The 57,671-nt window shown below is 62.8% G+C and carries 44 protein-coding genes (1 of these 44 running past the window's edge); 23 read left to right on the top strand and 21 right to left on the bottom strand.

Annotated elements, in window-relative coordinates:
- Nucleotides 1-92 precede the first annotated feature (92 nt).
- From HX839_RS31770 to HX839_RS28845, 3 genes are all read right to left on the bottom strand, one after another.
- Nucleotides 93-1,793 carry a transporter gene (locus HX839_RS31770; RefSeq protein ID WP_177068067.1) on the bottom strand — a complete coding sequence of 567 codons (1,701 nt, stop codon included), beginning with the start codon at nucleotides 1,791-1,793 and terminating at the stop codon, nucleotides 93-95.
- Between the two features lie 69 nt (nucleotides 1,794-1,862).
- Nucleotides 1,863-3,293 (bottom strand): glutamate decarboxylase, encoded by a 1,431-nt coding sequence (locus HX839_RS28840; protein WP_087692662.1) that lies wholly within the window; start codon nucleotides 3,291-3,293, stop codon nucleotides 1,863-1,865.
- Nucleotides 3,294-3,482: 189 nt separating this feature from the next.
- Nucleotides 3,483-4,505, bottom strand: coding sequence for an AraC family transcriptional regulator (locus tag HX839_RS28845; RefSeq protein WP_177068068.1), 1,023 nt, complete (start codon nucleotides 4,503-4,505; stop codon nucleotides 3,483-3,485).
- A 168-nt stretch (nucleotides 4,506-4,673) separates the two neighbouring features.
- Here HX839_RS28845 and efeU point away from each other — a divergent pair, with 168 nt between their 5' ends.
- From efeU to efeO (HX839_RS28865), 4 genes are read left to right on the top strand one after another with little or no spacing between them, the layout of a single operon-like run.
- Nucleotides 4,674-5,522, top strand: coding sequence for an iron uptake transporter permease EfeU (efeU, locus tag HX839_RS28850; RefSeq protein ID WP_003218412.1), 849 nt, complete (start codon nucleotides 4,674-4,676; stop codon nucleotides 5,520-5,522).
- A gap of 10 nt (nucleotides 5,523-5,532) precedes the next feature.
- Complete coding sequence (efeO, locus tag HX839_RS28855; protein ID WP_102604984.1) at nucleotides 5,533-6,735, top strand: iron uptake system protein EfeO; 1,203 nt, start codon at nucleotides 5,533-5,535, stop codon at nucleotides 6,733-6,735.
- A gap of 14 nt (nucleotides 6,736-6,749) precedes the next feature.
- Nucleotides 6,750-8,057, top strand: a complete 1,308-nt coding sequence (gene efeB / locus HX839_RS28860) for an iron uptake transporter deferrochelatase/peroxidase subunit (protein ID WP_003218414.1) — start codon at nucleotides 6,750-6,752, stop codon at nucleotides 8,055-8,057.
- 27 nt (nucleotides 8,058-8,084) lie between these two features.
- Complete coding sequence (gene efeO / locus HX839_RS28865) at nucleotides 8,085-8,903, top strand: iron uptake system protein EfeO (protein WP_003218415.1); 819 nt, start codon at nucleotides 8,085-8,087, stop codon at nucleotides 8,901-8,903.
- Nucleotides 8,904-8,950: 47 nt separating this feature from the next.
- Here efeO (HX839_RS28865) and HX839_RS28870 read toward each other — a convergent pair whose 3' ends face one another.
- Genes HX839_RS28870 through HX839_RS28910 form a run of 9 tightly spaced genes read right to left on the bottom strand, consistent with a single transcriptional unit; the run spans nucleotide 8,951 to nucleotide 26,505 of the window.
- Entirely contained in the window at nucleotides 8,951-10,360 is a 1,410-nt protein-coding gene (locus tag HX839_RS28870; RefSeq protein ID WP_003218416.1) for an isochorismate synthase, read from the bottom strand.
- Nucleotides 10,353-10,667 (bottom strand): isochorismate lyase, encoded by a 315-nt coding sequence (locus tag HX839_RS28875; RefSeq protein ID WP_003218417.1) that lies wholly within the window; start codon nucleotides 10,665-10,667, stop codon nucleotides 10,353-10,355. The genes HX839_RS28870 and HX839_RS28875 overlap by 8 nt, the downstream gene beginning before the upstream one ends.
- 12 nt (nucleotides 10,668-10,679) lie before the next feature.
- Nucleotides 10,680-11,459, bottom strand: a complete 780-nt coding sequence (locus HX839_RS28880; RefSeq protein ID WP_003218418.1) for a thioesterase II family protein — start codon at nucleotides 11,457-11,459, stop codon at nucleotides 10,680-10,682.
- On the bottom strand, nucleotides 11,456-12,544 hold the full coding sequence (locus HX839_RS28885; RefSeq protein ID WP_023658858.1) for a saccharopine dehydrogenase NADP-binding domain-containing protein: 1,089 nt from the start codon (nucleotides 12,542-12,544) through the stop codon (nucleotides 11,456-11,458). Before HX839_RS28885 ends, HX839_RS28880 begins: the two co-directional genes overlap by 4 nt.
- On the bottom strand, nucleotides 12,541-17,964 hold the full coding sequence (locus HX839_RS28890) for a non-ribosomal peptide synthetase (RefSeq protein ID WP_177068069.1): 5,424 nt from the start codon (nucleotides 17,962-17,964) through the stop codon (nucleotides 12,541-12,543). Before HX839_RS28890 ends, HX839_RS28885 begins: the two co-directional genes overlap by 4 nt.
- Nucleotides 17,961-21,368 carry a non-ribosomal peptide synthetase gene (locus HX839_RS28895; RefSeq protein WP_177068070.1) on the bottom strand — a complete coding sequence of 1,136 codons (3,408 nt, stop codon included), beginning with the start codon at nucleotides 21,366-21,368 and terminating at the stop codon, nucleotides 17,961-17,963. Before HX839_RS28895 ends, HX839_RS28890 begins: the two co-directional genes overlap by 4 nt.
- Nucleotides 21,358-23,115 (bottom strand): ABC transporter ATP-binding protein, encoded by a 1,758-nt coding sequence (locus HX839_RS28900; RefSeq protein ID WP_003218423.1) that lies wholly within the window; start codon nucleotides 23,113-23,115, stop codon nucleotides 21,358-21,360. Before HX839_RS28900 ends, HX839_RS28895 begins: the two co-directional genes overlap by 11 nt.
- Nucleotides 23,112-24,860, bottom strand: coding sequence for an ABC transporter ATP-binding protein (locus tag HX839_RS28905; RefSeq protein WP_003218426.1), 1,749 nt, complete (start codon nucleotides 24,858-24,860; stop codon nucleotides 23,112-23,114). The genes HX839_RS28900 and HX839_RS28905 overlap by 4 nt, the downstream gene beginning before the upstream one ends.
- Complete coding sequence (locus tag HX839_RS28910) at nucleotides 24,853-26,505, bottom strand: (2,3-dihydroxybenzoyl)adenylate synthase (RefSeq protein WP_177068071.1); 1,653 nt, start codon at nucleotides 26,503-26,505, stop codon at nucleotides 24,853-24,855. The genes HX839_RS28905 and HX839_RS28910 overlap by 8 nt, the downstream gene beginning before the upstream one ends.
- 352 nt (nucleotides 26,506-26,857) lie before the next feature.
- On the opposite strand from HX839_RS28910, the gene HX839_RS28915 reads away from it, so the two are divergent.
- The 8 genes from HX839_RS28915 to HX839_RS28950 all read left to right on the top strand — a co-directional run bounded on the left by HX839_RS28915 (nucleotide 26,858) and on the right by HX839_RS28950 (nucleotide 35,736).
- Nucleotides 26,858-27,760 (top strand): AraC family transcriptional regulator, encoded by a 903-nt coding sequence (locus HX839_RS28915; RefSeq protein WP_003218429.1) that lies wholly within the window; start codon nucleotides 26,858-26,860, stop codon nucleotides 27,758-27,760.
- 133 nt (nucleotides 27,761-27,893) lie between these two features.
- A complete protein-coding gene (locus tag HX839_RS28920) occupies nucleotides 27,894-30,122 on the top strand; it encodes a TonB-dependent siderophore receptor (protein WP_003218431.1) in 2,229 nt (742 codons plus the stop codon).
- A 5-nt stretch (nucleotides 30,123-30,127) separates the two neighbouring features.
- Nucleotides 30,128-30,979 carry a PepSY domain-containing protein gene (locus HX839_RS28925; protein ID WP_003218433.1) on the top strand — a complete coding sequence of 284 codons (852 nt, stop codon included), beginning with the start codon at nucleotides 30,128-30,130 and terminating at the stop codon, nucleotides 30,977-30,979.
- Nucleotides 30,976-32,091, top strand: a complete 1,116-nt coding sequence (locus tag HX839_RS28930) for an ABC transporter substrate-binding protein (RefSeq protein WP_177068072.1) — start codon at nucleotides 30,976-30,978, stop codon at nucleotides 32,089-32,091. Before HX839_RS28925 ends, HX839_RS28930 begins: the two co-directional genes overlap by 4 nt.
- The gene (locus HX839_RS28935) at nucleotides 32,088-33,155 is read left to right on the top strand and encodes an iron ABC transporter permease (protein ID WP_023658859.1); all 1,068 of its coding nucleotides are present in this window, start codon (nucleotides 32,088-32,090) and stop codon (nucleotides 33,153-33,155) included. Before HX839_RS28930 ends, HX839_RS28935 begins: the two co-directional genes overlap by 4 nt.
- 26 nt (nucleotides 33,156-33,181) lie before the next feature.
- Nucleotides 33,182-33,961 carry an ABC transporter ATP-binding protein gene (locus tag HX839_RS28940; protein WP_003218440.1) on the top strand — a complete coding sequence of 260 codons (780 nt, stop codon included), beginning with the start codon at nucleotides 33,182-33,184 and terminating at the stop codon, nucleotides 33,959-33,961.
- Nucleotides 33,962-33,964: 3 nt separating this feature from the next.
- Nucleotides 33,965-35,185 (top strand): MFS transporter, encoded by a 1,221-nt coding sequence (locus tag HX839_RS28945; protein WP_003218442.1) that lies wholly within the window; start codon nucleotides 33,965-33,967, stop codon nucleotides 35,183-35,185.
- Between the two features lie 107 nt (nucleotides 35,186-35,292).
- Nucleotides 35,293-35,736: a hypothetical protein gene (locus HX839_RS28950; RefSeq protein ID WP_008436193.1), complete on the top strand. Its 444-nt coding sequence runs from the start codon at nucleotides 35,293-35,295 to the stop codon at nucleotides 35,734-35,736.
- An 18-nt stretch (nucleotides 35,737-35,754) separates the two neighbouring features.
- Here HX839_RS28950 and pssA read toward each other — a convergent pair whose 3' ends face one another.
- The gene (gene pssA / locus HX839_RS28955) at nucleotides 35,755-37,098 is read right to left on the bottom strand and encodes a CDP-diacylglycerol--serine O-phosphatidyltransferase (RefSeq protein WP_003218446.1); all 1,344 of its coding nucleotides are present in this window, start codon (nucleotides 37,096-37,098) and stop codon (nucleotides 35,755-35,757) included.
- A 125-nt stretch (nucleotides 37,099-37,223) separates the two neighbouring features.
- Here pssA and HX839_RS28960 point away from each other — a divergent pair, with 125 nt between their 5' ends.
- A complete protein-coding gene (locus HX839_RS28960) occupies nucleotides 37,224-37,775 on the top strand; it encodes a TetR/AcrR family transcriptional regulator (RefSeq protein ID WP_134326690.1) in 552 nt (183 codons plus the stop codon).
- A 32-nt stretch (nucleotides 37,776-37,807) separates the two neighbouring features.
- The gene (locus HX839_RS28965) at nucleotides 37,808-38,287 is read left to right on the top strand and encodes a nuclear transport factor 2 family protein (protein ID WP_177050534.1); all 480 of its coding nucleotides are present in this window, start codon (nucleotides 37,808-37,810) and stop codon (nucleotides 38,285-38,287) included.
- A 140-nt stretch (nucleotides 38,288-38,427) separates the two neighbouring features.
- Here HX839_RS28965 and HX839_RS28970 read toward each other — a convergent pair whose 3' ends face one another.
- Together HX839_RS28970 and HX839_RS28975 are read right to left on the bottom strand one after the other, a co-directional pair.
- Nucleotides 38,428-39,588, bottom strand: a complete 1,161-nt coding sequence (locus tag HX839_RS28970) for a PQQ-dependent sugar dehydrogenase (RefSeq protein WP_003218452.1) — start codon at nucleotides 39,586-39,588, stop codon at nucleotides 38,428-38,430.
- A gap of 30 nt (nucleotides 39,589-39,618) precedes the next feature.
- Complete coding sequence (locus HX839_RS28975) at nucleotides 39,619-39,939, bottom strand: hypothetical protein (protein ID WP_177009410.1); 321 nt, start codon at nucleotides 39,937-39,939, stop codon at nucleotides 39,619-39,621.
- Nucleotides 39,940-40,135: 196 nt separating this feature from the next.
- Here HX839_RS28975 and HX839_RS28980 point away from each other — a divergent pair, with 196 nt between their 5' ends.
- Both HX839_RS28980 and ligD read left to right on the top strand, forming a co-directional pair.
- Complete coding sequence (locus HX839_RS28980; RefSeq protein WP_003218456.1) at nucleotides 40,136-40,984, top strand: Ku protein; 849 nt, start codon at nucleotides 40,136-40,138, stop codon at nucleotides 40,982-40,984.
- A gap of 11 nt (nucleotides 40,985-40,995) precedes the next feature.
- Nucleotides 40,996-43,494: a DNA ligase D gene (gene ligD, locus HX839_RS28985; protein WP_177068073.1), complete on the top strand. Its 2,499-nt coding sequence runs from the start codon at nucleotides 40,996-40,998 to the stop codon at nucleotides 43,492-43,494.
- Between the two features lie 18 nt (nucleotides 43,495-43,512).
- Here ligD and lpxO read toward each other — a convergent pair whose 3' ends face one another.
- A complete protein-coding gene (gene lpxO, locus HX839_RS28990) occupies nucleotides 43,513-44,412 on the bottom strand; it encodes a lipid A hydroxylase LpxO (RefSeq protein ID WP_008436177.1) in 900 nt (299 codons plus the stop codon).
- A gap of 262 nt (nucleotides 44,413-44,674) precedes the next feature.
- Nucleotides 44,675-46,015, bottom strand: a complete 1,341-nt coding sequence (locus HX839_RS28995) for an LPS O-antigen chain length determinant protein WzzB (protein WP_087692674.1) — start codon at nucleotides 46,013-46,015, stop codon at nucleotides 44,675-44,677.
- A 400-nt stretch (nucleotides 46,016-46,415) separates the two neighbouring features.
- On the opposite strand from HX839_RS28995, the gene HX839_RS29000 reads away from it, so the two are divergent.
- The 4 genes from HX839_RS29000 to HX839_RS29015 all read left to right on the top strand — a co-directional run bounded on the left by HX839_RS29000 (nucleotide 46,416) and on the right by HX839_RS29015 (nucleotide 51,866).
- Entirely contained in the window at nucleotides 46,416-46,802 is a 387-nt protein-coding gene (locus tag HX839_RS29000) for a TIGR03067 domain-containing protein (RefSeq protein ID WP_087692675.1), read from the top strand.
- 541 nt (nucleotides 46,803-47,343) lie between these two features.
- Nucleotides 47,344-48,582, top strand: coding sequence for an MFS transporter (locus HX839_RS29005; protein ID WP_087692676.1), 1,239 nt, complete (start codon nucleotides 47,344-47,346; stop codon nucleotides 48,580-48,582).
- 162 nt (nucleotides 48,583-48,744) lie between these two features.
- Nucleotides 48,745-50,334, top strand: a complete 1,590-nt coding sequence (locus HX839_RS29010; RefSeq protein WP_008436174.1) for an ABC-F family ATPase — start codon at nucleotides 48,745-48,747, stop codon at nucleotides 50,332-50,334.
- Between the two features lie 347 nt (nucleotides 50,335-50,681).
- Nucleotides 50,682-51,866, top strand: coding sequence for an MFS transporter (locus tag HX839_RS29015; protein ID WP_177068074.1), 1,185 nt, complete (start codon nucleotides 50,682-50,684; stop codon nucleotides 51,864-51,866).
- On the opposite strand, the gene HX839_RS29020 is transcribed toward HX839_RS29015, so the two are convergent.
- Together HX839_RS29020 and HX839_RS29025 are read right to left on the bottom strand one after the other, a co-directional pair.
- On the bottom strand, nucleotides 51,860-52,897 hold the full coding sequence (locus HX839_RS29020; RefSeq protein ID WP_008436172.1) for a dienelactone hydrolase: 1,038 nt from the start codon (nucleotides 52,895-52,897) through the stop codon (nucleotides 51,860-51,862). The genes HX839_RS29015 and HX839_RS29020 overlap by 7 nt on opposite strands.
- Before the next feature lie 227 nt (nucleotides 52,898-53,124).
- On the bottom strand, nucleotides 53,125-53,736 hold the full coding sequence (locus HX839_RS29025) for an FMN-dependent NADH-azoreductase (RefSeq protein WP_003215366.1): 612 nt from the start codon (nucleotides 53,734-53,736) through the stop codon (nucleotides 53,125-53,127).
- 125 nt (nucleotides 53,737-53,861) lie between these two features.
- Here HX839_RS29025 and HX839_RS29030 point away from each other — a divergent pair, with 125 nt between their 5' ends.
- Both HX839_RS29030 and HX839_RS29035 read left to right on the top strand, forming a co-directional pair.
- On the top strand, nucleotides 53,862-54,770 hold the full coding sequence (locus HX839_RS29030) for a LysR substrate-binding domain-containing protein (protein WP_003215364.1): 909 nt from the start codon (nucleotides 53,862-53,864) through the stop codon (nucleotides 54,768-54,770).
- Nucleotides 54,767-55,129 carry an MmcQ/YjbR family DNA-binding protein gene (locus HX839_RS29035; RefSeq protein ID WP_177068075.1) on the top strand — a complete coding sequence of 121 codons (363 nt, stop codon included), beginning with the start codon at nucleotides 54,767-54,769 and terminating at the stop codon, nucleotides 55,127-55,129. Before HX839_RS29030 ends, HX839_RS29035 begins: the two co-directional genes overlap by 4 nt.
- On the opposite strand, the gene HX839_RS29040 is transcribed toward HX839_RS29035, so the two are convergent.
- Both HX839_RS29040 and HX839_RS29045 read right to left on the bottom strand, forming a co-directional pair.
- Complete coding sequence (locus HX839_RS29040; RefSeq protein WP_003215359.1) at nucleotides 55,112-55,495, bottom strand: DUF1294 domain-containing protein; 384 nt, start codon at nucleotides 55,493-55,495, stop codon at nucleotides 55,112-55,114. The two genes, HX839_RS29035 and HX839_RS29040, sit on opposite strands and share 18 nt — an antisense overlap.
- Entirely contained in the window at nucleotides 55,492-56,322 is an 831-nt protein-coding gene (locus tag HX839_RS29045) for an undecaprenyl-diphosphate phosphatase (protein WP_003215357.1), read from the bottom strand. Before HX839_RS29045 ends, HX839_RS29040 begins: the two co-directional genes overlap by 4 nt.
- 229 nt (nucleotides 56,323-56,551) lie before the next feature.
- Here HX839_RS29045 and HX839_RS29050 point away from each other — a divergent pair, with 229 nt between their 5' ends.
- Nucleotides 56,552-57,671: the 5' portion of a methyl-accepting chemotaxis protein gene (locus tag HX839_RS29050; protein WP_177009413.1), read on the top strand. The gene runs 515 nt beyond the window's last position; 1,120 of the gene's 1,635 nt are visible here — the first part of the coding sequence; the start codon lies at nucleotides 56,552-56,554; the stop codon falls past the right edge of the window.

The following is a 57,671-nucleotide window of genomic DNA, read 5'->3' on the forward strand; positions in this document are numbered from 1 at the left end:
GTTACTTTTGGGGCGTTTGCCAAAAGTGACCCGCTGTAAGAGCGGAACCATAAGTGGCCGTTACCGCAGCAACGGATATGTACCCAATACAGCTACCGCGCCAGCACCATGGCAAAATACCCAAACACCGTGAGCAAAATCCCCGACACCGCATACGCCACCGGAAACCCAATCCACGGCACCGTACTATCAATTTCCTTGGCCGCCTCCCGCGCCGGCCCCGAGTGACTCCGCGCCCCCGCAACACCGCCCATGAGAATCGCCGGGTTGATCTTGAACACATGAAAACCCACAGCCCAAACAATAAACGGTGGAATCGTACAAGCCACGAACCCAAGCAAAAAGATCTTCAACGCAATGATCGCGCTAATCTGCGAAACCAGATTAGCCCCCGCATTCACCCCCACAATCGCGACAAAGAATATCAACCCCATGTCCTCGAGAATGTTGCGCGCCGCATTCGGCGTATTCCCAAAAAACCGCACCCGCGACACCAGCGACGAGACGATAATCCCCGACACCAGCAACCCGCCCGCATTGCCCAGCCCCACCGCCGCACCGAACGCCGGCACCTGAATCAGCCCGATCAACAACCCCAGCACCATACCCAGCGACAGCGTCAGCAAATCCGTCGCCGTACTCGCCCGCCCCGCCTTGCCCAGCAACGCCGTGGCCTTGTCGATGGCACTGCGCAAGCCAATCAAGTGCATCACATCCAGGCGCTGCAACCGCGTTTCCAGCCCCACCGGAATCGGCGCACCACCCCGCTCAATCCCCACCAACTGCACCTGCCCGGCAATCGGCGACTGGCTGAATTCCTTGAGCGCCCTGCCCACGGCATCCTCGTGGGTCACCAGAATCACCGCCTCATCCAGCGGTATATTCAACGCCCGGGCATCCGGTACTTCCGGCCCGATCAGGCCCATGTGATCGGTCAGCGCATCCAGGCTGCCACCCAGGGCGATCACATCGCCCAGCTGCAACACCAGCGTCGGATCAGCCCCCAGCAACTCTTCACCACGCTCGACGTTCTCGATCTGGTACAACGCAAAGCGCTGGCGAAACTGCGCGATGCTCTGCCCCACCAGCTCCGGGTTCACCAGGCGATAGGCCCGCAGGTCAAACGGCCGATACCCACTGAGCCCGGCATCGTCGACGTTCGGCACACCGTGCTCCACCTCGAATGCCTTGGCCGCCTTGCGCGCATCCACACCCCACCAGCGCGGCAGATACTTGCAGATCAGGATGATGCCAACCGTGCCCCAGATATAGGTGATGCCGTAAGACAGGGCGATCATCGCGGTGGCCGCCGCCGCCGTGGTGCCCGGTGGCAGCGGCACCACGCCCGAGGTAATCGCCTGTTCGGCGGAGCCAATCGCCGCCGACATGGTTTGCGAACCGGCAAGAATCCCGCCCGCCGCGCCCACCGGCAGGGATAACAGCCGCACGCCGAGCACCACGATACCCAGCCCGAGGAACGAGGACAGGATCGCCAGGAAGGTGAATTTCAGGCCATCACCCTTGAGACTGTTGATGAACGAAGGCCCGACCCGCAGCCCGACGCCGTACATGAACAGGTAGTAAAACAGGCTCTTGGTAAAGTTATCGAGTTCGAAATGCACGCCGTAGTAAGACGCCCACGTCGCAATCGCGCAGCCGATCACGATGGCCCCGGCCACCGCGCCCAGGCCATAACCCTTGATGGTGCCGCGCCCGACCCAGACGGACAGGCCAACCACCAGGAACAGCAGGATGTAGGGGTTGTCATGCAGGAAAGTAAAGAAGGCAGTCACGATGATTCGTACCTGGCGATGCAACGCTAAAGGCACCGGGCCTCGAGGCCCGGTGAGTGTTCAGTGCGTTCAGTCGAGGTTCGGGGTGTCGGCCGGGATGACCGGGTCGGCGATGGCGCCATGGCTGAAGCTGGGGCCCGCATCGGAATGCGCCACCGGGTTTTTCTGCAGGTGGGCAACGGCCTTGCGCAGGTCTTCCAGCAGCAACGCCACCAGGTCACGGCTCACGCCATGCCGCACCAGGATGCGCTGTACCACGACGTTCTGCCGATCGGACGGCAACGGGTATGACGCGATCTGCCAGCCGCGCATGCGCACGCGCTCCGACAGGTCGTAGAGGCTGAAACCGTGGTCGACGCCGTCCTTGAGCTTGTAGCAGACCGCCGGCAGCCCATCCTTGCCGTCGTACACCAGTTCCAGCGGGGCGAACTTGGTGATTTCCGAGGCCAGCCATTGCGCCGTGTCGGAGCACGCTTGTTGAATCCGCGTGTAGCCGTCGCGCCCCAGCCGCAGGAAGTTGTAGTACTGGGCAATGATTTCACCGCCGGGTCGGCTGAAGTTCAGGGCAAAGGTCGCCATGTTGCCGCCCAGGTAGTCGACGTAGAAGATCAACTCTTCCGGCAGGTCTTCGGTGGAGCGCCAGATAACCCAGCCGACGCCCAGCGGCGCCAGGCCGTACTTGTGGCCGGAAGCGTTGATGGATTTGACGCGCTCGATCACAAAATCCCATTGCAGCTCTTGCTGGATGAACGGGGCGATAAACCCACCGCTCGCGGCGTCGACATGGATCGGGATATCCAGGCCGAGGTCACGTTGCATCGAGTCCAGCTCGGCCGCCAGGGCTGCGACCGGTTCGTAGATCCCGGTGAAGGTCACGCCCAGGGTCGCGACGACACCGATGGTGTTTTCGTCGCAATATTCCCGCAGGTCGGCCGGGCGCAGGCCCAATGCGTCACCGCGCAACGGCACTTCGCGAATTTCCACATCGAAATAACGGGCGAATTTTTTCCAGCAGATCTGCACCGGGCCGCACACGAAATTCGGTTTGTCGGTGGGCAGCCCCGCCGCTTCCCGGCGTTTCTTCCAGCTCCACTTCAGTGCCAGGCCGCCAAGCATCGCCGCTTCGCTGGAACCGGTGGTGGAGCAACCCACGGTTTGCCACGACTTCGGCGCGTGCCACAGGTCGGCAATGATGTGCACGCAACGGTTTTCGATCTCGGCCGTCTGCGGGTACTCATCCTTGTCGATCATGTTTTTGTCGAGGGCATCGGCCATCAACTGCTGCACTTCGGGCTCGACCCAGGTGGTGCAGAAAGTCGCCAGGTTCTGCCGGGAATTGCCGTCCAGCAGCAGTTCGTCGCGCACCAGGTTGTAGGCGGCCGACGGCGTGGTCGAGTGGTCCGGGAGGCGGTACTTGGGCAGTTTGTGCTGGGCGGAGCCACTCGAATAGACGTCTTCGATGGCTTGGTCCTGGGTCTCTACGGTTCTGTGAAGTGCCATGAAATCCTGCTCTTGAATGAGGGAAATGGCGTAGACGTTGATCGCGACAAATGCCGATCAGGCTGCGTCAGGAAACGAACGATGGAGCGGTGGCGCCGAATATCACACGCACGGCGGCGCAGGAAAGTGACCCAGATCATTAAAGGCGTGGATAAGCAGGCAAACGTGCCGGGGGTGCCTGGCAGTGACCTACTGGCTCAGTGCTTCGTTCAATATCAGGCTGCGATAGTGCCCGGGGTTGGAGCCCGACCACTTGCGAAACGCCTTGTAGAACGAGCTGGCATCGGCAAACCCCAGGCGGGTGGCGATCTCGGCAAAGCTGATGTCGGAATCGGCCAGCCAGACGATCGCCAACTCCTTGCGCACGCTGTCCTTGAGGCCCTGGTAGGTCTGCCCTTCTTCCGCCAGGCGGCGGCGCAGGGTCGAGGCCGAGATGCACAGGGATGCGGCCAGGCCTTCGGTTTCCGGCCAGGTGTCGGCGGGCATGTGCCGCAGGTCGGTCTTGATGCGGGTGGCAAGGCTGTCCGGGTCGCGGTATTTGACCAGGATGTTGGCGGGCGCATGGGCCAGGAAGCGCTTGAGCTCCTCCGGGCTGCGCTTGATCGGCAGGTCGAGGCAGTCGGCGGAAAAGATCATCCGGGTACGCGGTCGGTCAAAGCGCAAGTTGTCGGAAAACATCACTTGGTAGTCGTCGCAGAAGTCCGGCTGCGGGCAACGCAGTTCAATCGCCAGGATCGGGATCCGGCGCCCCGCCAGCCAGCAGGCGACGCCGTGGACGATCATCCAGTAGGCGAAATAGGTGAAGGCGCGCCTGGGTGCGGGCTCCGGCTCCAACAGTACGATTTCCGCCAGGCTCTGCTGGCGCACCAGTTGCGCCGGCAGGCGCTCGAGCATCAGTGACAAGAACCCCAGGCCGGTTTCCAGCGCAGTGGCCAGGCTCGGTTGTGCCATGGAGGCCCGGCAGAGGAACTCCAGGCTGCCGGATTTGAGCTTGCGCGGGTCCATGCCAAAGAATTCATCGTCCATTCGCCGTGTCAGCAAGCGCCATAAGCGTGCGTAAGCGGTTGCCGGGACGCGTGCGGTTGGCTGGCCCAGCAGTGCTGGATCAATCCCGACCTTGGTCAACACTTCATCGCTCGCCGCACCCGGCGCACAGCTCTGCAACAGGGCTTCGCGGACCAGTTGGATGGAAATCGTGTCTTTTTCCGACATGGGGAATGGCGCAATCCGGTGGCTGGGACGATGCCGCGCATTCTAGTGTCGGATGCGGTTTGCCACCACCGTTCAGTCAAGGTTCAGTAAAGGTCAATATTCCCTGTTTAGTAATGAGTATCATTATGTTACAACTTAGCATCCTATCTAGTGACGATTCGGTGCCGAATGCTTGTTCCCTTTTTAATCATGCTGCGCGAAGGCATAGAAGCCGCCTTGATCGTTGGCATTATTGCCAGCTATCTCAAGCAAACTGGCCGTGGCCAGTACATGCCCGCAGTGTGGATCGGCGTATTTCTGGCAGCGGCCCTCGCGCTGCTGGTCGGCGGTGGCCTGGAACTGGTGAGTGCCGAATTCCCGCAGAAACAACAGGAACTGTTCGAAGGCATCGTCGGCCTGGTGGCCGTGGGCATTCTCAGCTCCATGGTGTTCTGGATGCGCAAGGTCGCGCGCTCCATCAAGCATTCCCTGCATGAATCCCTCGATCATGCCCTGGCCGGCTCCAAACACCAGGTCACCGCACTGATTGCCATGGTGTTTTTCGCCGTGGCCCGTGAAGGCCTGGAAACCGTGTTCTTCCTGCTGGCCGTGTTCCAGCAAAGCGAAGGTCCGGGCGCGCCGATTGGCGCCCTGCTCGGCCTGATCCTGGCGATCATCGTCGGCTTCCTGATCTACACCGGCAGCATGCGCCTGAACCTCGGTGCGTTCTTCCGCTGGACCGGCCTGTTCATCCTGGTGGTGGCCGCCGGCATCCTCGCCAACTCGGTACAAGCCCTGCACGAAGCCGGGGTATGGAACCACCTGCAAACCGTACTGTTCGATTTCAGCGCGACGCTGCCGATGGATGGCCCGCTGGGCTCGGTGCTGGCCGGCATGTTCGGCTATCAGGACGCCCCGACCATCAGCACCCTCGGTGCCTACCTGATTTACCTGGTGGTGGCCCTGGTGATGTTCTTCCTGCCGGCGCCGCCGAGCAAGCCGGCTACCCGCACAACCTCTTCCGTTTCCAGCCAGTAAGGACCGCCTCTTGTCCAACCAAACCCCTCAACCGGCTCCGCCCTCCCGCGCCTTGCGCTGGGCGGTGGGCGGCTCGGTGGTCGTGATGATCGCCGCCGGTGGCCTGTTCTACTACGCCTCGCAACTGGCCGCCTCCAAGCGCCAGGCCAACCACAATGAAATCGCCGTCACCATCCACGCCCACAGCTGCGAGCCGAATGCGCTGACGGTACCGGCCGGACGCGCCAGCTTCCGCATCATCAACCGCTCGGACCGTGCCGTGGAATGGGAAATCCTCGACGGCGTGCTGGTGGTCGAAGAGCGCGAAAACATCGCCCCCGGCCTGAGCCAAGTGATCAACGCCAACCTGCTGCCCGGCGACTACCAGATCACCTGCGGCCTGCTGAGCAACCCGCGTGGCACCTTGAAGGTGACACCGACTGCCGAGTCTGACGCCCAAGCCAAGGCCAAGCCGTCGATGGTCGCGTTTATCGGCCCGCTGTCGGAGTTCCGCGTGTACCTGAGCAGCCAGGGTAGCGCCCTGGTCAAGGCCGTTACCGCGCTGGACCAAGCCATCGAAGCCGGCGACCTCGCCCAGGCCCAGGCGCTTTACGTACCGGCCCGCGAGGCTTACCAGCGCCTGGCCCCGGCCTCGCAACGCCTGGCGGAACTGGACAACGCGATCAACGCCCGCGCCGACTACTTTGAAAAGCGCGAGCAGGACCCGGCCTTCAGCGGCTTCCACCGTCTCGAATACGGCCTGTTCCAGCAACGCAATCTCGACGGCCTGGCGCCGATTGCCCAGCGCCTGGTCACCGACGTCACCAGCCTCAAGCAACAGCTGCTGGCCCAGTCGCTGCCGCCGGAGCAACTGGTGAGCATCGTGGTGCGCAACCTCAACAGCCTGGCCGACGTACGTGCCGCCAGCGGTGAGGAAGAACGCTACAGCCATACCGACCTCAACGGCTTCGCCGCCAACCTGGACGCCGCCCGCAAAGTGGTCGACCTGATGCGCCCGCTGCTGACCAAATCTGCCGCGCAATTGCTGCCGGGGATCGACAGCGCGATCAACGCCCTCGATGCCGAACTCAACGGTTTGAAAGTCGATGGCCGCTACGCCTCGTATGACAGCGTTACCGCCGATCAGCGCAAGCAGATCGCCGACAAGGCCAAGGCTCTGGCCGTTGCACTCGATGGAATCGACCCCGCCCTTGGCCTTTCCGGCCTGAAGTGAAGACGACCGTAGACATGAGTGATTCAGAACAATTTTCCGCCCAGCGTCGTCGTGTATTGCTGGGTATGGCCGCCACTGGCGCGGCCATTGCCGGCAGCAGCCTGAGCTGCCCGGCAATGGCTGCCAACGCGGCGGCACAGGTGACCACCGCGCCAAGCAGTGAAAAGACCCAGGACCACCACGATTTCCATGGCAAGCACCAGACCGGCATCGTCACTCCGCGCCCGGCCTGCGGCATGTTGGTGTCATTCGACGTGTTGGCCAGCGACCGCGAGGACCTGGAGCGGCTGTTCCGCACCCTGAACGAGCGCATCGCATTCCTGATGACCGGCGGCACCGTGGTGCAAGTCGACCCGAAACTGCCCCCCACCGACTCCGGCATCCTCGGCCCGGTGGTGACACCGGACAACCTGACCATCACCGTATCGGTGGGCGAGTCGCTGTTCGACGAACGCTTCGGCCTGGCCGCGGCCAAGCCCAAGCGCCTGATCCGCATGGTCGGTTTCCCCAACGATGCACTGGAACCGGCGCAGTGCCACGGCGACCTGAGCCTGCAGTTCAGCTCCAACACCCCGGACACCAATATCCACGCCCTGCGCGATATCGTGAAAAACCTGCCGGACCTGCTGCTGGTGCGCTGGAAGCAGGAAGGCAGCGTGCCGCCCCAGGCCCCTGCCCGCCCCGGCGAGCCGGCGCAAAGCGCGCGCAACTTCCTCGGTTTTCGCGACGGTTCGGCCAACCCGAACTCCAACGACAACAAGGCGATGGATCAGATTGTGTGGGTCCAGCCAGGCAGCGACGAACCGGCCTGGGCCGCCAACGGCAGCTACCAGGCGGTGCGGATCATCCGCAACTTCGTCGAACGCTGGGACCGCACCCCGCTGCAAGAGCAAGAAAGCATCATTGGCCGGATCAAGACCAGTGGCGCGCCCATGGATGGCCAGAAAGAAACCCAGGTCCCGGACTACAGCAAGGACCCGGAAGGCAAGTTGACCAAGCTCGATGCCCACATCCGCCTGGCCAACCCGCGTACTGCACAGACCCAGGCCAACCTGATCCTGCGCCGGCCGTTCAACTACTCCAACGGCGTCAACAAAAACGGTCAGCTGGACATGGGGCTGTTGTTCATCTGCTACCAGGCTGACCTGGAGAAAGGCTTTATCAGCGTGCAAACCCGGCTCAACGGCGAGCCTCTGGAGGAATACCTGAAGCCGGTTGGCGGCGGTTACTTCTTCACCTTGCCAGGCGTCACCGGGGCCCAGGATTTCATCGGGCGCACGCTGCTTGATGCGACACATCCACAAACCACTGCCAAAACCTAAAACAAACCCCAGAGCGGAAATCGTCCCATGAAGAAGTCGTCTCTCGCATTGTCGTTGTTAATGAGCCTTTCGCCGCTGGCCGCCTTCGCCGCCACCGCGCCGCTGGACCTGGTAGGGCCGGTGTCGGACTACAAGATCTATGTCACCGAAGAAATCGGCGAGCTGGTCACCCAGACCCAGGCGTTCACCGACGCCGTGAAAAAAGGCGACCTGGCGACCGCCAAGAAGCTGTACGCGCCAACCCGCGTGCACTATGAGTCGATCGAGCCGATCGCCGAACTGTTCAGCGACCTCGACGCCTCCATCGACTCCCGCGTGGACGACCACGAGAAAGGCGTGAAAGCCGAAGACTTCACCGGCTTCCACCGCATCGAGTACAGCCTGTTCTCCGAGAACACCACCAAAGGCCTCGACGCCCTGGCGGACAAGCTCAACAGCGACGTACTGGACCTGAAAACCCGCGTGGACGGCCTGACCTTCCCGCCGGAAAAAGTCGTGGGTGGTGCTGCTGCTCTGCTGGAAGAAGTCGCCGCGACCAAGATCTCCGGTGAAGAAGACCGCTACAGCCACACCGACCTGTATGACTTCCAGGGCAACATCGACGGCGCGAAGAAAATCGTCGACCTGTTCCGTCCGCAGATCGAGAAGCAAGACAAGGCCTTCGTTGCCAAAGTCGACAAGAACTTCGCCACCGTGGACAAGATCCTGGCCAAGTACAAAACCAAGGATGGCGGTTTCGAGACCTACGACAAGGTCAAGGAAGCCGACCGCAAAGCCCTGGTTGGCCCGGTCAATACCCTGGCGGAAGACCTGTCCACACTGCGTGGCAAGCTTGGCTTGAACTGATCCAGACGCTGCATGCTCTCGCCCGGCCTGCCGGGCGAGAGCCTTCCTCAGGCTGACGCCACCTGCACTCCGTCCGAAGGCCGCAAGGCATCGCGGATAGTCCGCAGCTTCAAGCACGTTTCCTCGTACTCACTCCCGGGATCCGACTCGGCGACAATGCCGCAGCCGGCGAACAGGTGCGCCTCACAGCCTCTGATCAACGCCGAGCGCAACGCCACGGCAAATTCACCATCACCCTGCGCATTCATCCAGCCCACTGGCGCTGCGTACCAGCCACGGTCGAGCTGCTCGTGCTCTCGGATATAGGCCATCGCCTCACGTCGCGGCAAGCCACCCACCGCCGGCGTCGGGTGCAGGGCCTGCACCAGTTGCAGCAATTGCACCTGGGGATGCAAGCGGCCCATCACCGGCGTCAACAGGTGCTGCACGTTGGCCAGCCGGTGCAACTGCGGCTGGCTGGCAATGTCGAGCATCGCGCAATAGGGCTGCAATGCTTCGCGCAGGGTTTGAACCACCAGGGTGTGTTCGTGGCGGTCCTTGGGGCTGTCCATCAAGGCCTGGCCAAGTTCGGCATCGTGCTGCTCGTGACGACCACGCGGGCAAGTACCGGCCAACGCCACCGTGTTCAGCGTGCCACGAGTCACCCGCACCAGCCGCTCCGGCGTTGCGCCGAGAAAGCAGCTGTCACCACGGCTGAACGCAAACAGGTACGCCTGGGGATAGGCCGCCTTGAGGTTTTCCAGCAGCGGGCCACAGGGGATCGTCCGTGAGGTGGTCAACCGCACTTCGCGGGCCAGCACCACCTTGCGCAGGTCGCCGGCGTTGATGCGCTGCACGGCCGTCGCCACGGTGTCTTGCCATTGCTGCGCGCTGATGGTGTTTTCGTCGCTCGGTGTGCCGAGGGGAATCTCCTGGCGTGGCGCACTGGCGTAGCGGGACAGAAGCAACGTCCACTGGGTTTCCAGGCTCTGGGCGCAACGCACCGCGTCCGCCCCGGGCTCCAGCCACTGGCTGAAGATCACATGATGTTGCTCGGCTTCCCGCAGCAGCAGGATGCGCGGCAGCACCAGGGAGGTGGCGGCGAATGACTGCCATTTGAGCGAGCGTGGGCCCTTCGGGTCAAACGCAAAGCCGCCACACAGCAACGGCTGGCGCGGCCCCACCTGATGGGCCTGGCTGAGCAACGCCTGCCACGCCAGGGCACTGGCGTTGAAGCGGTCATCGGCCCCGGGGCTGATTTCCTCGGTACAACCAAAGCCGGCCATGGCCAGTGCGCCCCGGTCACTTGACCAGAACAGGCTTTGCCCGAGTACCTGGCGGTTGGCGGCAAACAACCGCAGCGGGTCCAGGCGCTCCGAGGCCAGGCTGAAGACCACCAGCACTGCGCCGCCCTTCTCGCGCGCCAGGCGTTCGCCCTCGGTCAGCGCCTGAAGCAATCCCGGCAGACGTTCACTCATGCTCCGCTCCTTGATGCTGCTGGCGCCAGTGGCGCACTTGCTGGTCGATATTCCATTGGATGATCTGCGCAAACAGCGGGACCACGAACATCGGGTCCAACCCTTCGCGCTCGGCCCAGCGGCGGCGATGGGGCAGCATGGCGGCCACCCGCTCGGGGGCGGCGATGCTGGCTTCGTCAGGCTTGAACTGCGCCGCAGCTTTCACATAGGCCAACCGCTGGCCGAGAGCGCGGATGATCTGTTCGTCCAACGTGTCGATACCCAGGCGGACGTCTTCCAGCCCGCTGCACTGCTCAGGTGTTTTCATAGGATTCTCCGGTCATGGGGTCGACGGCCAGCACTGCCACGCCGGTTCGGCGGGGCTGCCCAGCAACAGTTCCAGGTGCTCGATCAGGTCGGCCTGGCTGTCGCGCAGGTAAAAATGCCCGCCGTTGAAGGTTCGAAAGTCGGTGACCTGGCGCGTCACTTCCGACCAGGCATGGGCTTCCTCCCGATCGACTTCGCGGTCGGTGCTGCCCAGGCATACGCTCACGGGCACGTCCAGCAGCTCGCTGATATCGCCGCAGTAGTTTTCGATCAGGCGGTAATCATTGCGCAATGCGGGCAGGTAAAGTGCCTGCATCTCGGGTTCGTCCAGGGGTGATGGCGCACCACCCGACAGGCGCCGCACATCCGCCAGCAGACCGGCATCCGGGCCCTGGTGCAATTGGCTGTGACGTTGCCGGTGAGGGGCCGGATGGGCGGAGACGATCAGCCGTTGCAGGTCCTTGCCCTGGCGGTTCAGGCGCCGCGTCACCTCATAGGCCAGCGCCGCACCCATGCTGTGGCCGAACAGCACCAGCGGCCGGTCGGACAGGTCCCACAGCGCCCGGGTAATAGTGCCCGCCATCCATTCCAGGCTGCCGGGCCAGGTTTCACTCAGGCGCTCTTCGCGGCCGGGGTATTGCACGCTGACCAGTTCGATGTCAGCCGGCAACAGTGCCTGCCAACCGCTGAAAAATCCCGCGCTGCCGCCGGCGTGGGGCAGGCAGACCAATCGGCAACGCGGCGTTTGATGCTGCGGGTAACGTCGCAGCCATGGGCTGGGGATTTTCTTCATAACACGCCCTCCTCCAGTTCAGTGGTGACGTGGATCCGGGTCTGCGGCAACCAGCGCAGCACCTGGCGCAAGCAGTCATCGGCGTCCATCACCTGGGCAGCGTAGTGCGTGCCTTCGGGCAGTTTGGCCAGTTGCAGGGCGCAGATTGCCGCCACTGTGCCGGTCAACGCCGAGCCGTCGGCGGCACGCAACCAGGCGGTGGCCTGCTGCGGTTCGCCGTGTTGCAGGCCTGCCATTTCGACTGCGAGCAACTGGTAAGGCGTGCGCCCTGCCAGGTCCAGCGCACTGGCCTGTACCAGGGCGGCAATGTTCTCTGCCGTGTGTCGCAGAGCCGGTGGCGAGCCCTGAATGCGCCCGAGTGCGGCCCGCAGGTGGCCGCCGTCGAACAGGTTGTAGGCCTGGGCTTCGCGCACCCGCAAGTCAGTAAACAAGCGCTGTTGCTCAGTGGTTAGATACGGGTGGGCCGTTACGGGACCGCCCACCAGCCAGGGCCGCTCGAAGTGTTCATCGACGAGTACGGCGGACTTGATTGCACGGCCATCGCACCAGCCCATCGAGGCCTGGCCATAGCCGTTGCCGAGGCTCAATAGAAAGTCCTCGGCCGCCGTTGTCGACAACCGCCCAAGTCCGACGGCATAGCAATGCACGGCATCGACGCGCTCGAACGACGCCGCAAGCACCTTGGGAAACAACCCCGACAGCCCGGGCAACATGCCGGCTGATAACACCACACGACGACCCGGCGGCAACTGAGCGGGCAGCAGCTGATGCAGCGGATCATCGCCGCCGACATCGATGTAATCGGCGCCACTGGCCAAAGCGGCCAGCGCCACCCGGTCGAGCACCTGGTAGCTGGGGCCCGCGCAATTGATCAGCAGGTCGCAGCCGCTGCAAAACGCCGCCAGGCTTTGGGCGTCCCACAGGTCCACTTCACGGATCTCGGCCTGCCCGTTCAACTCGCCGTCGTTAAAACGCTGCCCTTGCCCAGGGTCGCGACCGCCCAGGCGCAAGCGGCAATGACCGACCAGCACCCGCGCAACCTGCCGACCGACATGCCCATAGCCGCCTACAATCCCGACTCTCACGCCGCCACCTGCGCCAGCCGTTCGAACGCGCGGGCCACGGCTTCGACCTGGGGGCTCTGCATGCAGCTGAAGTGGTCGCCCGGCACGTCCACCACCTGCAATTCGCCAAGGCACAGGGCCTGCCAGTATTGGCTCATGTCGCGGTGCATGCCGGGCAGTACCTGGACTTCACCGCACTGGCGGATAAACACCATGTCACCGTCGTAAGGCGTGGCCTGATGCAAGGCGACGGCGGCCAGGCTGTGGCGCAGCACCTGCAGTTGCTCGCGCAGCCAGTCCAGGTCGCTCAGTTGCGAGCCGGCGTGGCGCATCGCGTCTGCAATTGCCTGCAAGCGCTCATCTGCCGACTTGGATGCCAGGGCCCGCAGGCAGGCCAGGGCCGTGGCACAGTCGGGCTCATCCTGCAGCGCCAGCAACGCACCTTGGGGCACGCGGCCCGGAGTTTGGCGCAGCACCTTGGCAATCGCCCGCTCCATCGCCTGTTCATCCACCGGGTAACCCAGGGTGTGCGGGTCGGCCTGCATCACGCGGGCGAACACGTACTCCGCCAGCAGGTCATCCTCGATCATGAACGGCACGCGGTAGCTGCTGATCACTGTCAGTTGCAGCACCTCGATGTCCCTCGCCGCGAGGCATGACGCCAGCTCCGTCGCCAGCAACCCGCCGAGGCAATAACCGACGATGCTCACCTGGCGCCGGCCTTCGGCGTGCAAGGTGTCGGCATAACGCTCGGCCAGTTCACGAATCGCCGTAGCCGGTGCCAGAGCCAGGTAACCCGGTACATCATTGAGCACCAGCCCCTCCAGTGGCGCTTCTTCCCCGAGTGCAGCAAACAGCGCGCGATACGGTGCCAGGGTGCCGCTGCCATCATGGACAAAGATCCGCGCCGGGCCTTGCGCCTCCTCACGAATCCGCACCAGCGGCGACAGGCTCTCGCTGCCCTGCCCCCGCAGGTAATCCGCCAGGGCCGCAACGGTGGGCTGGTTGATCAACTGGCGCAGCAAATCCCCCCAGGGCACGTTACGGGCCTGGGGCAGGCTTTCCCGCAGGCGACCAACCACCTGCGCCACCAGCAATGAATCACCGCCCAACTCAAAGAAGCCCTGTTCACGGCCCACACTGGGCACCCGCAACAGGGTTTGCCAGACCTCTGCGATACTGCGCTCCAGCGCATCCAGCGGTGCAGCCCCGCTGTTGGCCTGTTGCGTGGCCTGGGCCATGCCGAGGTTGGCCAACGCCTGGCGGTCGACTTTGCCGTTGACCGTCAGCGGCATTTCATCCAGTACCCGCCACTCGGTGGGTACCATGTAATCCGGCAGGCGCTGGCCCAGATGCGCGCGCAACGCCTCCGGCTCAAGGGTCTGGCGCTCGGTCTTGAAGCGCGTGATGAACAGGTGCTGGCCGATCTGTGACATCGCATCGTCAGCTGCCGGCATGCACAGCGGCGTCTGCGCGCCGGCTTCCTGCAACAGTTGCTGCCACTGCTCGCGGCGGATGAACGTGGTGTCCTGCTCGGCGCGGAAATCCTCGAACGCGGTCAGGCCCTCCTTGAACTCCATGGACGCCATGATCTGGTAGGTGTCGCGGGTGGCTTCGATAAAGATCAGCCAGCCGCCGGGGGCGAGCATTTCCCGCAGCCGGGCGAGTACCTGGCTGGCATGCCGCGAGTTGTGCAGCACGTTGGCACACAGAATCACATCCAGGGAGTTGGCGGCGATGCCTTGGGCCCAGTGGTCGAGGTTCAGGTCGAACAGCCCGTAGCTGACCCACGGAAACTCGACGAAATGCTCCCGCGCTTCGTTGAGGAAAAACTGCGACAGGTCGGTGAACTGGTAGTCCACCGCCAAGCCGTCCAGGGCCGGAATCAGGTCGGCACTGGTGCCGCCCACGCCTGCGCCGATTTCCAGCAACTGCAGACGCCGGCCCGCCGGTTGCAGTGCGGCGATTTCCTGCACCGCCGCACACACCGCCTGGTTCAGGTACTGGCTGATCAGGTTCTTGCGATAGGCGCCTTCGGCGGTGTCGGTACGGCCTTCGGGAAACAGCAGGTGCAACGGGTCGAGCCGGTCGCTCATCAGGGCAGGCAATTGCTCCTGGCTTTCCCGCAGGTAGCGCAACACTTCACCGCCCCAGCCCACACTCGGCTCCAGCGCCTCGATGCGCTGCCACAGCTGACGGTATTCAGCACCCGAGACCCGCAGTGACGAATAGGCGCCGGTGCCTGGGTGGCGGTCTACCAGTTGCTCGCGATGCAGCGCCTGCAACCAGCGGCGGATCAACCGTTCGTTGCGTGGCGCCACTTCGCACAGGCTCATGATCTGGGCCAAGTCGTGCTCGACACCCGGTTGATCAAACAGTCCCGGGCGTTGCAGGGCCAGGCCCATGGAGAGCAACGCGGCACGCTCGACGCAATCGGACATCTGCGTGATCAGCGCTTCCGTCAGTTGGCCTTTAACGCCGTTGGCCGCCGCCAAGGCGTTGGGTGCCAACCGGGCCGGCCAAGGCAGTGGAGTATCACGCAAAGTCCCGCGCACGCAGGCCTGCAAACGCCGCTCGAACGCGCCCTCGCCCGCAGCGACCACCACGGCCGATTCGACATGAGGATGACTGAGCAAGGCACTTTCGACTTCCGCCAACTCGATGCGATGCCCGCGAACCTTGACCTGGAAATCCTCACGGCCAAGGAACTCGATCAACCCGCTTTCGAGGTAGCGCCCCAGGTCGCCGGTGCGGTACAGCCGCTCGCCGCTGTGGGCATGCTCGATAAAACGCTCGGCGGTTTTCTCCGCGTCCCCCAGGTACCCCATCGCCAACCCCGTGCCGGCGATGAACAGCTCACCGGCAACGCCTTGCGGGCGATCGCGGCCTTGTTCGTCGAGCACCATGAAGCGTTGATTGGCCAGCGGCGCGCCGTAGGGAATGCTGCGCCATTGTGCGTCCACCTCGGTGATTGGATAGGCAATCGACCAGATCGCCGCTTCTGTCGCGCCGCCCAGGCTGATCAGTTGCAGCTCAGGCAACAACGCAGCGATTTCGGCGGGCAGGTTGAGCGGGATCCAGTCGCCGGACAGCAAGGCCAGGCGCAGGCTCTGAGGTGCCGCGGCCGGCACGGCTTGCAGGTAATGGGCAAGCATCTGCAACTGCGCGGGCACCGAGTTCCACAGGGTCACACCGTGCTCGCGGGCGCATTCGGCCCAGTGGGACGGGTCGGCGCGGCGTCCGGCGTCGGGCAACACCAGCGCGCCACCTACGGCCAGCAGGCCGAAGATGTCGTACACCGAGAGGTCGAAGCCCAGGCTGGCCAAGGCGAGTACCCGGTCTTCGGCGCCGATGGCGAAGCGCTGATTGATATCCACCACCGTGTTGAGGGCCGCCTGGTGACTGATCATCACACCCTTCGGAATCCCGGTGGAGCCGGAGGTGTAGATCACGTAGGCAAGTTGTTGCGGTGTCACCTGCGGCGCCGGCAGTTCACGTCCGGCACTGGCTGCGGCCTGATCAACGGGTATGCACTGGGTCACCTGGGCGGGCCAGGCCACGTCCTCGCTCAACCACGACTGGCTGAGCACCCGGCTGACCTCGGCGTTCTCAAGAATCAACGCGCGCCGCGCCATCGGCTGATTAGTGTCCAGCGGCAGGTACGCCGCGCCGGCCCGCAAGATCCCGAGTACACCGACCACCTGGTCGATGCCTTTTTCCATGCATACCGCGACCCGCTCGCCGGGCTGGCAACCGCCATCCAGTAACTGCTCGGCAATCGCCTCGGCACGGGCGGCGAGTTGCGCGTAAGTGAGCTGTCGCGCGCCCTGGATCAGGGCGACACGTTGGGGTTGCGCCCGGGCCTGGCGAAAGAACGGTTCATGCAGCAAGCCTGGGGGAATCGGCTGCGCCGTCTGGTTGATCAACTCCCGCACCAGTCGCTGGGGTGCCGGCAGTTCAAGGCAATCGTCCAGGGTCCAGGCCGAAGGCTCCCGCGCCAAGCGCTTGAGCAGACGTTCGAAGGTGTCGAACATCGCTTCCAGCATGGCCTCATTGAACACGCCCTGGCGAATGTCCCAATTGATGAACAGGCCGTTGTCGCGCTCGCTGACCTGGCAATCAATCAACACTTGCGGGGTCTGGCTGATGCCGTGCACCAGTTCTGCGCCGGGCATAAATGCCCCGCCGCCACTTTCGCCACCGGCGCCCAGGGTGCTGGTGAAGGCATAGGGCATCAAGGCCGCATCACGGCCTTTGCGCCGCGCCAGTTCGCGCAGTACTTCAATGCCGGAACACAGGCGGTGGTCCATGTCTTGCCACAGTCGCTCCTGCAACTGCTGGCTGCGTTCACCAAAGCTGCCGCCTTGCAGGGTCTGGACTTCCAGCAATTCCACCGAGCTGAAATCCCCCACCAGCCGATCGACCTGCGGGTGCAGCGACAGGCGATTGAGCAAGGTCAGGCTCAAGCAGAAATGCCCCTTGCGGCTCCAGCGCCCCAGGGTTTCGGCATAGCAGGAAAGAATCGCCGCCGACGCACCCACGCCGGCCGCCGCTGCATTCAGGCGCAGGGCGTTGAAATCCCGGGCCTCCAGGTTCAGGGCGCGGCGCTCGAAACGCGGTCCGCTGGGAGCGCCCTGCATGGGCAATTCCGGAGCACCGGGCAGGCTGTCGACCCGCGCCCACCAGTACTGGCGGTCACGCTGGTAACGCGGCTGTTCCCGCAACCGGCGCTCGCCCAGTACGTAGTCGCGAAAACTGATGGGCGCCGCCGGCGGCAAGGCTTCGCCACGATAGACCTGCTGCAACTCGGCCAACAGCATGCGCACGCTCTGGTAGTCGCACACCAGCAGATCCACTGAGAGATGCAGGCGCGCATGTTCACGGCCCTGGCTGACGCACAACTCGATCAGCGGCCACTGCTGGGGCGACGCCAGGCGAATTTCCATGCGTTCGCGCAGAGCGGCCAGTGCACGGCCGTCGTCTTCGCGCAGGTCATGCCGGGCGATCAGGTAATGCGGCACCTGGGGCAGGATTTGTTGGTAGCCGTCTTCCAGCACCACCGCCCGCAGCATGTCGTGACGCGCAATCAGATGGTTCCATGCCTGCTCCAGGCGCGCCGGGTCCAGTTCCCTGAGTTCAAATTCCAGGTAACCGTGGCACGCCACCCCGCCGTAGCTGAATGCCTGGGTGCGGCCCATCAGGTAAGCGGCCTGCACGTCGGTCAGCGGAAACGGTTCGCTGCGGGCAGCCAGGTCGGCCGAGACGGTGGGCATCACCGGTTCCATCAATTGCTGCAACAACGCGTCCTTGTGTTCGCGCAATTGTTGCAGGCGGCCTTCATCCATCACCCCGGCGGGCGCCCGGTAGCGCAGGCGGCCCTGCTCTTCCCAGAGTTCCACACCCAGTGCTTCGAGGTCCTGTTGCAGTTGCTGCAGTGTCATAGCGCACCCTCCACCATTGCGTTCCGGTTGACGTGGTCCTGTTCTCGTCGGGCGACAAGCCATTGGGCCTGGCGGGCGACGGTGGCCGCGTTGAAAAAGTCCTTCAGCGACAGTTCGACGTCGAACTGTCGGGCGATACGTTCGATCAGGCGAGCGGCCAACAGACTGTTGCCGCCGAGGGCGAAAAAGCCCTGGTTGCGTCCCACCAGGGGAATGTCGAGCAATTCGCGCCAGAGCCCGGCCAACAGTTGTTCGGCTTCGCCTTGAGGCGCGTCTTCATGCTCGGGTCTGGCGCCCTGGCGTTGCTCCTGCACCAGCCACAGCAGTGCGGCGCGGTCGACCTTGCCGTTGGCGCTCAGGGGCAGTTCGGTGAGGTTCAGCCAGTGGTCCGGCAACATGTGTTCCGGCAACCATTGGCAGAGCCACTGGCGCATGGCTTCGGCATCCGGCAGCGCGTCGCCCATCAGGGTTGCTGCCAACTGCGGGTTGGCCCCGGGCAACACCAGGGTGACGGCACGACTGACGGCCGGATGGCGTTCCAGGGCCACGTCGATCTCACTGAGTTCGATGCGGAAGCCACGGACCTTGACCTGCTGGTCCATACGCCCGAGAAATTCGAGGCTGCCGTCGGGCCAATAACGGCCCTGATCGCCGGTGCGGTACCAGCGTTGCCCGGCGTGCTCGACGAAGCGTTGGGCGCTGAGATGCGGCAGGCCACGATAGCCCTGGGCAACCCCGGCGCCGCCGATCCACAACTCCCCCGCCACCCAGTCCGGGCAATCGCGGCCCTGGCTGTCGACGACTCGAAAGCTTTGGTTATCCAGGGGTTTGCCGTAGGGAATCGAGAGCCAGTGAGCCGGCACTTCGTCGACGTCCTGGACGTTGGACCAGATGGCCGCTTCAGTGGCGCCGCCGAGAGCGGCGAACCGGGCGCTTTCGCCGGCTGCCAATCGCAGGCGGCGTGGCAGGTCCAGCCCGACCCAGTCACCCGAGACCATCGCCAGGCGTAATCCGCTCAGGGCATTCGGCTCGCGGGCCTTGAGGGTCAGCATGTCGAGCAACGCCGGTACCGAGTTCCACAGGGTCACGCGCTGCTGGCGGATCAGCCGCAACCATTCGGACGGCTCCTTGCGCCGCGCATCCGCTGGCAGCACCACGGCGCCACCGACACTCAGCAGGCCAAACAGGTCGTACACCGACAGGTCGAAATCGAGGGCGGAAACCCCGAGCACACGGTCATCCGCGCCCACCTGATAACGCCGGTTGATCGCGGCGACGGTGTTCAGCGCCGCCTGGTGGGAAACCTCGACGCCCTTGGGTTCGCCGGTAGTGCCAGAGGTAAAAATCACATAGGCCAGTGCGTCCGGCGCCACCTCGATCGGTTGTTTCAGGGCCCTGGCCGAACGCGCCTGGGCCAGGTCCACCACTTGCAAGTCCGCCAGCCATACACCGCGATCACGGTGGGCCGTATCGGTGATCACCACCTTGGCTCCGGCGCGTTGATAGATCATGTCGCGACGGGCTGCCGGCTGTTCGATACCCACCGGCACATACACCGCGCCCGCCGCCAATATGCCGAGCACCGCAACGATTTGCGCCTGGCCTTTGGGCAAGGTGATCGCCACCGTATCACCCGGTTCAATCCCCCACTGGCGCAGGGCACCTGCCACTTGCAGGGCCTGGGCCGCCAGCTCGGCGTAACTCAACTCAGCGTCCTCGGTGATCAATGCCACCCGCTGCGGGTGCACCTGCGCCTGTTGGAAAAAGCCATCGTGCAGCAAGCCTTTGCCATAGGCCCAGGGCGTGTGGTTGACCGCTGCACGGACCTCTTGCTGGCCTTGGGGCAACGGCAGCGGCGCGGGTTGGCGCCAGTCACCGGTACACAGCCACGCCAGCAGGTCGCCATAGGCGGTGAACATTTCGTCCAGCAGGCCTTCGGGGAACAGCGCATCTACCCCGTCCCAGTTGAGCAACAGGCCATCGGGCAGCGGATAGCTCTGGTGGTCAAGCCACACTTGGGGCGTTTGCGACAAGGCCCAGCCCGGTTCGCCCAGGTGCTGCCGGCAAGTGGCGTCGACAAACGCTTCGCCAAGGTTGCAGGCAAACACTACGGGGGCGCCGCCTTGCCGGGTGCGGGACAACTCACGCAGCACTTCCACACCAGGCCAGGCGCTGTGGGCGATGTCGCGGTGCAGTTGGCGTTGCAGGGCTTGCGCCTGCTGCGCGAAAGAACCCGCCTGGCGCTGGTCGATCTCCAGCAGCACCAGGTTGGAAAAATCCGCCAGCAGATGCGGGACGCAGGGGTGCAGCTCCTGGCGGTTGAACAGCGGCACGTTCAACAGGAAATGCTGGCTGGCGCTCCAGCGGCCCAGCACTTGGGTATAGGCGCAGCACAGCACGCTGGCCAGGGTCAGGCCGTGTTGGCGGGCCTGGTCTTCCAGGGCTCGCAACTGCGCGCGGCCGAGGCGCATCGCCAGGCGACGAAAACGCGGCGGGCCGAGGGATTGCGGCTCGTGTGCCAAGGGGAGTTGCGGGCCGTCGGGCAGGTCATCCAGACGTTGCAGCCAGTAGTCCCGCGCGCCGGCATCGCTGGTTCGGGTGGCGCCCAGGTAGTGGGCAAAATCCCATTCCAGACGTGGCAGCTGCGCCTCTTGCCCGCTGTAGATCAGCGCCAGATCCCGCAGCAGTACGCTGATACTCAGGACGTCCGCCACCAGCAAATCGATGTTCAGGTGCACCCGGCTGCGGCCGTCGGGCAAGCGGCTGAGTTGCACATCAAACACCTCGCCCTGGCGCACATCCAGGCAGCGGTGGGCCAGGCGCTCACGCAAGGCCAACTCATCCGGCCGTTCATGCACGGTCAACCCAGGCCACGGGCTGGTCGGCAGCACGCGCTGGCAAGTGGCGTTCGGGAAACAGGCGCGCAGCATGGGATGGCGGTGAGTCAGGCGCATCACCGCGCTTTCCAGGCGTTGAGCGTCGACCTGATACCCGTCCAGCTCCTGATACAGGTGACAGCCAACGCCCCCCAGCGGCATGGCCGGGTCGCGACCAAACCAATAAGCCTGCTGCAACGGTGTGAGGGCGAAATCGTTGTCGGCGGCGACGGGCTTGAGGTGCGTCGCCTGCCCGCGACGGCGGTCGATCAGCAACCACCAGGCCTCAAGGGTCGGCTGCTCAATCAGTTCGGCAAAGCTCACCTGCACACCTTCGCGGGCGAGCAAGGCCGGCAGGCGCATCATGCTCACCGAGTCCAGGCCCTGCTCGATCAGCGAGGCATCGGGCTCCAGGTCCTGGGGGGCATAGTCGAGCAACTGCGCGACACCGGCGCACAGCGCCTCGGGGCTGTGTGCGAGGCCGCCGGGTGCAGGATGAACGCATGCCAGTGATGGGTTATCGGTCATGGGGGACGGTCCTTTGGGGAACGGTAGGGTCTGGGCGCAAGCGCCAGCGATTGATCGCTTCGCGCTCGTGGAACAACTCGCGGTAACGGCCGGGCGTGGCCATCAACGCGTCATGGCGGCCGACCTGGGCCAACTGGCCGTGGTCGAGCAGCAGAATCTGGTCGGCATGGGGCGCCAAGGTCGGTTTGTGGGTGACCAGCACCACCGTGTGCCGGCGGGCCAGTTGCAACAGGGTCCGATTGACCCGCGCCTCGCTGATGGCATCGAGGGCGGCGGTCGGCTCGTCCAGCAGGATCAGCGACGCGTCCTTGAGCAACACCCGCGACAACGCCAGGCATTGGCGCTCGCCGCCGGACAGGCTGACGCCCTGCTCGCCCAGCACGGTGTGCCAGCCCTGGGGCAGGCGCTCGGCGAGGCGGTCGAGGCCGGTGGCGCGGGCGGCGTGCTGCCATTGCTCTTCGCTGGCGTCGGGGCGGCCCAGCAGCAGGTTGTCCAGCAGGCTGCCCGGCAACAGCGGGCTGTCCTGGAACATCAAGGCGACCTGGGTATCTCGGGCCAGGGCCGACAGTTGCCGCAGGTCGACACCGCCGAGGTGAATCGCGCCACTGCTTACATCGCTGAAGCGCGCCAGCAGGCGCAACAGGCTGGACTTGCCGGAGCCGGACGCCCCCACCACCAGGTTCAGCGAACGCTCCTGCAACGTGAAGTCGATGCCTTGCAAGATCGCCTGGCCCTGGCGGACCAGTCCTACGTCCCGCACTTGCACGTCGTAACCCAGGGCAGGTTGGGGTTCGAGAGGCTCAGGCAACCCCGGCATCTGCAGCAGGTGGCGCAGGCGATTCAAGCCGTGGCGGGTCTGGCGCAACGTGGTACCGAGGTTGACCAGCGCGCCCATTGGCTCCACCAGGCAGGTGGCGAGAATCGCCAGCGCCAGGAACTTCGCCGCATCGAGGGTGCCACCCAACACGGCATACAGGCCGCATAACAGGATGGCGCTGTAGCCGGCCTGCAACACCACCGCCAAACCCAGCGCGGCGGGAAAAGTGCGCCAGTGGGCGTGACGCTGTGCCTGTTGCTGCTGGGCCAGGGCCTCGGTGAGTAGGTCGAAACCTTGCTCGGTGCGCCCGCTGGAGCGCAGCAACGGTTGCTGGCGCAGAAACTCCATCACCCGGGCCGCCGCTTCATTGGCTGCGGCTTCGCTCAGTGCTTCAGCTTGCCCGCCCCAGCGCACGCCCCAGTGGTACACCAGCACCAGCAACGGCAACGCGGCCAGTGCCGCCAACGCCATGGAGCGGTCGTAGAAAAACAGCGCCAGCAGGAGTGCCAAAGGCGTCAACAGCGCATTGGCCATTGGCTGCAAAAGGTGCGCCGGGGTGCTCATGATTTGCAGCACGGTGTGAGTCACCAGGCGATTCAGTTCAGCGCTGCGCCGCTCCACAAACCATTCCAGCGGCAGTTGCACCAGCTTGTCACCAATGCGTCGGTTCAACGCCTGGGCTGCTTCGGCACCGGCGCGATAGCCCGCCAGCTGGGCATACCGGCGCAGCCAGAGGCACAACAAGGCCATGCCGGTGAAACCGATGGCCCAGGCCCAAGGCGTGGTGTTGCCGAACCACTGGGCAAAGGCCATCGGCAACAACGCCAACGCTGCGCCCTGGGCCAACGCACTCAACGCCATCGCCATCAGCGCACGCCGCAACAAGCCGGCTTCACGGGGTTGCAGGCTGCGTAACAGCGCGCGAATCATGCCCGTGCCCTCTTCAGTGCGGCCGCCGAAAACTGCTCAGCGGCCCACAGCCCGGCGTAAGTGCCCTGCTGGTCCAGCAAGCCGTGATGCGTACCGCGCTCGACAATCCGCCCGCCTTGCAGCACGACGATCTGGTCGGCGTCCTGGATGCTGCTCAAGCGGTGGGCGATTACCAGCACCGTGCGGGCACGGGCCAGGCGAGACAGCGCCTGCTGGATCGCGGCTTCGGATTCAGGATCACTGGCGGCGGTGGCTTCATCGAGAATCAGGATCGGCGCTTCACTGAGCATCGCCCGGGCAATGCCCAGGCGTTGCACTTCACCGCCGGACAGTTGCACGCCGGCTCCGAGGACGGTGTGATACCCCTGGGGCAGCGCGAGGATGCGCTGGTGAATCTGCGCGGCCCGGGCGGCGGCTTCCACCTCGATTTGCGTGGCGTCGGGGCGCGCCAGGCGCAGGTTGTCGAGGACGCTGGTGCGCAGCAGGCGCACATCCTGGAACACAAAGGCGACCTGGCGATACAAGGTGGCGCTGTGCATGTCCCGCAGGTCGACGTCGCCGATGCGGATCGCCCCGGCACTCACATCGGCAAAGCGCGCAAGCAAAGTGGCCAGGGTGGATTTGCCGGCGCCCGAGTCGCCCACCAATGCGGTCAGCGTGCCGGGCGGTAGATCCAGGTCAATGTCATGCAGCACCTGCGTGCCGTCGGGGTAGCGAAAGTCCACGCCTTCAAAGCTCACCTGGCGGCCCTTGGGCTCGCGGGATTCGCGAGGTTGCGTCAACGTCGCGCTGTTGAGCACGGTGGCGATACGGCTGGCGGCCATGCGGCCCTGCACCAGTGCATCCGCACCATGCCCGACGGCCGCGACCGGCGCTGCCAGGGCCGGCCCCAGCAGCAGGAACGGCAGCAGTTGCACCGGCATCAGCCAACCGCCAGCCACCAGCGACGCACCGCCCAACAGCACCAGGGCCAGCACCAGCAACGGCGAAAGCAGCACCTCGACACTCGCCCCAAGCCCGGCCCAGCGTTGGGCCCAGCAGGAAAAGAAACTGGCGAAACGTTCCACCGCACCGAAGAACTTTGACTGCACCCGATCGGCCCGGCCGAATGACTTGACCATGGCGATGCTCTGCACAAACTGCTGGGTGGCCAGGGACAGGTTGCCCAGCGCGGCGCCCAGTGCCTTCTGGTCATCCCGATAAGCCTGGGAGCGCAAGGCTCGCAGTCGCCACAGCGCCAGCGCTGGAGGCAGCAGCACCACAACGGTCATCGGCACACTTACCGTCAGCAGGTACAACAGGCACGCCAGGGGCGCCACCAATGCGGCGGCGAGGTTGTTTGGCAAGTGCGCCACCAGTTGATGCAGCGCACCTACGTCGTCGAGCAAAACACGGTCGACTTTTTGCCCACCACGGGCGCTGAACCAAGCCAGCGGAACCCGCGCCAAATGCGCGGCCAGCCGTTGGCGAACCTGGCGTTGCAGGTCGCTGTCGGCCAGGTGGGTCATCTGCAAGGCGGCAGCCAGCCCGAGCATGCGCAACAGCAAAGCGCCCGCACCGGCCAACAACCACCAGAACCCATCGTGCAGATCGAGTTTTCCGTCCAGCAACGACGGCGCCAACTCCGCCACCGCGATCAACGGCAGCAGGCCGATCAGGGTCGCCAGGGCTTGCAGCAGCATGGCGCAGATCAACCGGCCACGTACAGGCGCGAGCAGTTCACGCAGCGAGTCTTGATCAGCCACGGGCGGCGCTTCCCTCAGGTTGTTTTGCCCCGAAATACAGCTGCTGGATAGCCTCCCGCAGGTGCTTGCGGCTGACCTTGCCCACGCCGGTTTGCGGGAAACCGGGGATAAATTCGAAGCGGTCCGGCAGCTTGAAGGCCGCCAACCCTTGCTCACGCAGATGGCGCAGCAGTTCCGGCGGGCGCGGTGCCGTGCCACGGGGAATCACGAAGGCGCAGGTGCGTTCGCCGAGGTAGGCGTCCGGCATCGCCACCAAGGCCACATCGGCGACGGCAGGATGGCTGAGCAGGAGGTTTTCGACTTCTTCGGCGGCGATCTTTTCGCCGCCACGGTTGATCACGTCCTTGTCGCGACCTTCGACCATCAGGTAGCCGTCGTCGGTGAGCATTACCCGGTCGCCGGTGCGGTAGAAACCGTCAGTGGTAAACGCCTGGGCGTTGTGCGCAGGGTGGCGGTAGTAACCGCGAATCGTGTACGGACCACGGGTCAGCAATTGGCCGACCTTGCCCTGTATCACGTCCTGTTCGTTGTCGTCCACCACCCGGATTTCGTCGCCCGGGGACATGGGTTTGCCCTGGGTGTGCAGGACTCGTTGCGGTGGGTCGTTGGGGTCGGTATAGCAAATCAGCCCCTCGGCCATGCCGAACACTTGCTGCAAGCGGCAGCCGAGGGTGGGTTCCACGCGGCGGGCAGCCTCGAAGCTCAGTTTGGCGCCGCCGACTTGCAGCAGTTGCAATCCTGGCAGGCCCTGCCCGCGCGCCTGGGCGGCATCCAGCCAGACCAGCACCAGTGGCGGCACCAGCGCGGTATGGGTCACGCGTTCATGCTCGATCAGGGCGAAGCAGGTTTCGGCGCTTGGCGAGCCGCTCAGCACCACACGGCCGCCCATCAGCAAGGTGCCCATGAACCCCGGGCAGCACATGAGAAAGTTATGGGCCATGGGCAGCGCGGCGAGGTACACCGTGGCGTCGGTCAGGCCGCAACGTTCGGCGCTGGTCCGCACGTTGTAGAGGTATTCATTGTGGCGACGCGGGATCAGTTTCGGCACGCCGGTGGAGCCACCGGACAACTGGAAACACGCGACGGCATCCGCGGGCGGCGCAGAAAAGGTTGGCTGCGGGTCGTCCAGATAAAGGTCTTCGAGCGCGATGAATTCTTCAGCCTCACCGGCCACGATCACCCACGCAAGGTCGCCATGGGCCGCCTTCAAGCCACGGGCCATGCCCCGATAATCAAAACCTGCCGTGACGTCAGCGCAGAGGTATGCCCTGGCCTGGGCAAACTCGCAGAAGCGGCCGATTTCCAGATGACGATGGGCCGGTAACGCAAAGATTGGCCGTACGCCGAGGCGATACAGGGCGAAGCACACTTCGACAAAACCCACGCAGTTCGGCAGTTGCACCACCACGTTGTCCCCTGCCACCAACCCCAGCCGGGAGAACCCGCCGGCCAGTTGATCGACCCGTTGATCCAGTTGGCGATAGCTCACCCGCAGCGTTCCATCGGTGATCGCTTCACGCTCGCCAAAGGTGCGGGCGGCGTTGCGCAGCAGGTCGCCAAAGGTCTCGTCGCGCCAATAGCCTGCGTCGCGATAGCGTTGGGCAAACGCTTCGGGCCAATCGGGGCAGTCGTCAATGATAGTCATGGGGTCTCCAGAGTTTTTTTCGGCAATAAGGGGCCGATGCCGTGAACAAAAGGCCTGCGGGGCAAGGGTGAAAAGGGCTAGGGAGAATGGGTCATTGAGCGGTTCATCCATGAGTCGCCAAGGGCTGCGGAAATGAGAGTGATTATTAATAGGCAAAAGCCGCAGCACGGCAACCGGCAGGACATTCGTTTGCGCGGCTTTTTCTTTTGATTGCGCTACAGCGTGAGTTTCTGCGGCCTGCAGCGATGAGGCGTGGTCCGGGCTTTCGGCTAAAGGATAATCATTCTTAATTACAGGTAAGAAATTTCCTGCTAGCGTATGCCCCTCTTTTCCGGTTCACAGGGAGTCCGCCATGCTCAGCCCACACGCTGCGCCGCTACCGACCCAAAGGGATTTCACCCTCAATTTTCCCAACACTTTGAACACGGGTGCCGCCACCGTCGTGCCGGAAATCACCCTGTCCGCCGGGACTGTGTTGATGGACAGCCAGATGTGGATGCAAGAGCCGCTGTGGCAAGGTTTGAAGATCATCCTGGTGCTCAGCGGCCAGCTCAATTGCCGGGTCGAAGGCCAGCAGGAAGTGGAGATTCGCGGGCCGACCCTGTGCGCCGTGGCCAACCAGGGTGAACATTGTGGCGATCACCTGTTCGCCAGTGGTGTGCCGGTGCGCTACACCACCGTGCAGCTGGATTTCCCGTCGATCCGCAGCGTCGGCCTTGAGCCTGAGCGCCTGCTGGATAAACGCGGCGGCGGGCCGATGATGTTCTGCCAGCCCGCGAGCAAACCGTTGCTCGCCCTTGCCCAACAGATTTTCACCTGCCCGTTGCAGGGCCCTGCCCGCTCCTTCTATCTGGGCGGCAAGGCCCTGGAGCTGACAGCGCTGGGGGTGGAGGGAATTCTCGCGCAAACCGAGTCGCGCCCGGTGCAGGACGCCCATTGCAACTCAGCGGACATCGAACGCATTCATGCCGCCCGCGACCTGTTGCTCGGTTCGTTGCAGGCTTCGCCGTCATTGGCCGAGCTGTCTCGCGCAGTCGGCCTCAACCCGCGCAAATTGACCGCGGGCTTTCGTCAGGTATTCGGCACCAGTGTCTATGTGTACTTGCAGGAACAGCGCCTGGCCGAAGCCTATCGCCTGCTCGCCAGCGGTGAGACCAATGTGTCCAGCGCCGCGTACCGCGTGGGTTACAGCCCGGCGCATTTCTCCACGGCGTTTCGCAAGCGTTTCGGGGTTTCGCCCAAGGCGTTGCGCTGACGGGTTGTGAAAGTTCCGCCCTGCCCCGCAAACGAAAGAAATGATCGCTCGACCCAAAGCAATAGCCCTGCGTCACAACGCCTGGATGAGATACGTTTGCATTCGCATTGAACACCTCATCATGGAGTGAAGCATGGGCACCCGCGTTCTGTACCGAGACACCCCAGGTTTGCCAATCGATACCGCAGTCCCGCACTTGAAAACCAGTCGCAAGCCCTTGGCAACCCTGATCCATGGCGTTGCCCTGGGCCTGTCGCTGACCCAGATGAACCTTGTGCAGGCCGCCGAGGCGGACACCGATCACGCCCTGGTGCTCGACAGCAGCGTGGTCACCGGGACCCAAGCCGACAGCCCCACCGGACAACAGGCCGGCTACGTGGCCAAGCGTAGCCTCAGCGGGACCAAGACCGACACCGCGCTCAATGAAATCCCCCAGTCGATCTCCGTAGTGACCCGCGACCAGATGGACGCGCAGCAAGTGCAATCGGTGAGCGAAGCGTTGCGCTACACGGCCGGCGTGCAGGCCAACACTACCGCCGCCAGCCAGCGCTTCGACAACCTCTCGATTCGCGGCTTCGACGTGACCAGCACCGGCATGTTGCGCGACGGCTTACGTGGCACCACCACCCAGGCCTGGCCAAAAGCCGAAGCCTATGGCCTGGAACGCATCGACGTGCTCAAGGGCCCGGCCTCGGTGTTGTTCGGCCAGAACGCACCGGGCGGTGTGGTCAACCAGATCAGCAAGCGGCCACTGGACCAGTCGTTCCATGAAGTGCAGCTCCAGGGCGGCAGTTTCGACCGCGCCCAGGGCCAGTTCGACTTCAGCGGGCCACTGGATGACCAGAGACAATTCCTCTATCGGCTGGTGGGCCTGGAGCGCAGCAGCGGCACCCAGTTCGATCACATCAAGGACGACAAAACCTTCATCGCGCCGTCGTTTACCTGGCGGCCGAACGACGACACCAGCCTGACCGTACTGGCCGATTACTCGGAGGATGAATTCGGCGCGCCCCGGGTGTTCCTGCCGACGGTGGGCACGCTCAAGCCGAACCCGAATGGCAAGGTCAAACACAACGTCTTTCTCGACGAACCCGGCCTGGACAACGGCCGCACGCAATACTCGCTGGGCTACCTGTTGGAGCACCGGATCAACGATGTGTGGAGCCTGAATTCCAGCGCACGTTATGGCCACGTCAACCTGCTGACCAACACCGCCAGCGGCATGTCCCTGGCGCCGGACCTGCGCACCTTGAACCGGTCGGCCTACCGCTTCCGCATCGTCGGCGACGTGTACTCCCTGGACAACAATGCCCAGGCCCGCTGGAACCTTGGCGAGGTGCAGATGGTGTCGCTGCTGGGGGTCGATTACCGGCGCACCCGTGAAGACTATTACCTCAACGGCGGCGCGGCATCGTCGATCGACATCTACAACCCGGTGCACGGGGGTGTGTTCGCGCCGAACACCCCGTTCGCCAGCACCTTGCAGCGCGCCGACCAGACCGGGCTCTACGCCCAGCAGCAGATGACGTTCAACGACCGTTGGGTACTGACCGTCGGCGGTCGCCAGGATCATTCGAGTGCGCGCACCGACAACCGCCTGACCGACACCGGGCAGAAGCAGGACGACAACAAGTTCACCTACCGTGCAGGCCTCGTTTACCTGGCCGACAACGGCCTGTCGCCGTACATCAGCTACGCCACCTCGTTCGACCCGGTGCTCGGCACTGATTTCTACGGCACCAGCTTCAAACCGAGCACCGCCAAGCAGTCGGAAGTCGGCATCAAGTACCAGCCGCCCGGGATCGACAGCTACATCACCCTGTCGCTGTTCGACCTGACCCAGCAGAACGTCAAGACCACCGACCCGAGCAACCCGCTGAATAGCGTGCAGACCGGTGAGGTCAACGTGCGCGGCGTGGAGCTGGAAGGCAAGGCCAGCCTCGCCAAGGGCCTGGACCTGCTGGCAACCCTGACCTACAACGACGCCGAAGTTAGCAAGAGCAACAACCCGCTGGAAAAAGGCAACCGCCCCACCGACACCCCGGAAAAAATGGCGTCGTTGTGGGCTGACTACACCCTGCCCTTTGGCCCGCTCACCGGGCTCGGATTTGGCGTCGGCGTACGCTATATCGGTTCCACCGAGGCCGATGCTGCCAACACTGTGAGCGTGCCCTCCTACACCTTGCTCGACGCGGCGGTGCACTACGATTTCGACAAGCTGATCCCGGCGGCCAAGGGCCTGCGCCTGGCGGTGAATGCCACCAACCTGACCGACAAGCACTATTACGAAGGCTGCTCCCTCTCCAGCTGCAGTGCCGGGTATGACCGCAGTGTCATCGCCAGCCTGCGCTATCGCTGGTAACTGCCATGCGTGGGTGGTGGCTTCGTGTGCATCGATGGCTGGCGCTGAGCGTCGGCCTGCTGCTGGCGCTGATTGGCTTGAGCGGTGCGCTGCTGGAACTCAAGGGGCCGATCCTGCGCTGGGAGGTCGGCAGCCAGGCCTTGGACCTGGCTCCGGTTGAACACGGCGCACTGCTGGATGACGCGCAGTGGATCAGCGCGGCACTGGGTGCCTACCCGCAATTTCAGAAAGTCTTTGGCGCCGCAAAACCGCGCCAGGGTTTCCTGGAATCGGACAACGCGATCGTCTTCGGAGCCCTGGAGGATCGGCCCGGCATCGGCATTGCGATGATCGATCCCTACAGTGCCGAGCCACGGGCATTTTTTGTGTTCGATGACCTGTGGCTGGCGAAGCTGGTGGCGCTGCACCGGGCACTGCTGTTGCCGCCGCCCATTGGCGCCGTCGCCCTGTTTGCCTGTGGCCTGGTGCTGCTGGGCTCGGTGGGCAGCGGCCTGTACCTGTGGTGGCCGGGGCGGCGCAGCTGGTGGAAAGCCGCCAGCTTGCGCCCGGGCAGCCAGGGCCTGCGCCGCCTGCGGGAATGGCACAACGTCGCAGCCGCCTGGCTGTGCCTGCCGTTGGCGGTGATTGCCGGCAGCGGCGCCTGGCTGGCCCGGCCCGACTGGTTCTTCGCCAACCCCGCCGCGATCAAACCGCTGTTCTCCGCCGCCCACGGCCACCTGTTGCTCGGGTTGCCCGGCGCGGCCCTGGCCTTTCTTTGCGGCCTGGCATTGCCGCTGCTCTATCTCACCGGGCTGTTGTTGTGGTGGCGCAAACGCGTCCGCCACGTGCGCCCAACTGTTCAAGGAAATTGTTCATGAAACACCCTCTGTTGTTGCAACGCGGCCTGCTGCTCGGTCTTGGCCTGTTAATGAGCGGCCTGGCCTGCGCCCACACCGTCACCGACCTGGCGGGGCGCAAGGTCGACGTACCGGACAAGGTCTCGCATATCCTGCTGGGTGAAGGCCGGATGATCTACTCGCTGTCGCTCCTTGAAGGCAAGAACCCGTTTACCCGCATCGCCGGCTGGCAAGGGGATTTTCGCGGCCTGGACGTGCAGGGTTACGCCGCGTTCCAGAAGCACTTTCCCGAAGCCGACAATGTACCGTTGGTAGGCGGCACCTCCGCCGAAACCTTCAGTGTGGAAAAGGCCCTGGCGGTACACCCGGACCTGGCGATCATGGCCTTGAGCGGCGGCCATGGCCCGAGCCCCGACAGCGAGGCGGTCAAGCAGCTGGAAGCGGCCGGCGTGGCGGTGATTTTCGTCGACTTCAGCGACCATCCGCTGAGCAACACGGTGCCGAGCATGCGCCTGCTGGGCAAGGCTCTGGACCGTAATCAACAAGCCGAGGACTACATCGCGTTTTACCAGGCCTCGCTGGCCAAGGTCACCGATACCCTGGCCAAGGCCGGGACGGTAAAACGGCCGAAGATCTTCATCGACATGCTCGCCGGCCTGCAGGATTGCTGTGGTTCGCCGGGCACCGGCAACTTCGGGGAAATGATCAAGCTCGCGGGTGGCCGGAACATCGCCGACGGGCGCATTCCCGGCCCGATCGGCACATTGAACGTCGAATACATTCTGTCCAGCGATCCGGATGTGTACGTCGCCACCGGCGTATTCGGCCACGGCCAGGGCGGTGTGACCCTCGGCTATTCGGCCACGCCGCAGCAGGCCAGCGACAGCCTCAAGCAAGTGTCCCAGCGCGCGCCGCTGAATGAACTGCGGGCGGTACGTGAAGGCAACGTGCATGGCCTCTGGCATATTTTCTATGACTCGCCGGAACACTTGATCGCAGTGCAGGCCCTGGCCAAGTGGCTGCATCCTGAGTTGTTCGCCGACCTGGATCCGGAACAGACCCGAGCCGAATTGTACCGGCGCTTTATGCCAATTCCGGCCAGCGGCGTATTCACCACGAGCCTTGTGCCGTGACGCAGGTGCAAGCCTGTGCGAGCGCCGATGGCGCAGGTGAGCGCTATCGCCACCGCCATGGACGACGGGTATTGCTGTTGTCGGCGCTGGCGTTGGCATTGGTGGTTTCCCTGGCGGTGGACATCACCACCGGGCCTTCCGGCATGAGCCTGACGCGCCTGTTGCAAGTGCTGTGGGACCCGGCTTCGATGCCGCGGGTGGAGGCGGTGATCGTATGGAATGTGCGCCTGCCTTACGCGTTGATGGCGGTACTGGTGGGCGCGGCACTGGCCCTGGCCGGCGCCGAAATGCAGACGGTGCTGGATAACCCGCTGGCCAGCCCGTTCACCCTCGGCGTTTCCGCCGCCGCCGCCTTCGGTGCAGCCCTGGCCATTGTGCTCGGGATGGGCATTCCTGGCGTGCCGGCGCAGTACCTGATTTCGGCCAACGCCTTTCTGTTCGCACTGGCATCGGTGGCATTGCTGTATCTGTTGGCACGCTGGCGTGGGTTTGGTGTGGAGAGCCTGGTGCTGTTCGGGATTGCCCTGGTGTTTGCGTTCAATGCGCTGGTGGCACTGCTGCAGTTTGTGGCGAGCCAGGACAGCCTTCAGCAACTGGTGTTCTGGACCCTGGGCAGCCTGGCCCGGGCGTCCTGGGAAAAGCTCGCGATCCTCGCTGCGGCGTTGCTGCTGTGCCTGCCGTTTTCCCTGCGTCAGAGTTGGGCGTTGACTGCCCTGACCCTGGGCGAGGAACGCGCCCGCAGTTTCGGGATTGATGTCGGCCGCCTGCGGGTGCTGTCGTTGCTGCGCATCAGCCTGCTGTCGGCGCTGGCGGTTTCGTTTGTCGGCACTATCGGTTTTATCGGGCTGATTGCTCCGCATATCGCGCGGCTGTTGGTGGGTGAAGATCACCGCTTGTTCCTGCCAGCGAGCGTGCTCAGCGGTGGCTTGATCCTGTCGATGGCGTCGATTGCCAGCAAGGCATTGATGCCCGGCGTGTTGATTCCGGTGGGGATTGTCACCGCACTGGTGGGAATTCCGTTTTTCATGGCGATTGTGATGCGTAACCGCCGAGGTGCTCTGTGACCGGATTAAGCACACAAGCATTGAGCATGCACTACGGCAGTCGCAGCGTGCTGCAGGACATTCATCTGCCGGCGTTGCTGCCCGGCACCATCACCGCGCTGATCGGCCCCAACGCTGCCGGCAAGTCGACCTTGTTGCGTGGCATCGCCGGACTGCACAAGGCGCACGGCCAGATCTGGCTGGAGGGTGTCGATCTCAATCGCCTGCCGCAAGTCGAGCGCGCGCAACAAGTGGTGTACCTGCCTCAGAGCCTGCCGGAGCGTACGCGCCTGTGCGCCTTCGAAGCGGTACTGAGTGCGGCCATGGCCGGCCATCGCGGCGCGGGTTTTGCGCCTGGGCGGCCGAGCCCGACGGTGCTCAAGGGCGTGGAAAAAATCCTCGCCGACCTCGACCTGACCGCCCTCGCCGACCGCCCGATCGATGCACTTTCCGGTGGCCAGCGCCAACTGGTGGGCCTGGCCCAGGCCCTGGTGCGCCAGCCTCGGGTGTTGCTGCTGGACGAACCCACCAGCGCCCTGGACCTGTATCACCAGTGCCAGGTGGTGGAAGCCATCACCCAGGCCACCCGCGAACGCAACCTGATCACCCTGGTGGTGGTGCACGACATCAACCTCGCCCTGGGCTTCAGTGATCAGGTGGTGGTGTTGCACAACGGTCAGTTGGCCGCTGCCGGGCCACCGCAAGTGGTGATCAATCAGGCGTTGCTGAAAAACGTCTATGGTGTGAGTGGCCGCCTGGAACAGGTGCATGGCCGCCCGCTGGTGATGGTGGATGCACGACTGCCCTTTTCTCCTGCCCTTGGATAACCGATGAACAGCTCCCAAGACGCTGCACTCGCGACTTTGCACACTGACCGCCCATTCAACCTGAGGCCGCTGCTGTTGGCCAACATGGCCTGCACCATGGCGATGATGGCATTTGTCTCGCTGATTGGCCCGATCGCTCGGGTGCTTGGCCTGGCCACCTGGCAGGCAGGTGCGGCGGTCACCGTGTCCGGGGTGATCTGGATGCTTCTGGCTCGTCCATGGGGCCAGGCCAGTGACCGACTGGGCCGGCGCCGTGTGCTGCTGCTGGGCACCGGTGGTTTCACCCTGGCCTACTGGGCGCTGTGCGTGTTTATCGATGCGTCCCTGCAACTGCTGCCATCGGCCATGTTGGCGTTTATCGGGCTGATTCTGGGTCGTGGCCTGATCGGCGTGTTCTACGCTGCGATACCGGTGGGCGGCTATGCGCTGGTGGCCGACAACATTGAGCCTGAGCACCGCGCCAAGGCCATGGCTTCCCTGGGCGCCGCCAACGCCTGCGGCCTGGTGCTGGGCCCGGCGATTGCTGCGCTGTTGGCGCGTCACAGCCTGAGCCTGCCGTTTTATGCGATGGCGGTGTTACCGCTGTTGGGATTCTTGTTGCTGCTGGCCAAATTGCCGCGCCAGGAGCTGCACCTCAAGCAGCCGCCCAAGCCGGTCAACCTCTCGGACCCACGCCTGCGTCGACCGTTGGTGGTGGCGTTTGTCGCGATGCTGTGTGTGTCGATCGCGCAGATAACCGTGGGTTTTTTCGCGTTGGATCGCTTGAAGATGAACCCGGCCGATGCGGCACAAACTGCCGGTATCGCCCTGACCATGGTCGGGCTGGCGTTGATCTGTTCGCAACTGGTAGTGCGCAAACTGGAGTGGCCGCCGCTGCGGATGATTCGCATCGGTGCGGTGGTGTCAGCCCTGGGATTTGCCGGCAGCATGTTCGCTGATACGGCCTGGATCCTGTGGCTGTGCTTTTTTGTGTCCGCGGCCGGCATGGGCTGGATCTTCCCGTCTTTCGCGGCGCTGGCGGCGAATGCGGTGGATGCGTCGGAGCAAGGCGCCACGGCAGGTTCGGTGGGTGCGGCCCAAGGCCTGGGCGTGGTGGTCGGGCCGTTGGCCGGGACCTTGATCTACGCGATCGAACCTCGCCTGCCCTACTTGGTGGCGGCGGCGCTGCTGCTATTGATCGCGTGCTGGCCGGCGGCACGGCAACCAGGTAACACCCCAGGTTGAGCTACCTGTTATTTCTGACAGTAGACGTCCATCCCTGAAAAGCCTCTGATAAAGCGCGTGGCCACAGCATTAGCTGAGGCCACCTACCTTTTCTGGAGACAAGCACCATGAGCGACGACCTGAATGACTTGACGACATTTACTGACAGAAATTGGAATGGCTGGCACCCGGACCGCCCAGACACCGCAAAGCTTGAGCCACGGACGCCTGGGAACGATCACGAGTTCTACCTCACCAATGCATCCGATGCGGTTCATGAGATGGGTATCTCCAAGTCCTACTCATTCATAAAGGGCACTGAATACACAGTGATCTTTGAATACCGGACCCTATCGGAAACGGACATCATCGTGTTGGCGGGAGGCTTGGAGCAAGCATACGGGCCACATCCACCGTCTCCCGGCTGGACGCGCCTGACTGTCCCTCTTCCGTACGTGAAAGAGGACGGAGGCACTCACCCAATCTCAATCAGACTCTGGTCAAGAAGTGCAGGCAGCGAACCCCATCGCTACGACTTGGACAACATTCTTGTCAGGTCGATTCCGGATTAACCTGCAAGGTCACGGGCCCTACAAAATCCGATACAGCAAACGCTCGATCCGCACCCGGCTGACCCGGCGCAAGAACTTGCCGACGGCCGCCGGGTACTCCACCAGGGTTTCCAGCTGCTGGTAGCGTTCAATACGCGAGGTGTGCTGGAAAATCTCGGCAAGCTCGGTGCGCCGTGGCCCTACCCACTCACCCTTGGGATCATCGATCAGCAAGGCGTTTTCCAGGTCGAGGCGAAACGCTCGTGGGTTGATGTTGTTGCCGGTCAGCAAGGTGTAGCGCTGGTCGACCCACATGCCCTTGAGGTGGTAGGTGTTGTCGCCGTCGCGCCACAGGTGCAGGTTCAGCTGGCCGCTGTCGATCATGCGCTGGTGGCGCTTGGCGAAGCGACGCAGGCTTATTTCGTAGAGATACGGTAGCGCGGCGATGACCTTGAACGGCTCGCTCGGCGGGATGTAGAAGTCGTTGGCAGTCTTGTCGCCAACAATGATGTCAATCTTCACCCCGCGGGCCAGGGCGCGGTTGATTTCCCGGGTCACCGGCAGCGGCAGGTTGAAGTACGGCGTACAGATAGTCAGCTGGTGCTGGGCGCTGGCAATCAGCTCGCAGATCACCCGGCTCAGGGGGTTGTTCTTGCACACGCCCAGCAACGGACTGACCGTCAGGCTGCCGTTGGGCAACTGCCCCGCCGTGGTGTCATACACCGCGTGTTTCAGGCGGCTGCGCAGGTCGCCGATGTCGTTGCGCAGGCTGCGGGTGGTCGGCGGGTTGGGCAGGTCCAGGCGATGCACCGCCTTGGCGGCCACCAGGCCGTGCTCCACCAGGTGCTGCATCGAGTCGGCCAGCGCCTTGTTGTGGATCAGGTGATAACGGTCATAGCGGTACTTGTCGAACTTGTGCAGGTACACGTTATTCAGGCTGGCGCCGCTGTACAGCACGCTGTCATCGATCACGAAGCCCTTGAGGTGCAGCACGCCGAACAGTTCGCGGGTTTGCACCGGCACCCCATACACCGGCACTTCGGTGCTGTGGGACTCGGTCATGGCCTGGTACCAGGCGCTGTTGCCCGGCTGCTTGCCGGCGCCGATCAAACCACGCTGGGCCCGCAGCGAGTCGACCACCACCACGATATCCAGCCCGGGCCGGGCGGCCTTGGCAGCATGCAGCGCGTCGTAGATCTCTTGTCCCGCCTCATCCTGCTGCAGGTATAACGCCACGATGTAGATGCGCTGGGTGGCCTGGGAAATTTTCTCCAGCAGGCAACGGCGGTACTCGGCGGCGCCGGACAGCACCTCGATCGCGTCGGGCGTGAGGGGAAAACCGCGCAGCTTGGGCAACAGGGAGCGTTTGAATAACGACGGCATAGGGCTCGCAATGGGTCGAATCCGAAGGACTCCAGAGCTTACACCATGGGCTGGCTCAGGTCTTCCCGCCCAGGGTTAAAAATAATTAATTGACCAAGGAGAACGATCGTTCTACTGTAATCTCCATGAACGATATCACTCGCGACATTATCCTCGACGTCACCGAAAAGTTGATCTACCGAAATGGCATCGCTGCCACCGGCATGGATCTTCTGGTGAAAACCGCCGGCGTCTCCAGAAAGAGCGTCTACCGCTACTTCGCCAACAAGGACGAACTGGTGATTGCCGCCCTGCAACGCCGCGACGAGCGCTGGATGCAGTGGCTGCGCAACGAAGTTGAACACCACTCCACCACAGGCGAGCGCCTGCTGGGTGTGTTCAGCGCGTTGAAAACCTGGTTCGGCTCCGATGACTTTCGCGGCTGCGCCTTCATCAACACCAGCGGCGAGACCGGCGACCCGCACAACCCGGTGCGCCAACTGGCCAAGGCCCATAAACAGAAACTGTTCGAGTACGCCCTCGAACTGTGTCAAGCACATGGCACCCCCGACCCGGAACGCCAGGCCGCGCACCTGCTGATCCTGATTGATGGCGCCATTACCGTTGCCCTGGTGATGGGCGACACCACCGCTGCCGATAATGCGCAATCCATGGCGCGAACCCTATTGCAACTTTGACCTGACTTTTAAACCTGTTAAGGAGCCGTCCCATGTCATCCAACGCAGAAATACGCCCGCCGTTGCCGCCATTCACCCGTGAATCGGCGATTGAAAAAGTTCGCCTGGCCGAAGACGGCTGGAACTCCCGGGACCCGCAACGGGTGTCCCTGGCCTATACCCTGGATACCCAATGGCGCAACCGTGCCGAGTTCGCCCACAACCGCGAAGAGGCCAAGTCCTTCCTGACCCGCAAATGGGCCAGAGAGCTGGATTATCGGTTGATCAAGGAGTTGTGGGCGTTTACCGGCAACCGCATTGCGGTGCGCTATGCCTATGAATGGCATGACGACTCCGGCAACTGGTTCCGCTCCTACGGCAACGAGAACTGGGAGTTTGATGAGAACGGCTTGATGGCGAACCGGTTTGCCTGCATCAACGACATGCCGATCAAGGAAAGCGAGCGCAAGTTCCACTGGCCGCTGGGGCGGCGTCCGGATGAGCATCCGGGGTTGTCGGAGCTTGGGTTGTAGGCTCGACGCTACACAACTGTGGGAGCGGGCTTTTTTGTGGGAGCTGGCTTGCCTGCGATGCAGACACCTCGGTGTATCAGGCACATCCAGTTGATGCCATCGCAGGCAAGCCAGCTCCTACACAACTCCGGTGGTGTCCGTCAGTCCTGGTTCAAACCCACCCGATACAACACGCCGTTATCTTCATCCGTGAGCACATACAGGTAACCATCCGGGCCCTGGCGCACATCGCGGATCCGCGCTTTCAGGCCACCCAGCAGTCGCTCTTCGTGGATGACCTTGTCACCGTCGAACTGCAAGCGAATCAACTCCTGGCTGACCAATGCCCCGATAAACACGTTGTGCTGCCAGGCCTTGAACCGGTCAGCGTCGTAGAACGCCATGCCGCTCACACCCGGGGATTTTTCCCAGACGTGGTGCGGTGCAACGGTGCCTTCGACTGTCTTGCCCTTGGCCTCGGGAATCGGCGTCAGGGAATAGTTGATGCCATGGGTTGCCAGGGGCCAGCCGTAGTTTTTCCCTCGTTCAATGATATTGATCTCATCCCCGCCACGCGGGCCATGTTCGTTTTCCCAGAGTGTGCCGCTCCACGGGTTGAGTGCCGCACCCTGGGGGTTACGCTGGCCGTAGGACCAGATTTCCGGCCTCACGCCTTCCTGGCCGACGAAGGGGTTGTCTTCAGGTATACGACCGTCCGGGAAGATCCGCACGACTTTGCCTTGCAGCTTGTCGAGGTCCTGGGCGGTGGGGCGGTCGTTGTTTTCCCCAAGGGTCACAAACAGGTAACCATCGCGGTCAAACACCAGCCGCGAGCCGAAGTGGTTGCCCGTGGACAGCTTGGGCTCCTGACGCAGGATCACCTTGAAGTCTTGCAGGCCGCTCAGGTCATCGCTCAAGCGCCCACGCCCGACTGCGGTGCCTGCGGTGCCATTAGTGCCGCCGCCCTCGGCGTAGGACAGGTACACCAGGCGGTCCTCCTTGAAGTCCGGTGACAGCACCACGTCCAGCAGGCCGCCCTGCCCTTTGGCAAACACCTTCGGCACGCCACTCAGGGGCGCGGACAGTTTGCCGTCCGGGCTGACAAACCGCAGGTTGCCGGGACGTTCGGTGACCAGGAAGCCTTGCTTGTCCGGCAGGAACGCCACCGCCCACGGGTGATCGAGGCCCTTGGCAATCGGGGTGACGGTGATACTCCCTTGCTCGCTGGGAAACTGTTGGGTGGCGGCCGCCGAGACAGGCAGCGCCAGGGGCAGCAAGGCAGCGGCGCAGAAGGTCGCTAGAAGGGTTTTGCGTAACAGCATACGGTGGGTTTCCTTGTCGTCTTTACACACTCAATCGCCGCGATTGCCATTGGCGTCACGGGTGGGAGTCTTGGGCTGGATAGCCGGCGGGGTCTGCGCGCCGTCACGGCGCTGGACGCTGTTGCCGATACCGCCGTTTTGCAGGGTCGGCGGCCGCTGTGCCGGCGGAATATAGGTGCCTCGCGCTGCCGGCGCGTTGGGCTGGGTGCCCTGCATGCTGTTGGGGTTGGCCTGGTGGATGGGGCCGTTGTAGGGGTTGTTGCTGCTGCCGGGCAGGTTTTGCGCCTGTGCCAAAGAACTCAAGGCCAGGCCCAACGCCAATACGGCAAGGTTGCGCAAACGGGTGTTCATGACAAAGCCTCTCTGGGCGCAAGTAATACGTGCTTTCGATAACACGCTACGCCTTGGGTTCGACGTTGGTAACTAAATAGTTTCTCATCAGGTGTAACACGATCTGTCTGAAACCCTGGTGCCAGCCGGCTGGCCAGGGAAACTTTTGCCGAATCCGCCCTGTCACCTGAAGACCACACACTTCAGGAATACCGACATGCCACGGGCTATCTGGAAAGGCGCAATCAGTTTTGGCTTGGTGCACATCCCCGTGTCACTGGTCTCGGCCACGTCCTCCCAGGGCGTCGACTTCGACTGGCTGGACAAACGCAGCATGGACCCGGTGGGTTACAAGCGCATCAACAAGACCACGGGCAAGGAAGTCACCAAGGAGAATATCGTCAAGGGCGTGGCCTACGAGAAAGGTCGCTACGTGATCCTCAGCGAAGATGAAATCCGCTCTGCCCACCCCAAGTCCACCCAGACCATCGAAATCATCGCGTTTGTGGCCAGCGACCAGATCCCGTTGCAGAACATCGACACGCCCTACTTCCTGGCCCCCGACAAGCGCGGCGGCAAGGTGTATGCCCTGCTGCGCGAAACCCTGAAGAAAACCCGCAAGGTCGCCCTGGCCAACGTGGTGCTGCACACCAAGCAGCACCTGGCGGCACTGATGCCGCTGGAGTCGGCGCTGGTGCTGGTGATGCTGCGCTGGCCTGCCGAAGTGCGTGGCCTGGACGAGTTGGAATTGGGCAGCGACGTGACCAAACCGACATTGGCCAAGGGCGAACTCGACATGGCCAAGCGTCTGGTGGAAGACATGAGTGCCGACTGGCAGCCGGACGAATACCGCGACAGCTTCCAGGAAAAGATCATGGCACTGGTGGCGAAGAAGGCCAAGGCCGGCAAGATCGAAGACGTGGAATCCAGTGAAGGTGTGGATGAGCGCAAATCCGCGGACGTGATCGACCTGACGGAGTTGCTCAAGCGCAGCCTGGCCGGCAAGCCCGCGACCAAGGCTGCAGCCAAGAAACCTGCCGCGAAAAAGACCAGCAAGGCTTCATGAGGTAAACCGCCATGGCCAAGCCCCTGAGTGAATACAACGCCAAGCGCGACTTCGATGTGACCGCCGAACCCGCCGGCAGTGCGCCTCGCGCCAGGAACCGGGCGCATGCCCTGTCGTTCGTGATTCAAAAGCACGATGCGCGCAACCTGCATTATGACTTTCGCCTGGAGCTCGACGGCGTCCTCAAAAGCTGGGCGGTGCCCAAGGGCCCAAGCCTCGACCCGAGCCAGAAGCGCCTCGCGGTGCATGTGGAAGATCATCCATTGGGCTACGGCAGTTTCGAGGGCAGCATTCCGGCAGGCCAATACGGCGCTGGCGATGTGATCGTGTGGGATCGCGGCGTGTGGCAGCCCCACGATGACCCGCACAAGGCCTACGCGGCCGGCAAGCTGAAGTTCAGCCTGATCGGCGAAAAACTGGCAGGCGACTGGACGCTGGTGCGCACCCGACTCAAGGGCAGCGGCGACAAGGAGCAATGGTTGTTGATCAAGGAGAACGATCAGCAGGCACGCCCGGTGGCTGACTACGATGTGGTCCAGGCTGAACCGAAAAGCGTGCTGAGCGACGCAACGGTGGGGGCTGCGAAAAAGCCCGCAGCGCCGAAGAAAGCCAGGCGCAAGCCCTCAACCGACCTGCCCGATCAACTCGCGCCACAGCTGGCGACACTGGTGGACCGTGCACCGGAAGGCGATTGGGTGTATGAGATCAAATTCGACGGCTATCGCATCCTCGCGCGGATTCGCGATGGCGAAGTTCGGCTGTTCACCCGCAATGGCCATGACTGGACCGATCGCCTGCCACGCCAGGCCAAGGCCCTGGAAGCCCTGAAGCTCAAGGACAGTTGGCTTGACGGTGAGGTGGTCAGCCTGAACGCCGACGGGCTGCCGGATTTCCAGGCGCTGCAGAACGCTTTTGATATCGGCCGCAGCCTGGACATTGTCTATTACCTGTTCGATGCGCCGTTCCTGGACGGCCGCGACCAGCGCGAAGCCGCTGTCGAAGAGCGCCGCACCGCACTGAAGGACGCGGTTAGCCGCAGCAAGAGCAAGCTGCTGCGCTTCTCCGAGTCCTTTGCTGCCAACCAGCGGGATATCTTCGAGAGTGCCTGCGACCTGGCGCTGGAGGGCGTGATCGGCAAACGTGCCGGCAGCCCGTACGTTTCCAGGCGCAGCCCGGACTGGATCAAGCTCAAGTGCCGGCTGCGCCAGGAATTCGTGATCGTAGGGTTCACTCGCCCGCAAGGTTCGCGCAGCGGGTTTGGCGCGCTGTTGCTGGCGGTCAATGATGACAGCGGCCTGGTGTATGCCGGGCGCGTAGGTACCGGATTCGATCAGGCCGCGCTGAAAAAGATCAGTGCACAGTTGAAGGCGCTGGAACGCCAGACTTCACCGCTGGCCAAGCCCCTGACCAGTGCCCAGGCACGCGGCGTGCACTGGGTCGAGCCGCAGCTGGTGGGCGAAGTGCAATTTGCCGAATGGACCCGCGAAGGTGTGGTGCGCCAGGCGGCGTTTGTCGGGCTGCGCACCGACAAGCCGGCGGAGCAGATTGTGCATGAGCAGCCGCGGACGGCCAAATCGCTGAAGGAAAAACCCCGCAAAAAGACGGCGGGCACCGGCGCCGTGGCTGGGGTCAGGATTACCCATCCGGACCGAGTCATCGATGCCCAGAGCGCTACACAGAAACTGCAACTGGCACAGTTCTATGAGGGCATCAGCGAATGGCTCCTGCCCTTTCTGCGCAACCGGCCGGTGTCCTTGCTCAGGGCACCGGAAGGCATTGCCGGCGAACAGTTTTTCCAGAAGCACTCCGAGCGCCTGGCGATCCCGAATATCAAGCAACTGGACCAGGCCCTGGATCCGGGCCATGCGCGGCTGATGGAAATCGACAGCCCGGCCGCGCTCATCGGTGCCGTGCAGATGGGTACCGTCGAGTTGCATACCTGGGGCGCTACCGCTGACAAGATTGAAACCCCGGACCTGTTTGTGCTCGACCTCGACCCGGACCCGGCACTGCCGTGGAAAAGCATGCTTGAAGCGGCGCAACTGACCTTGTCGGTACTCGATGAACTGGGGCTTGAAGCGTTCGTCAAGACCAGCGGCGGCAAAGGCCTGCACCTGGTGGTGCCGCTGGCGCGCCGCGACGGCTGGGACTCGGTAAAAGCCTTCGCCAAGGCCATCGCCCAGTTCATGACGCTGCAGTTGCCTGAACGCTTTACCGCGACTTCGGGCCCGAAGAATCGCGTGGGCAAGATCTTCATCGACTACCTGCGCAACGCCCGGGGCGCCAGCACGGTAGCCGCCTACTCGGTGCGGGCGCGGCCCGGCCTGCCGGTATCGGTACCGGTGAGTCGTGATGAGTTCAAGAGTTTGCACAGCGCCCAACAATGGACGGTGGCTAACCTGCACGAGCGTTTGCAGGGTTTGAAGAAGGACCCGTGGGCGGGTTATGCCAATCGGCAGAAGATCAGCAAGAAGATGTGGGAGAAGCTGGGGGCGCATCCGCCAGGCTGATGCGCTCCGCTGCCCGGTTCAGATGAGGATGAAGATCGCGGCCAGGCCGGCAAAGATCGCCCATTTTTCCAGGTAGTAACGGGTGCGGTTGCGTTTCTTCAACTCCTTGCCCCGCAGGCGAATCTTGTACAGGCGGGTAAACGCACGGTTCAGGCCGCCGGTCTTGTCACCGGCATCGTTGGGCGAACCGGCCGCAGCCATCACGTTGCGGCTGAACCAACGGTTGAACGCGGCCGCCCAGCGGTACTTCATCGGGCGTTCGATATCGCAGAACAGAATGATCCGGTTCTGCTCGGTGGTGTTTTCGGCGTAGTGGATGAAGGTCTCGTCAAACATCACCGGCTCACCATCGCGCCAGTAGTAGTTTTCACCGTCCACGTTGATGTAGCAGCCCGGAGAGTTGGGCGTGTCCAGGCCCAGGTGGTAACGGTAGGAACCGGCATACGGGTCACGATGGCGTACCAGCTTTGAGCCCGGTGGCAGCTCGGCAAACATCGCGGCCTTGATCGAGCCGATGCTTTGCACCAGCTCGGTGGTGCGCGGGCACAGCTTCATCGCCGAAGGATGGCTGTCGCCGTACCACTTCAAATAGAAACGCTTCCAGCCCGACTTGAAGAACGAATTGAAACCCACGTCATTGTACTGGTCGGAGCGCTTGATCTCGCCTGCGCGCAGCAGGTTCTGGCCTTCCTCGCGGATCTCTTGCCAATGCTCCTGAAGCGGGCTCAGGTCGGGAAAGTCGCTGGGGGACAGGTACGGTCGGCTGGGTAGTTTGGAAAAGAGGTAGAGAAAGCAGTTCACCGGAGCCAGGAAGGTCGAGTGATCACTGAGCTGGCGCCCCAGCTTGTGGCGCACCCGGCCACGCAGGTGGACATACGCAATAGAGGCAACGTAGAGAGCAACAATGATGAGTTTCAAGGTATTCGTCACAAGTCAGAAGAGAACAGGCTGCTCCTGCGTGCCCACAACGGCCGAGGATTGAAGATGCAGCACCTGAAATCACAATTCACAAAACCGGCAACACGAACGGCTGGGTGACAATCCGGTCGTGGCCATTGGCAGCTATTTTAGCCACACTTTGTAACCAAAGGTTAATCAAGATTTGTGAAAAGGTGTCCAGTGAGTGTGCCAGGAACAGCAGCAGCGGGCTTGCCGGGCGGCCTGCCCGCTGCTGAAGGCGTCAGCTTTTCGGTTCGTCATCCTTGCGTGTACGCAGAGAAAGCCGATATTCATCCAACTCCGAGTAGGGCACGGCTTCGCGTCGTGCCAGCAGATGGCGGCCCAGCGCAATCAGTACACCCACGGTCAACCCTGCCAGCAGGCTCAGTATCATAACCAGGGCTTTCTTGGGCTTGATCGGGCTCAGCGGCTCTTGGGCACGACGGTCAATGGTTACCAGCTTGAGGCCACTCATGTCGATATTGAGGCCTCGCAAACGCGCGACTTCCGCTCGTAACGGTTCAACATCCTGCAAGAAAATGTCTTCATTCCCGCGATTTTTCAGCACCTCCACTTCACGGTTGACCTCCAGCATCTGCAACTCTTTGCCAATCTGTGCAATGCGGCTGTTGGTAAAGTCGTCGCTGGTACGCGCCTGCAACGCGGCACGTTCCGCCTCAAGCGCCTCTGTACCGAGGAAGTACAGCGGGATTTTCTGGTTGTTGACCTCGGTGCGCATTACTTGATTCGAGCCGCTACGCGAGGCATCTGCCATGGACGAAGGAGTGGTCGGGGTCTTGATGCCCATCGACTTGGCGATGGAAATGGCCTCCGCCAGCTCTGCCAGCCGGTCCGTGCGCTCCATTTTCATCTGTAAGCGCAGGGCACCCAGTTCGTCCTCCAGCTTGGCCCGTTTGAGCCTGTCGGCTTCAAGCAGCTTGGCAATCTTCGATTCCTTATCGGTTTCGTAATTGGAGCGCGCCGCGTCGATTTTGCCCTTGAGTTCGTTCAAGCGGTTATTGACGATCACTTTAAGGTCAGCACCGACCTGGGCACGTTCCGAATCAATTGCGTAGTCTACAAAGCCGTTGAGAATCGCTACCCCGTCGATGTCTGCCGGGTATTCCAGCTCAAGCTTGATATAGCTGCTCAGGGAGTCGGACTTCTTGGGATCGGGCAGGCTCAGGTTGATGGAGTTTCGATTGAATTCTTCGAAACTCTGCTCGAGGCTTTGCCCGGTTTTCTGGAACGCCTTGAACAGGTCCTCATGGGACTTGAAAAACCCCAGGCGCGCTTCGTATGAGTCCAGTTGCGCCCCCACTTTGTTCAGGGCGTCGGCCGGCGGCAACTTATAGACTTCGGAGCGGTTCAGAGCATCCAGCTCATTGATGGCAGCCGGGCGCAGCACACTGCTGACCTGATACTCCCGCGGGGCCAGAAAAGCGTAGCCCGCCCCCAGCACCCCCGCCAGAATCGTACACCCCAGCACCAACTTCTTTTGCCGCCAGATACCATGACACAGTTCAAACAGATCAATTTCGTCCGATGCCGCATGAGCGTGGAGCCGAGGAGTTTTATTCAAAACTGATGCACCTTAAAAAGTCGACAGTCAGCGGTCACACATATTCATCAAATACTGAATGGCCGCTTGAAAATCAGGGACAACGCCCTGTACACAAGACACGAACGGTCTACCGATGGTCATCGGACCACCTCGGTCATGGAAAAATCCCACATCACCGTAGATTGTTTTCGTTCAGATTACGCAGGAGCCCCTACCCTGGTGCTGAGCGTAGACGAACTTGTAAAGAACCGTTTCCGAATCAACGCACAAAATGGCGCTAAATACCCGTGAATACTGGGAAAATTCGTACGCAACAATGAGAAACCAGACAATTCTCACAAAATCGATTCAGCTTATCCGTCAGGCATCTACACACCAAGGTATTGACTGCTCGTTTTTTAACCAAAAAGGAATTTATATGACACCTGCTTCAAATGCGGATTTCCAGGCGCTCCAGGGGGCATGGGAACAAACGGCACTGGAAGACAATGGCGCGCTCAATCCCACGGATGAACACAGCGCGCCAGGCGCGATCACGACAATCTCGGGCGATCAATTCCAGGTGGTGACGGTCGACGGCGAGGTTTTACTGGCAGGCAGCTTCACGCTCGATGCCAGCACGGCACCCAAAAGCATTACCTGGGTTGACTCGATGGGAGAGGATGCCGGCAAACAGTTACCCGCGAGTTACCGGCTGGAAGGTGATCACTTCGTGTTTATTGCGGCAGATGAAGGCATGCCCCGCCCTACCCGCTTCAGTACCGGCCCAGGGCAAACCATGCGCACGTTCGTGCGCAAACCCTGACACGGAGATACATCCGTTCCTGCGACATGGTTTTCACATGGCCTTCACGTGTTGACCTATAGGGTGAAGGCTACCTACTCCAGTGAACACCTTGGCCCGTCTACCCCACGGGCCTTTTTTTGCCTGCACGGCAGCCATTCAGCACGGGCGCTTGATGGCGGTGAGGGTGTAGCACGGGGCAGTTGAGCGGGCTGGTTTTGATACCTGGGCTGACAGCATGTCCATTGCGTCTCCAATATGTTCCGGTCATTGCGACAAAAGAAGTCCGCCCTACACCGAAAGCCTCGCCATCCTTGAACCGGTAAAGAGCCTTCACTGTAGGGCGAACGGACGGAAAATAAGCCAGGCTTATTGGATGTTCAACTGTTAACAATAAAAAGCCCTGAAAAAGCCTCGATCAGCGCTATTTTTCGATGCAAATGGCTCCACTTTGTAAATGTTTTTGCTTGTATTGCCATACGAGTGCAACGCCGCCTTCAGAAACTATACCTTCACGCCATGGGTCACTACTGCTACCGACCTCTTGCCTGAAGACCGTGCCATGGCCACTCGCTCTGACCTGCGCAACACCCTGTCCCTGGACAGCCTGAACTTCTTCCTGGCGGACGTGCGTGACGGACTGGGGCCGTACCTGGCGATTTATCTGCTGGCCGTGCACCACTGGGACCCCGCCAGCATCGGCGTCGTCATGACCCTGGCCGGCATCGCGGCCCTGCTCACCCAGACGCCGGCCGGCGCATTGATTGACCGAACCCGCAGCAAACGGGCAGTGATCGTGATCGCCGCGCTGCTGGTGACTGCCAGTTGCCTGCTCCTGCCCTTCGTCAGCTCCTTCAGCCTGGTGGCGCTGACCCAGGCGGCCAGTGCAGCGGCGGCCTCGGTGTTTGCGCCGGCCATCTCGGCGATTTCCCTCGGGATCACCGGGCCGCGCGCTTTTACCCGGCGCACCGGCCGCAATGAAACCTTCAACCACGCCGGCAACGCGGTGGCGGCCCTGCTCGCTGGTGGGTTCGCCTACCTGTTCGGCCCGGTGGCGGTGTTCTATCTGATGGCAGTCATGGCTGCGGCGAGTGTCATCGCGGTCAGCTGCGTGTCAGCCCAGGCAATCGACCACGAAGTCGCACGGGGTTTCGACCCTGCGCATGGCACCGGCCATGAACAACCGTCGGGGCTGGCCGTGCTTCTGGCGAACAGGCCCTTGATGCTGTTTGCCATCTGCTGCGCGCTGTTTCACCTGGCCAATGCGGCCATGCTGCCGCTGGTCAGCCAGAAGCTGTCGCAGATCAACCTGCAGATGGCCACGCCGCTGACCTCGGCCTGCATCGTCGCGGCCCAGTTGGTGATGGTGCCGGTGGCCTGGCTGGTGGGCGTGAAGGCCGACGTGTGGGGGCGCAAGCCGTTGCTGCTCGCCGGTTTCATGATCCTGCCGCTGCGGGGCGTGTTGTATACGCTGTCCAGTGATCCTTATTGGCTGGTGGCAGTGCAGATGCTTGACGGGGTCGGCGCCGGGGTGTTCGGCGCGCTGTTTCCGGTGATAGTCAAAGACCTCACCCAGGGCACCGGACGCTTCAATGTCAGCCTGGGCGCGCTGTCCACGGCATTCGGCCTCGGGGCGGCCTTGAGCAGCAGCCTGGCAGGTTTTGTCGTGCAGTGGGCGGGTTACAACGCCGCGTTCCTGACCCTGGCCGGCGTGGCGGCCGTCGCATTGGGGCTGGTGTGGGTGGCAATGCCGGAGACTCGGGCGAATCCATCCGTGCAGCGCCATACAACTCCCGCCTGACATATGCGACAATGCGCGCCAAATTCCAACATGCACCCATTTTTCTGCTCAGCGACTGGGCCCCAAGCCTTGATGTCGCTGCCGACGTATGCCCGTTGGCCTGGGCCACAAAATGGGCCCGGCTCAAATTAGCGCACTCCAAGCTATTGATAGGTAAAGTAATTGATCTCCACAGCTAACATCACCATGCAGTTCGGCGCCAAGCCGCTATTTGAGAACGTTTCGGTCAAGTTCGGCGCAGGCAACCGTTATGGCCTGATCGGTGCCAACGGTTGCGGCAAGTCGACTTTCATGAAAATCCTCGGTGGCGACCTCGACCCGTCGGGCGGCCAGGTCATGCTGGAGCCGAACGTGCGCCTGGGTAAACTGCGCCAGGACCAGTTCGCCTACGAGGAATTCACCGTACTCGACACCGTGATCATGGGTCACGAAGAGCTGTGGAAGGTCAAGGCCGAGCGCGACCGCATCTACTCGCTGCCGGAAATGACCGAAGACGACGGCATGGCCGTGGCCGAGCTGGAAACCGACTTCGCCGAGATGGACGGCTACACCGCCGAATCCCGCGCCGGTGAGTTGCTGCTGGGCCTGGGTATCGGCATCGAGCAGCACAACGGCCCGATGAGTGAAGTGTCACCAGGCTGGAAGCTGCGTGTATTGCTGGCCCAGGCGCTGTTTTCCGACCCGGAAGTGTTGCTGCTCGACGAGCCAACCAACCACCTGGACATCAACACCATCCGCTGGCTGGAAAACATCCTGACCCAGCGTAACAGCCTGATGATCATCATCTCTCACGACCGTCACTTCCTGAACAGCGTCTGCACCCACATGGCCGACCTGGACTACGGCGAGCTGCGCCTGTTCCCGGGCAACTACGACGAATACATGACCGTGGCGACCCAGTCCCGCGAGCAGTTGCTGTCGGACAACGCCAAGAAGAAAGCACAGATCTCCGAGCTGCAATCCTTCGTCAGCCGCTTCTCGGCCAACGCCTCGAAAGCCAAGCAGGCCACTTCCCGTGCCAAGGCGATCGACAAGATCCAGCTGGCCGAAGTCAAGCCATCGAGCCGCGTCAGCCCGTTCATCCGCTTCGACCAGACCAAGAAGCTGCACCGCCAGGCGGTCATCGTCGATCGCATGGCCAAGGGCTTTGACGGCAAGACGCTGTTCAAGGACTTCAGCTTCCAGGTTGAAGCCGGCGAGCGCGTGGCGATCATTGGCCCGAACGGTATCGGCAAGACCACCCTGTTGCGTACCCTGGTCAACGAACTGACCCCGGATGCCGGTACGGTCAAGTGGACCGACGCGGCTGAACTGGGCTATTACGCCCAGGACCATGCTTCGGACTTCGAAGACGAGTCCAACCTGTTCGACTGGATGGGCCGCTGGACCAAGGAAGGCGAGCAAGTGGTTCGCGGTACCCTGGGCCGCATGCTGTTCTCCAACGACGAGATCCTGAAGTCGGTGAAGGTGATTTCCGGTGGCGAGCAAGGTCGCATGCTGTTCGGCAAGCTGATCCTGCAAAAGCCGAACGTGCTGATCATGGACGAGCCGACCAACCACTTGGACATGGAGTCCATCGAGGCGCTGAACCTGGCGTTGGAGAACTACCCGGGTACGCTGATCTTTGTCAGCCATGACCGGGAGTTTGTGTCGTCCCTGGCCACCCGCATCATCGAGCTGAGCCCGAGTGGGGTGATCGACTTCAGCGGGACTTATGACGATTACCTGCGTAGTCAGGGTGTGGTTTTCTAAGAGCCGCCGGTAGTTTGAAATGCGAAAGCCCCGTCCAGTGTGATGGGGCTTTTTTTTGGGATATGGCTCTGCTTTTCTGTGGGAGCCGTCGAGCTTTAGCGAGGCCGCGATAGCGGTGTGCCAGGCAACATCTTTATTGACCATGCCGCCGCCTTCGCAGCCTCGCTAAAGCTCGACAGCTCCCACACTTTACCGCGTCCGCTTTAGTCGTCCCGGGCCAGGGAGGCCCCATGGATCCAAAGCCGGATAGGCACGGGCCGCAATATCATCAAATATAGTTAGCCTGCTTCCTTTTACCCCAAGCCCTTGCCATGATGCCCTCACCGCCCGCCCGCGAACGAGTCCCCATGCCTGCCACACAGCCCGCCGCCCCCAGCTCCTTGTCGATCACCCTGCAGATCGTCTCCATCGTTTTCTACACGTTTATCGCGTTTATCTGTATCGGCCTGCCGATTGCCGTCATCCCCGGCTATGTCCACGGTGAGCTGGGTTTCAGCGCGGTGGTCGCCGGGATAACCATCGGCTCGCAATACCTGGCCACGCTGCTCAGCCGCCCCATGGCGGGGCGCATGTCGGACAACGTCGGCACCAAGCGCGCTATCGTGCTGGGCCTGAGCGGGATTCTGCTGAGCGGGGTGCTGACGTTCATCGCCACGCTGGTGCAAAGCCTGCCGTTGCTGAGCCTCGGCATATTGATTGTCGGCCGGCTGTTACTCGGCGTCGCGCAGGGCCTGATCGGCGTCGGCACCATCAGTTGGTGCATGGGCGCGGTCGGTGCCGAACATACGGCACGATCGATCTCGTGGAACGGCATCGCCTCTTACGGTGCGATTGCCATTGGTGCCCCACTTGGGGTGGTGATGGTTGCCGACTACGGCTACACCAGCCTCGGAATCGCCCTCACGGTGCTTTCCGCCCTGGGCCTGTTGCTGATCCGCAATAAACCTTCAGTGCCCGTAGTACGCGGCGAGCGGCTGCCATTCTGGGCCGTATTCGGACGCATTGCGCCGTTTGGCGCCAGCCTGTGCCTGGCGTCGATTGGCTACGGCACCCTCACCACCTTTATCACCCTCTACTACCTGAGCCGTGGCTGGACCGGCGCCGCCTGGTGCCTGACGGTATTTGGCGTGTGTTTCATCCTGTCACGGCTGGTGTTTATCTCTGCCATCAACCGCTTCGGCGGCTTCACCGCGGCGATTGCCTGCATGACCATCGAAACCCTGGGCCTGACGCTGCTGTGGCTGGCACCGTCCACCGGCGTGGCCTTGATCGGCGCCGGGCTGACCGGCTTTGGTTTGTCGCTGGTGTACCCGGCGCTGGGCGTGGAGGCGATCAAGCAGGTGCCCAACAGCAGCCGGGGCGCCGGGTTGAGTGCATATGCGGTGTTTTTTGACCTGGCGCTGGCCATTGCCGGGCCGGTGATGGGTGCGGTGGCGCTGAACCTGGGCTACTCGTGGATCTTCTTCTGCGCCGCCCTGCTCTCGGTCACCGGCCTGGGCCTGACGTTGCTGCTCAAGCGCCGCGCTTACTGATCAGCCGTCTGCAAGCCCGCCCGGGTGGATTGCCCAAGGGTGTGATTAAAGAACCGCCCGGCCTCGGAAATCAGGTCGCGGTGGATGCTTTCACGGTCAACCCCGTCGGCATCGGTGCACATGGCGGGCATCGCGGCCAGTTGGCTCTCGTCGCAAGGCGCCATGAACACAAAGTGCCCTGCCCCGGCCAGCAGCTTGAAGTCCGGCGGCTCCGGCAGTTTGCGCGCCAGGGCCTCGGCGTTCTTGTCCACGGCCACCAGCTTGTCGCCGTCGCCGCTGTAGAGCAGCACCGGTACATGCACGTCCGCCAGGGTGTGGCGGCCAAACATCAGGCTCAACGGCGCCATCAACATCAAGGCATGGATACGCGGGTCGGCCTGCGGTTGCAGGTCGTCGCGGTCGACGATCAACTCGCCCTTGGTGGTGCAGGCGTCGCGATCTTCCGGGCGCTGCTGGCAGTAGCGGCGCAGGCGGTCGAGGTCCGGCTTGGCGCCGGCGAGGATCAGCGCGGTTTCGCCACCGGCCGAATAACCGATGACGCCTACCTGGTCGACGTTGACGAATGGCGACAGCATCGGGTCGCCGAGGGTGGCGGTGATCGCTTCGGAAATCTGGATCGGGCGCCCGTACAGGTTGCTCAAGGTGCCCAGCCGGCTGTGATCCTTGTAGTTGTCGCCAGGGTGCAGCACCGCCACCACCACAAACCCCTTGCGCGCCAGGGAGGTGGCGAGGTCGTGCAGGGCCAGGGGCGTGCCGGTATTGCCGTGGGACAGCATCAGCATCGGAAAGCGACCGATGGCGATTTTCGAGTCTTCAGTGGCGGCGATGTGATAAGCGCCCACCTGAGTGGTGTGTTCCAGGCCGGTGGACGGGTAGAACGCGACGGCTTTCATCGGCTGCAGATCCAGCGGGTCGAGAAAGGTCATGCGGTGGAAGCCCACACTCCAATGGGGGTGCGGCGCGGGCGCGGCTTGCACTGAAATCAGGCCGCCGAGCAGGGAGAGAACCAAGACTGCACAAAGACGCATCATGGGGATGTCCACCTTTGTTGCGTAAGCCCGCGTAGCTGTTGAAGTATCCATGGTTCAGGCGCTCGGACTGGCAGGGTTTACCCATGCGTGCATAACCTGGGCCAAAGTAGTGACAGCGGGTAAACGAAAAAACTCCGTACTCCGATCGCTTTTCAGGCGAGCAGAATACAGAGTTTAGGCGCCTCGAATCAGATTGATATCGAGGAACAGCAAAATTTACACAAGTCTTACGCTGCGGCAAACAATTGTTCGTTGATCACTGCGTTGGCGTCGCTGATCGCCTTGCTGCGCACTTCATCGCCATAGCCCAGGCCGTGGGCGCGGACGATTTCGATGTCGGTGATGCCGAGGAAGCCCAGCAGTACTTTCAGGTAGTCTTCGTGAGCCACACCGGTAGGCTGGCCAACGTGCAGGCCGCCGGAGGTCGACACGATGATGACTTTCTTGCCACCGGCCAGGCCTTCAGGACCGTTTTCGGTGTAGCGGAATGTCTGGCCGGCGACGGCGATACGGTCGATCCAGGCCTTGAGTTGGGTCGGGATGGTGAAGTTGTACATCGGCGCAGCCAGGACGATGGCGTCGGCCGCGAGGAATTCGGCGAGGGTGTTGGCGCTCAGCTCGGCTTCATGTTTCTGTACGGCATCACGCAGCTCGGCAGCGGTGCCCAGTGCACCCAGGGTCACGCCGGAAAAGTGGTTGATGCCTTCGCTGGCCAGGTCACGGTAGGTCACTTCAACGCCTGGCTCGGCCGCCTGCCAGGTCTTGACGACACCTGCGCTCAACTGACGGGAAACCGAGTTGTCGCCGAGGATGCTGGAATCGATATGCAACAGTTTCATGGTTAATCTCCAAGTAAGCATCGCCAAGGGCGACGGAATGGAAATAAGCCTACAGATGAAACCAATCAGCGATTAGTTAGGCAATATGCGATTATTCGTCCCACTGACAGGACAATAGGCCGACCATGCAAGATTTGAATGACCTCTACTACTTCGCCAAGGTGGTGGAAGCCGGCGGTTTCGCCGCTGCCGGGCGACTGCTGGGGATTCCCAAGTCGCGGCTGTCGCGGCGCATTGCCGAGCTGGAAGAACGCCTCGGCGCCCGCTTGCTGCAACGTACCACCCGCCAACTGACCCTCACCGCCGTGGGTGAACGCTACCTGCGCCACTGCCAGGCAATGCTGCTGGAGGCGGAAATGGCCGACGAGGCAGTGGCCAGCATGTCCAGCGAACCCCGCGGTCGGCTGCGGGTCAGCAGCCCCGTGGGCCTGGCTCACCAATTCCTGCAGACCGTGGTGGCGGAGTTTCTCACCGCCAACCCGCTGGTGCAGTTGGAGATGAATCTGGTCAACCGCCGCGTCGACCTGGTGGCCGAAGGCATTGATGTGGCCTTGCGCGTGCGCGAGCTTGGGGATGAAGACCCGCTGCTGGTGACCAAGCGCCTGCGCCAGGCCCAGACCGCGATTGTCGCCAGCCCCGACTTTGTGCGTGAGCGGCAGATCGACACCCTGGAAGACCTCAAGCAACTGCCGGTGCTGGGCGCCCTGGAAGCAGACCGCATGGTGCACTTCCGCATGCTCAGCCCGGAGGGCAGCAGCCACGACCTGGTGATGGAAGCGCGGCTGGGGATCGATGATTTCCTGGTACGCAAGGCCTGCGCCCTCGCCGGCCTGGGGTTTACCGTGCTGCCGATGATGTATTGCGAGGAGGAATTGGCCAACGGCCAATTGGTGCAGCTCTTGCCGCAATGGTCATTGCCGGGTGGCTGGTTGCAGGCGGTGTACCCACATCGGCGCGGCGTGTTGCCGGCCGTGCGGGCCTGGATCGACCACCTGGATAACGCCTTCAAAGGTTGCGGAGACCGTTTGCTATGAGAATGACCGAAGAACAAGTCGCCACGTTTTGCCTGGGTTTGCCCGGCGCGCGGGAAGATTACAAATGGGGCGGCGTGCGGGTGTTTTCGATTGCCGGCAACAAGATGTTTGCCTTGCAGAACCTGCGGGGCGACTCGCTGGCGTTCAAGGTCGACAAGGAGCTGTTCCTGGGCCATGTGGATCGCCCCGGCATCCACCCGGCGCCGTACCTGGCGCGGGCGCAGTGGATCATCATGGAAACGCCCTACCCGCTGGGCGCCGAGGAACTGCGTGGCCTGTTGCAGCGTTCCCACCAGTTGGTGGTGAGCAAGCTGCCCAAGCGCACGCAGGTCGGCTTGTTGCTAGAAAATCGAGAGTAGCGTGCCACCCAGGAACAGCTGATCAATCCAGAACACCTGGTGCAGCAACACGATCAGCCAGAACACCACCTGATAAGACACCTTGCGCGTCTTGTGGCGGAACACCTGCTGGGCAATCAACGCCCCCGGCCAACCGCCTGCCAGCTCCACCGCGTGCAGGACGTTTTCAGGGGTGCGCCAGCTGTCTTCCCGCGCCTTGCGCTTGTCGCTCCAGTACAGCAGGAACGCCACCACGCTGACCACGCCATAGGCCACCAGCGGGATCAGCGAAACCCCGCGGTACCCCAGCAGCGCCGCACCAAACAGCGGCGCGGCGCACAACAGTGCAAACACCAACGCCTTGAAGCGCGGATGCTGGATGATCATGGCTTGACGGCCGACCAGTCGATCCAGCCGAACTGCCAGGTGGCCAGGATCACCAGGCCGAAGGCGATCCGGTACCAGGCGAACGCCGCGTAGCTGTGGCTGGCGATGAACTTGAGCAGCGCCTTGACCGCGATCATCGCGAAGATGAACGAGGTGACAAAGCCGATGGCAAACACCGGCAGGTCATCCGGCTGGAACAGGTGACGGTACTTGTAGCCCGAATACACCGCTGCGCCGACCATAGTCGGCATCGCCAGGAAGAACGAGAACTCGGTGGCGGTCTTGCGTGACAGGCCGAACAACAGACCGCCAATGATGGTAGCGCCCGAGCGCGAGGTGCCCGGGATCATGGCCAGGCACTGGGCGAAGCCGACTTTGATCGCGTCCTTCCAGGTGATGTCGTCGACGGTTTCGGCGTGCACTTCATGCTGGCGGCGCTCGGCCCACAACATGATGACGCCGCCCACCACCAACGCCGCCGCAACGGTGATCGGGTTGAACAGGTAGTGTTTGATCAGGTCGGCGAAAATCACCCCCAGCACCACCGCCGGCAATACGGCAATGATCAGGTTGACGGTGAAACGCTGGGCATTGCGCTGGGTCGGCAAGCCAATGACCACGTCGAGGATCTTGCGTCGAAACTCCCACACCACCGCCAGGATCGCGCCCAGCTGGATGATGATATTGAACGCTTCAAAGCGTTCGCCACCGAAGTTGATCAAGTCGGCCACGATAATCTGGTGCCCGGTACTGGAGATCGGCAAAAACTCCGTCAGCCCCTCTACAACGCCGAGTATCAGTGCCTGTACGGCGGTCCAAAGATCCATCGATTCCCCCAAAGGTCATGCCCACGGCATGCCTCGTTGATATTTTTTAGACGTTCACTAACGAAGAGTGCGCTGCAAGCACAGCGCAAATAATCAAGGCCGAACTGCGAAAATTCCGTGAAAAATCAGGCAGGACTCAGGTTTTTTGATTCTGGGCCGAAAGCCTATCAGACAAGCCGGAAATGTCGATGCAGCACCCAAAATTATAAGAACACGGAGTGACAGGACCATGAACAGTTTGCGCAATATGTCTATCAGCCGGCGCCTCTGGCTGATCCTGATCGTCGCCGTGCTGATGCTGCTAACCCTCGGCCTGCTTATGCTCAAGCAGATTCATGGCGACCTGTACCAGGCCAAGAGTGAGCAGACCCAGCGCGTGGTGCAAACCGCCAGCGGGATCCTGACTTATTATCACAGCCTCGAAACCAGCGGCGTCCTGAGCCGTGAAGCGGCGCAGAAGCAAGCCTTGAGCGCAGTACGTGGCTTGCGCTACGGAAAGGACGACTACTTCTGGATCAACGACCTCACGCCCGTGATGATCATGCACGCGGCCAACCCCAAGCTCGACGGCCAGAACCTGTCGGCCATCCGTGACCCGGACGGCTTTGCAGTGTTCAACGAGTTCGTGATCCTGGCCAAGGCCAAGGGCGCGGGGATGGTGAATTACCGCTGGCCCAAACCCGGCGCCGATGCGCCGGTGGCCAAGACCTCCTATATACAGCTGTTCGAACCCTGGGGCTGGATCATCGGTTCCGGCGTGTATGTCGATGACGTGCAAGGCGAGTTCCGCGGCCAGGTGTGGAAAGCCTCGGTGGTTGGCCTGGTGATCGCGCTGATCATGGCCCTGCTGGTGGTGCTGATCGCCCGCAGCATCGTGCGCCCGTTGCAGCAGGCAGTGAATGCGATGGCCAATATCGCCAGTGGCGAAAGCGACCTGACCCGCACCCTCGACACCCATGGCCAGGATGAAGTCACTCAATTGTCGCGGCACTTCAACAGCTTTACCGCCAAGCTGCGGCAGGTGGTAGGCCAGTTGCAGACCTGCGCCAACGCCTTGGGCCAGTCGTCCACCGAGCTGGGCAGCAACGCCAGCGATGCCCATGACCGCAGCCAACAGCAATCGCAGCAGATGGAACTGGTGGCGACGGCGATCAATGAAGTCACCTATGGCGTACAGGACGTGGCCAAAAATGCCGAGCATGCCGCCAGCGAAATGCGCGATGCCCAGGTGCAGGCCGAACAGGGCCAGCTCAATATCGATGGCAGCCTGCAACGGATCGACCAGCTCTCCGGCACCATCAGCCAGGCCGTGGAGGTGATCCGGACGCTGTCGACTGAAAGCACGCAGA

Source organism: Pseudomonas sp. I8001, from assembly GCF_013385345.1.
In the GTDB taxonomy this organism is placed as follows: Bacteria; Pseudomonadota; Gammaproteobacteria; order Pseudomonadales; family Pseudomonadaceae; genus Aquipseudomonas.

Excerpts from the sequence above, each read along its gene's own strand:
- HX839_RS28925 (WP_003218433.1), top strand. The coding sequence starts at position 30,128 with ATGCGTGGGTGGTGGCTTCGTGTGCATCGATGGCTGGCGCTGAGCGTC.
- HX839_RS28890 (WP_177068069.1), bottom strand. The coding sequence starts at position 17,964 with ATGACACTGCAGCAACTGCAACAGGACCTCGAAGCACTGGGTGTGGAA.
- HX839_RS29020 (WP_008436172.1), bottom strand. The coding sequence starts at position 52,897 with ATGATGCGTCTTTGTGCAGTCTTGGTTCTCTCCCTGCTCGGCGGCCTG.
- efeO (WP_003218415.1), top strand. The coding sequence starts at position 8,085 with ATGAAGAAGTCGTCTCTCGCATTGTCGTTGTTAATGAGCCTTTCGCCG.
- efeB (WP_003218414.1), top strand. The coding sequence starts at position 6,750 with ATGAGTGATTCAGAACAATTTTCCGCCCAGCGTCGTCGTGTATTGCTG.
- HX839_RS29005 (WP_087692676.1), top strand. The coding sequence starts at position 47,344 with ATGGCCACTCGCTCTGACCTGCGCAACACCCTGTCCCTGGACAGCCTG.
- ligD (WP_177068073.1), top strand. The coding sequence starts at position 40,996 with ATGGCCAAGCCCCTGAGTGAATACAACGCCAAGCGCGACTTCGATGTG.
- HX839_RS28970 (WP_003218452.1), bottom strand. The coding sequence starts at position 39,588 with ATGCTGTTACGCAAAACCCTTCTAGCGACCTTCTGCGCCGCTGCCTTG.
- HX839_RS28930 (WP_177068072.1), top strand. The coding sequence starts at position 30,976 with ATGAAACACCCTCTGTTGTTGCAACGCGGCCTGCTGCTCGGTCTTGGC.
- HX839_RS29040 (WP_003215359.1), bottom strand. The coding sequence starts at position 55,495 with ATGATCATCCAGCATCCGCGCTTCAAGGCGTTGGTGTTTGCACTGTTG.
- HX839_RS28875 (WP_003218417.1), bottom strand. The coding sequence starts at position 10,667 with ATGAAAACACCTGAGCAGTGCAGCGGGCTGGAAGACGTCCGCCTGGGT.
- HX839_RS29030 (WP_003215364.1), top strand. The coding sequence starts at position 53,862 with ATGCAAGATTTGAATGACCTCTACTACTTCGCCAAGGTGGTGGAAGCC.
- HX839_RS28870 (WP_003218416.1), bottom strand. The coding sequence starts at position 10,360 with ATGAGTGAACGTCTGCCGGGATTGCTTCAGGCGCTGACCGAGGGCGAA.
- HX839_RS28945 (WP_003218442.1), top strand. The coding sequence starts at position 33,965 with ATGAACAGCTCCCAAGACGCTGCACTCGCGACTTTGCACACTGACCGC.
- HX839_RS28880 (WP_003218418.1), bottom strand. The coding sequence starts at position 11,459 with ATGAAGAAAATCCCCAGCCCATGGCTGCGACGTTACCCGCAGCATCAA.
- HX839_RS29015 (WP_177068074.1), top strand. The coding sequence starts at position 50,682 with ATGCCTGCCACACAGCCCGCCGCCCCCAGCTCCTTGTCGATCACCCTG.
- HX839_RS28895 (WP_177068070.1), bottom strand. The coding sequence starts at position 21,368 with ATGACCGATAACCCATCACTGGCATGCGTTCATCCTGCACCCGGCGGC.
- HX839_RS28980 (WP_003218456.1), top strand. The coding sequence starts at position 40,136 with ATGCCACGGGCTATCTGGAAAGGCGCAATCAGTTTTGGCTTGGTGCAC.
- HX839_RS29035 (WP_177068075.1), top strand. The coding sequence starts at position 54,767 with ATGAGAATGACCGAAGAACAAGTCGCCACGTTTTGCCTGGGTTTGCCC.
- HX839_RS28950 (WP_008436193.1), top strand. The coding sequence starts at position 35,293 with ATGAGCGACGACCTGAATGACTTGACGACATTTACTGACAGAAATTGG.
- pssA (WP_003218446.1), bottom strand. The coding sequence starts at position 37,098 with ATGCCGTCGTTATTCAAACGCTCCCTGTTGCCCAAGCTGCGCGGTTTT.
- HX839_RS29025 (WP_003215366.1), bottom strand. The coding sequence starts at position 53,736 with ATGAAACTGTTGCATATCGATTCCAGCATCCTCGGCGACAACTCGGTT.
- HX839_RS28920 (WP_003218431.1), top strand. The coding sequence starts at position 27,894 with ATGGGCACCCGCGTTCTGTACCGAGACACCCCAGGTTTGCCAATCGAT.
- HX839_RS28845 (WP_177068068.1), bottom strand. The coding sequence starts at position 4,505 with ATGTCGGAAAAAGACACGATTTCCATCCAACTGGTCCGCGAAGCCCTG.
- HX839_RS29045 (WP_003215357.1), bottom strand. The coding sequence starts at position 56,322 with ATGGATCTTTGGACCGCCGTACAGGCACTGATACTCGGCGTTGTAGAG.
- HX839_RS28840 (WP_087692662.1), bottom strand. The coding sequence starts at position 3,293 with ATGGCACTTCACAGAACCGTAGAGACCCAGGACCAAGCCATCGAAGAC.
- HX839_RS28915 (WP_003218429.1), top strand. The coding sequence starts at position 26,858 with ATGCTCAGCCCACACGCTGCGCCGCTACCGACCCAAAGGGATTTCACC.
- HX839_RS28940 (WP_003218440.1), top strand. The coding sequence starts at position 33,182 with ATGCACTACGGCAGTCGCAGCGTGCTGCAGGACATTCATCTGCCGGCG.
- HX839_RS28960 (WP_134326690.1), top strand. The coding sequence starts at position 37,224 with ATGAACGATATCACTCGCGACATTATCCTCGACGTCACCGAAAAGTTG.
- HX839_RS28965 (WP_177050534.1), top strand. The coding sequence starts at position 37,808 with ATGTCATCCAACGCAGAAATACGCCCGCCGTTGCCGCCATTCACCCGT.
- HX839_RS28900 (WP_003218423.1), bottom strand. The coding sequence starts at position 23,115 with ATGATTCGCGCGCTGTTACGCAGCCTGCAACCCCGTGAAGCCGGCTTG.
- HX839_RS28975 (WP_177009410.1), bottom strand. The coding sequence starts at position 39,939 with ATGAACACCCGTTTGCGCAACCTTGCCGTATTGGCGTTGGGCCTGGCC.
- efeU (WP_003218412.1), top strand. The coding sequence starts at position 4,674 with ATGCTTGTTCCCTTTTTAATCATGCTGCGCGAAGGCATAGAAGCCGCC.
- HX839_RS29000 (WP_087692675.1), top strand. The coding sequence starts at position 46,416 with ATGACACCTGCTTCAAATGCGGATTTCCAGGCGCTCCAGGGGGCATGG.
- HX839_RS28910 (WP_177068071.1), bottom strand. The coding sequence starts at position 26,505 with ATGACTATCATTGACGACTGCCCCGATTGGCCCGAAGCGTTTGCCCAA.